Source organism: Pseudosulfitobacter pseudonitzschiae, assembly GCF_002222635.1.
Classification (GTDB): domain Bacteria; phylum Pseudomonadota; class Alphaproteobacteria; order Rhodobacterales; family Rhodobacteraceae; genus Pseudosulfitobacter; species Pseudosulfitobacter pseudonitzschiae_A.
This window is the reverse complement of the sequence record NZ_CP022415.1, coordinates 681,272-737,437: the sequence shown is the minus strand read 5'-3', so window position 1 is coordinate 737,437 and position 56,166 is coordinate 681,272. Positions and strand designations below refer to the sequence as shown.

The following is a 56,166-nucleotide window of genomic DNA, read 5'->3' as shown; positions in this document are numbered from 1 at the left end:
AAGCTGCGCAAGATCAAGGATGCCGTTCCGATCAGTGAACGCCCGCCAGAGGTCGAGGATAGGGCCGTACCGGGTCACTGATGGTGTGGATGCCCCACCCCGGAACCGGCATCAAACTGTGCCATAGTGGTGATGTTGAAAGCACCAAACTGGAGGCAACCATGAATGAAGTTACAATGATCGGCGTCGACTTGGCAAAGTCCGTTTTCCAAGCGCACGGCGCGACGGCTGTCGGCGAACCTGTGTTCCGCAAGAAGCTGTCGCGGGGGCAATTTTTGAAGTTTTTAAGTGAGCAGCAGCCTTGCGTGGTAGCGATGGAGGCTTGTGCCTCTTCGCATTATTGGGGTCGCGAGATCCTGAAGCTGGGCCACGATGTTCGTCTGATCCCGCCGATCTACGTGAAGCCATTCGTCAAGCGTCAGAAGAATGACGCCAATGATGCAGAGGCTATTGCCGAAGCGGCAGTCCGACCGACCATGCGGTTTGTGCCTGTTAAATCAGCTGAACAGCAATCCCGTTCGATGATCTTCAAGACACGGGATTTGTTTGTTCGGCAACGTAACTCCATCATCAATGCGCTACGCGGCCATTTGATGGAGTATGGCATCATCGCCCCTCCCGGTCGGAACTTTGTGAAGAAACTAGCAGAACAGATAGAAAGCCCGGATTGTGACCTGCCTTCAATCGTTATTGAACTCAGCCGTGTCCATCTGGATCAGCTTAATGTGCTCACCGACAAAGTCGTTACGATAGAGCGGCGTCTAAAAGAGGAATCGAAGTCCGACCCAGAGACGATTCGACTACAGACCGCGCCCGGTATTGGTCCTGTGAGTGCAATGGCGATCAAGGCATTCTCTCCGCCGTTGGAAGGCTTCAAACGCGGCCGGGATTTTGCGGCATGGCTTGGTCTGGTCCCGGTTCAGAAATCGACAGGTGGGCGCCAAGTGTTAGGGCGAACATCAAAGATGGGGCAGCGCGACATTCGGCGACTGCTGATAATTGGGGCCATGACACGGATCAGATGGGCGATTAAAAATGGTCCACCCAAAGGCTCATGGCTTGAGCAAATGTTAGAGCGTAAGCCTCGCATGCTGGTAGCCATCGCGCTCGCCAACAAAACGGCGCGCATCATTTGGGCGATGATGACGAAACACGAAGATTATCGAGATCCGATCGCGGTAGCCTAAAGGCTGCATCGCTCGGTATGATGTGAGAAGGACATTGAGACAGTAAGGACAAATGATCGACTAGATCGAGGTTAGGAAAACCAGGCCTTCCCAGAGAGCTTAGCGCTCGTGTCATTGATATGGACCTGACCTTCGCATCGCCATACCGGCCCGCGGCATGTGAAACGCCGCAATCTGAGGCCTGACACATGACCGTACCCGATCACATGTTCAAACCGTTGATAATATTTCTTGCATCAAAGCGGGCATCCACACATGGGAAGGTGATCTCATTGTCGGGTCCAACTACAGTTACATCGCCACTCTGGTCGAGCGCCACTCTCGATTTGTGATGCTGGCGAAGGTGCAGAACAAGGACACCCAAAGCGTCATCACGGCCCTCATCAAACAGCCGCGCAAGCTGCCCAAGGAACTGTATCGCTCGCTCACTTGGGACCGCAGGTCGGAGATGACAGACCATTTGAAGTTCACCATGACGACCAAGATCGACGTTTACTTTTGCGACCCGCAATCGCCGTGGCAAAGAGGCAGCAACGAAAACACCAACAGTCTTCTACGCCAATACTTCCCGAAGGGCATTGATATATCGGGCTTTAGCCAAGCCAAACTCAGCGCTGTCGCACGACAACTCAACGAGCGGCCGAGAAAGACCTTGCAATACCAGAGACCAGCAGAGAAATTTGAAGCCTGTGTTGCAGCGACCCGTTGAAATCGCAGGAGAAAGCGGTCGTTGAAGTTGAATGCCGCAGCACTAAACTTTCGGCGGTGATACAAGGGGCTAGTAGATGATTAGAAAGATCTCTTCCTTGGTTTCTCTCGGGCTCGCACTCGCTTTTGGGTATTTGTACTACGTCAGGTATTTCAAATGGCGCAATTGTTTCAATGAACTAGGCCGGTGCTTTGACGATGACGCGGGTGTCGTATATTTAGAGCAATCAGGGGTCGTATGGTTCTTACTCGCTGTGCTGGCTCTTGGAGTAGGCCTCTACAATGCAGGGCATCCGAGCAAACCTAAACGGTAATCCGGGCTCAAAGCAGACACCTGACGCCTACGCGACCGTGAAAGCTGCCCCCTGTTCCCAAGGATTGATCTGCCGCCAGTCGTCGGGAAAACTTCTTTGCCTGACAACCCGTTGCTGTTAAACGCAAAGCGTAAGACACCCGAACGATCAAGGATGGCGGCATGGCAGGCGAGTTACCCGACTATTATTTCAGAGTTCGGGAAAACGGGGCAGCCGTATTTCGCATCGACACCGAGAACCGGCAGCGCCGGATCGAGATGGACCAGATCGCTGTCATCAACATCCGCAACGGCGAGGTCAAACCGCATGGCGACCGCACGCTAAGCCCCGAGGATATGGCCGAAATCCAGTCGTGGATGGCCTCGCGGCAGGCGCTGCTGGCGGCGCGCGACATTGACGATATCCACCGCGCGGTGGACTATTTGAACCTGACCACACATTGGGCACAGTCCAGGGCCACCGATGACCAGTTGGAAGATGTGACCGATGCGCTGCTGCTGGCGATGCACGATCTGCGCAGCGTGCTGGTCCGCAAAAAGGCCGATCGGTTGATGAACGGCTAGGACGTCTGCATCGCGGGGAAGCTGACCCGCCAGAAGCGCCATGCCAGCGTCACCGCAGCCCCGCCCAGCCCGACCACAAGGCCGAACCACACGCCGACCCCGCCCAAATCGAAGACAAAGCCGAAGAGATAGGCCGTGGGCAGTCCCACCCCCCAATAGCTGACCGCCGCCAGCACCATCGGCATCGATGTATCCTGTAGCCCGCGCAGCAGGCCCAGTGCGATCACCTGCACCCCGTCGACAAGCTGGAACAGCGCCGCCACAGCCAACAGACCGACGCCGATGGCCATGATCTGGTCGCGGGCGGGTTCGTCGCTCTGGATAAAGGCCGAGATCAGCATTTCGGGCCAGAGCAGGAACACCGCCGTCGTCAGCAGCGCCATGCAAAGCGACAGCACAAATGCGGTGCGCGCGCCGCGTGCCAGATGCGGCGCGTCGCGGCGGCCCTGCGCGTTGCCGGCGCGGATGGTGGCGACATTGGACAGGCCGAGGTGCACCATGAAGGTCAGTCCGGCCATCTGCACCGCGATGCCATGCGCGGCCAGCGGCACGGTGCCCAGCCAGCCCATCATCACGGCAGAGGCGGCAAAGAGCCCTGCTTCGGACAGGCTGGTGATGCCGATGGGCAGGCCCAGTCGGAACACCCGCACGAGCATGTGCCAGTCGGGCCGCCAGAGGCGCACAAATATCTGGTGTTCGGGCAGCGCGCGCAGGGCATAGACGATCACGCCGACAAGGCTGACAATCTGGGTCGAGATCGACGCGATGGCCGCCCCGCGCACGCCCAGTTCGGGCGCACCCCAGTTGCCGAAAATCAGCGCATAGTTGGCCAGTGCGTTGACGACACCTGCGGCAAGGGTGATCCACAGCACGATCTGCGTGCGCTCGAGTGCGGCCAGATAGGATTTCATCACCATGACCAGCAATGCAGGCACCATGCCCCAGCCCGCGATGCCCAGATAAAGTCCTCCGTCGCGCGCCACCTGTTCGGTCTGGCCCAGCATCAGCAAGACCGGTTCGGCCCAGATCATCAGCGGCAGCACCGCGATGCCAAACCCCACCGACAGCCACAGCCCCATGCGGGTGGCGCGGCGCAGCGACACTTGATCACCTTCGGCGTCATAGGAGGCCACCATCGGCATCACGGCCCAGGCAAAGCCGCTGCCCATCAGGAACAGCAGGAAGAAATAGGTCGAGGCCAGCGTGACGGCGGCCAGCGCCTCGACGCCGTACCAGCCCAGCATCACCGTGTCGGTCACGCCAATGGCCATCTGGCCGATATGCCCGCCGATCAGCGGCAGGCCCAGCACCAGCATGGCGCGGGCGTGGCCGGGGTATGTCATACGCGGCGCAGACGGCGACCGGGTGGGTTGGGTCAAGGAGGTCATGCGCAATCCTTTAGTCGCAGACCGCTGCCTTTAAAAGAGGCGTTGTGCAAAGCTGTCGGTGACAGGAGGCTTTGGCGCGTTTCATCTGCCGCCGCGCACCGGTCCGGCGTTCACGGAATCTGTACGCCGGACTTGTCGTCTTTTCTGAACGCGGCACACATCGGATCGTGATCAATCAGGCGGCGGGCGTACCCCAGCGGATAGTAATGCGCATTTTCGGAAATCTCTGCCTGTGCGATGATTCTGGCAAAGCCGCAGGCCATGACATTGATCGCGTGGCCTGCGACCAGTGATTTTTCCTGCAACTGGATGCCAATGTCGTACCTGTTGAAACGCGTTGACGTCATAGAGGTGGCGACAGAGCGCAGACCGCCCAAGGCTTCGCCTGTGTGCGACAGGCGGTAGATCACCGGCCAGTCCTGTGTGATCTCGTCGTTAAGTGCCATCCATGACCAGTTTGTCACGGGCGAGCTGTTGAAAGCGTAGACCGCGTCGACTTGGGCAAAGCGGAACCCTGCCTGCTGCGCCAGACCACCGCCAAGGGAGTGCCCCGCAGTGTAGATCGCGATGCCCTGATACTCGGGTTTCGCCAGTTCCTTGAACACCTTGTCGAGCGCATCCAGCGCGACCCTGTATTGTCGGGGTTCCACCCCGGTTGCCGACGACAGGTTGGCGGTCCAGTCGCGCAGGCTCGGGCCTTCGGTGCCTCTGAAAACGATCACGGCCTCTTTGACCTGCCCGGCGGGTGTTCTGAAAAACAGGGTTTCGTAGAAAACCCCGCTTTTGTCATCAAGGCAAAAGCTGACATCGCCCTGATTTGCGGCGCGTTCCCAGCGTCCGGTGACACCGTTTTTGCCCACGACAGGTAGTTGCAACAGGCCGTCGCGGGCGGCGGGGTTTTCACAATGCGCGCTGTCGCGTCCGCGTGTGCTGCGATAATAGACCATCTCCGACAAAAGCGCCATGAAGCCGAAGCGCGAGGCAACGTCCTGAATAAAAGGGTCCTGTCCGGTGACGGGTTTGCCGATGCGGTCCTTGTGGACGTGATAGGCGACAGGTGTCACCAAGGCCCCGCAACCGGCCAGCGGGACAGACATTAGCGCAATTGAAAATACAATCTTGAGCGAAAAGCGGCGGGACACCCGGTGTGCCCACAAAAAACGGGAATTCTTCACAAAATTATTTCTCCTTCCAATCTTTCCGAAGCAAAGATCATCGTAAATAACGGGTCTTGTTTCTGAAAAAGCCTGCCTTGAAACCGTTTGCGAAGCAAGAATTGCAGACACGGGAATCCATTGCACCGAGCTGATCGAAATGAACCGCCCCGCCTGATTGCCGCAGAGCATTTACGGAGGTGGTCCGGCGACCAACCGGAAAATACAATTTTGAGGCTCGGGAAATTTGATGCCGTATCACGGTGGAAACGCTATCCCAGACAGTTTTCCCCGATGTGATCGCGCAGGGACGGCTGGCATGTGCCCGCCCGCCGTAAGGTTACGGGTTGATCGTTGCGGGGGCTGTGTCACAGTGCCGGAGCGTGCGCCGGGGGTGGACGCAGCAGACCCGAAGGCCGGTTGTGGCCACCTGCGGGACCGGACCAAACAGAGAGAGGGAGCCTGTCATGACCACCACACTGAAATCCGTTACACTCGGCCTTGTTGGCATTGGCGCTGCGGGAATGCTGTATGCCAATCCGATTGACCAGATCCGCCCCGATGCGCCCGAGCTCGCACCTTATGGTGATTATGTGATCGGGGTGCAAACGCTGGAATTCAGCCATGCGGGTCAGGTTGATATTCTGAACACCACCGCAGACAATGCGCCCGAATACGACCGCCCGTTAACGGTCGAGGTCTGGTATCCGGCGGCGGATGGCACCGAAGCGGGGGGCGAATACACCACCACGCTGCGCGACGGGACACGGCAGGCGACACTGACGGGCCGTGCGGCGCGCGATGCGGCCCCTGCGGCGGATGCGCAGTTTCCGCTGATCGTGATCAGCCACGGCTATCCCGGCAACAGGTTCCTGATGAGCCATCTGGGCGAAAACCTCGCCTCGAAGGGCTACGTCACCGTGTCCATCGACCACACCGACAGCACCTATTCCGATCAGGGCGCCTTTGGTTCGACCCTGTTGAACCGGCCCGTCGACCAACGCTTTGTCATCGAGCAGATGGCCGCGCTGGACGGCCCGCTGGGGGCGATCATCGACGGCGAAACCGTGGGCGTGATCGGCTATTCGATGGGCGGGTACGGCGCGATGATCTTTGGCGGGGCGGGTGTCACGCAGGCATCGACCGAATACAGCTGGGGCACGCCCAACGGGTTGTTGGCGGCGCATCTGGCAGGGTCCGAGACCCACGAGGCGCTGATCGACGAGCGGGTCAAGGCGGTCATCGCCATTGGCCCGTGGGGCAACAACGCGGGGTTCTGGGACGCCGAGGGGCTAGCGGGCTTTCGCAAGCCGCTGCTGCTGATGGCGGGCGGGGTGGACGATGTGTCGGTCTATGATGCGATCCGCGGAATCTTTGACGGCACGGTGGGCACCGACCGGCATCTGCTGACCTTCGACGATGCCAACCACAATGCTGCCGCCCCGATGCCCGCGCCCAAGGAAAGCTGGGCGATGGATGAGGGCTTGGGCTATGCGCCCTTTGCCCATTATGCCGACGCGGTCTGGGATACCAACCGGATGAACAACATCGCCCAGCATTTCGCCACCGCTTTTATGGATGTGCATCTGAAGGGCGAAGTGGACAAGGCCACCTTTTTCGATCTGACGCCGGTGTCGGGCGACGGGGTTGTGGCGCTGGATGATGCGGGCAAGCCGACGGACGACCACAGCTATTGGAACGGATTTGCGCCACGCACCGCAGCCGGTTTGCGGTTCGAGACCAAAGCCAAGGGCGAATGACAATGCAGGCAGGGATGCACGATCTGAACGGGCAGCCGTTTTATGTCCGCACATGGGGCGACCCTGCCCTGCCCCGCCTGTTGCTGCTGCACGGGTTCCCCGAATATGGCGGCGCGTGGGAAGATTTTGCGCCGTTGCTGGCGGACCGGTTCCATGTGATCGCCCCCGACCAGCGCGGATACGGGCGCAGTTGGGCGCCTGCCGATGTTGGGGAATATACCGCGTCGAAACTGGTGTCGGACATGGTGGCGCTGATCGGCGACGACGGGCCCGTGACGGTGCTGGGGCATGACTGGGGCGCGGGCGTGGCCTATGCGCTGGCGTTCATGCACCCCGAACTGGTGTCGCGGCTGATCATCGCCAATGGCGTCCACCCGGCCCCGTTCCAGCGCGAGATGGCAAAGGGCGGCGCGCAATCCGAGGCGTCGCAATACATCAACTACCTGCGGGCCGAAGGGTCCGAGGACAAGCTGGCGGCCAATGATTTCGAAAAGCTGCTGGCGCTGTTTTCGGCCAAGATGGATATGTCGTGGCTGCAAGGCGACGTGCTGGCGCGCTATAAGGAGGCATGGGGCCGTCCGGGGCGGTTGCGCGGGATGATCAACTGGTATCGCGCCTCGCCCTTGGTGGTGGCGGATCCCGGCAAGCCGGTGACCGATTTGCGCGCGCTGCCAGTAGAGCGGTTGCAGGTGCGCTGCCCGCATCTGCTGATATGGGGGGCGGGGGATATTGCGCTGTTGCCCGCCGCGACCGAGGGGCTGGAAGATTTTGCCGCCGATCTGACGCGGGTTGAAATCGCGGATGCCGACCACTGGCTGTTTCACCAGAAGCCGCAGGAAATTGCGGATGTGGTGCGCGACTGGCTGGACCGGACCTGAGGGCTTTTGGTTGCCTGCGCCCTGCCCCGCAGCCTACAAGGTGGGTGAGGCAGCAACAGGAGAAAACGATGCGCAAAGCCATCATCACAGCATGTGTCGCGGGGGCCATCGGCGCCCTGTCCATCGCCACCCCCGCGCTGGCGGGATTTTCCGGCCGCTACGTGGTGGCGCGGGTCGAGGTGGATGACATGCTGAAAATGCGCGCCGGCCCCGGCACCGGCTATAAGGTGATTTTGGGCCTGCCGAACGGGACCGGTGTTTATGTTTATAAATGCATCGAAACCGGCGGCACCCGCTGGTGCAAAGTGGCGTTGCAGCAGGCGCGCGGCATGACGGGCTTTGTTTCTTGGGCCTATCTGCGCAAGAACTGAAACCTGTCCGCTTGTGACCTGCGGTTTTCCGCCGGTGACAGATCGCACCCTCGACATTTTCTGCACACCGGACCGCAACAGGATGCTAGGTTGCGCGACCGGTGTTCGGGCTGCGGGCCTGTGCCGCGTGGCGCGTACAGGACGCGTGTTGTTTTGTGTGAAACGGATATTGGAATGTTGTCAGTGCATGTGGTGCCCGACGCCTTTAGCGTGGGCGAATGCGAGGCGATCATCGCCGCGATTGCAGGGGCGCCCACGAACGAGGCGCTGTTGGTGGGGCGCAACAAGGACCACGCCCTGCGCACCGCCGAACTGGTCTGGATCGACGATGTGGATGGCATGGGCTGGGTGATGGACCGGCTGATCGACCTTGTGCGGCGCAGCAACCTGAACCATTTCTGCTTTGACCTGACCGCCTTTGAGGAAAGCCCGCAGGTGGCGATCTATACGGCGCAGGACGCGGGCCACTTTGCGTGGCATTCCGACATCGGCGGCGGCCCCGTATCGGCCAAACGCAAACTGACGCTGGTGCTGCAACTGAGCCCCGACGACGCCTATGAGGGCGGTGATCTGGAGTTTATGCCCGGCGCACAGGTGCTGACGGCGAACCGGACGCAGGGCTGCGTCAGCGTGTTTCCCAGCTTTACCCTGCATCAGGTGACACCGGTGGCAAGCGGCGTGCGCCATTCGCTGACCGTTTGGGCGCACGGGCCTGCGTTCCGGTGAGGGGACAGCAGCAAACGGCGGTGCGCAGACCCATTCGAAGGGTGCTGCACCTTGCCGGAATTACGGGTTTGAGTGGGAAGGATTTTGCGCTGACTGTTCATCCTCATTCAAATGCGTAACCGAACAACTCTAAATCCCGTTGATGGCGCTTGGCGATAGCTGAAATGTCATTGTCTGAATAATAGCTTCTGAAATCCTTCCCTCTGCTAAATGCGTTGACTTGCGTTTTGGGCACGTTGATTTTCAATCTGTACCGGTCTTTTAAAGCGGTGAGGTCGCTAGATAGGCGTTCTTGGCGTAGTATCTCGGTTATTACCACTTCGCCGTTTTCATCGCACACCCAATCAGCGAGTTGCTTTCCCATGTCGTGTCGGGGAGTACGAGGTGCCTCGGCGTCATCCAACCATGAGACATAGTCAGAAAAGCTGAAGCTTTGAAACATCTCGTGCTCAATGTAGTATCCCGTTCGATGAGGTTTTTGATGCTGTAGATAATTAAACCAGGAAAAATGCCATTCAAACGGATTCCGAACCACACTAAAAGTCTTGAAATCGGAAATTGGCTGGCCGATTTCCAAAAGCCGATCGCGATACTCTACCCATGTCAAATGTCCTTTTAGTTTGGCGTGTCTAACAGACACGCACCGCCTGAAATGGCGACCGAATGCGTGCCCGACCATGCTTCCGCCGCACTTTGGCGTGTGGATAAAAAGCATCTTGAGGCCCGAATTGGGGATGATTCTTTCAAACAAACTACGTGGGACAAACATTCGGCTAACCATAAGCAAGTGTTGAGGCGGACAGGTCAATCTGATCGTTTCCAGAACAATCTGATCGTTTCCAGAACCATTGAATTTCCCATTATATACACGGGTTGGTGTTAGCTAAACCAATGTTGAAGGGCTTTCGGCGGCACCTTGCCGACATCCGTGCCGACAAGAGCGAACATCCACTGCACGCCGCGCGTGCCGGATGCAGCTACCAGAGCCTGCTTGGAACCTGTCGCTACCCCCGCCACGCAGGGCGGCGCCCGACCACGGGACGGTGGGTGGTTGTCGGATAGGCCTCTTCTGACTTAGGGTGCTCCCCGACACTGCCCGACCGTTCCCCAGAGCCGGTTCGCCCTGCTTTGGCAAAGTGATGCCGACATTTGACCTGCATCAACACGGTCGGGGTGAAAATCGTCTATCATTGTGACTTGAAGAGAAGGATTTTCAAAATGATGACTGTTTCCAAACCTTCGGCCAACCGTGTCGATATCGTGCTTTCGGGGCCTCTTGATGCAGAAATGATGGGAGGCGCGCTGGATCGGATGATCGCGGCGTCCGAGGGCGTCAGTCACGGGCAGATGTGTTTTCTGGTCGAGGACTTCGAGATGCCGACGGTGGGGGCGATGATGGCCGAACTGGTGCGGATGCCACGGATGATGGCGGCGATCATGCGCTTTGACCGGTGCGCAGTGTTGTCGGATGTGGCCTGGCTGCGCACCACGGCAGAGATCGAAGGCCGGGTGATCCCGTCGATCGAAATCAAAAGCTTTGCGCTGGCGCAGGGCGATGATGCGGAAGCGTGGCTTGCCGGAGAGGACGACGGGACGGACGAGGACGAGAATTTTCCGGTCTAGAGGGCGGCGGTGACGGGCGATGCTGATGGTATGCCCGCGTGCGCCTATCCCCCCTTTCGCCATCGGTGTTGCTCTGCCATAATCCGGGCCAAGTATAAAAAAGTGAGCAGCCCATATGACTGACCTTCTGTCCGGGTCCGAACCCGCTTCGGATTATGATGCCTCCTCGATCCAGGTGCTGGAGGATATGGAACACGTCCGCCTGCGCCCCGGCATGTATATCGGCGGCAAGGACGACAGGGCGTTGCACCATATGGTGGCCGAGATCATAGACAACTCGATGGACGAGGCGGTGGCGGGGCACGCCACGTGGATCGAGGTCGAACTGCACGAGAACGGCCATGTGTCGGTGCGCGACAACGGGCGCGGGATTCCCACGGGGCCGCATCCCAAAGACCCTACGAAATCGGCGCTCGAGATCATCTTTTGCACGCTGAACGCGGGCGGCAAGTTTTCCGGTGACAGCTATGAAACCTCGGGCGGTTTGCACGGGGTCGGGTCGTCTGTGGTGAACGCGCTGTCGGACCATCTGCGGGTCGAAGTGGCGCGCAACAAGGAACTCTATGCAATGGAGTTTTCGCGCGGCCTGCCCCAAGGCAAGCTGGAGAGGATCGGCGCGGCACCGAACCGGCGTGGCACGGCGGTGACCTTTCACCCCGACCCCGACATCTTTGGCGCATTGCAACTGAAGCCTGCGCGTCTGTTCAAGATGGCGCGCTCCAAGGCCTATCTGTTCTCGGGTGTTGAAATCCGCTGGAAGACCGAGATCGACGATGGCGAGACCCCGAAAGAGGCGAAGTTCCACTTTCCGGGCGGTCTGGCTGATTATCTGAAAGAGGCGATGGGCGGTGCGACCACCTATGCCGAGACGCCCTTTGCCGGATCGGTATCGTTCGAAAAATTCAAAGTGCCGGGCAAGGTGGAATGGGCGATCAACTGGACGCCCGCCCGCGACGGGTTCATCCAGTCGTATTGCAACACGGTCCCCACGCCCGAGGGTGGCACCCATGAGGCCGGTTTCTGGGCTGCGATTCTCAAGGGGATCAAGGCCTATGGCGAGTTGGTGAACAACCGCAAGGCCACCACCATCACCCGCGAGGATCTGATGACGGGGGCCGGTGCGCTGGTGTCGTGTTTTATCCGCGACCCCGAATTCGTGGGCCAGACCAAGGACCGGCTGGCCACGGTCGAAGCGCAGCGGATGGTGGAAAACTCGGTGCGCGACCATTTTGACAACTGGCTGGCGGCGGATACGAAATCGGCGGGGGCCATTCTGGATTTCCTCGTGCTGCGCGCCGAAGAGCGGCTGCGGCGGCGTCAGGAAAAAGAAACCTCGCGCAAGACGGCGACGCAAAAGCTGCGCCTGCCCGGCAAGCTGACGGATTGTTCGTCGAAGTCGCGCGAGGGGACGGAACTGTTTATCGTCGAGGGCGACAGCGCGGGCGGATCGGCCAAGATGGCACGGGACCGCAAGACGCAGGCCTTGCTGCCGTTGCGCGGCAAAATTCTGAACGTGCTGGGGGCGGCCTCGGCAAAGTTGGGGTCGAATGCCGAGATTTCCGATCTGTCGCAGGCGCTTGGCGTGTCTTTGGGGGCGAAATTCAACGTCGATGACCTGCGCTATGACAAGGTCATCATCATGACCGACGCGGATGTGGACGGGGCACACATTGCCGCACTGCTGATGACGTTCTTTTTCACCCAGATGCGGCCGATGATTGACGCAGGCCATCTGTATCTGGCCTGTCCGCCGCTGTACCGTCTGACCCAAGGTTCGCGGCGCGCCTATTGTCTGGACGAGGCCGAGCGGGATATGTGGCTGGAAAAGGGTCTGGGCGGCAGTGGCAAGATCGACGTATCGCGGTTCAAGGGTCTGGGCGAAATGGACGCGAAAGACCTGAAAGACACCACGATGAACCCCGCCACCCGCAAGCTGATCCGCGTGACCATCGACGAGGACGAACCGGGCCAGACCGGCGATCTGGTGGAGCGGCTGATGGGCAAGAAGCCGGAGCTGCGGTTCGAGTACATTCAGGAAAACGCGCGGTTTGTGGTGGAGCTGGATGTTTGAGGCGCAATCTGTCGGCGCTGCATTTCAGTAACACCAGCGCCTGACCGCAGGTCTGGAGCCGTCTTGCAAAAGGTCCGGTGTGCCTATTGAGGCGAAAGAAGGCGACAGCCTCGGGGGCGTCGCAGACGCGCCCGCCCATGGGGGCGGTCGGGCGCGGCGAAAACGCGGGGCGTTTCCGCTGGGGCACTATTTGATAGGTTGGTAAGGGCGATCTGCCTCTCGCACGATGCTGCGCGTCATGCTGTCGGCTTACGCGCGCGCGGCGCACGCTGAGGCGCGGCGAAAACACGGGGCGTTTCTGACGGGGTGATACTGACGGGTTGCAATAGCGTGCATTTCCAGCAGTCTGCTGTGTAAGCTGACCAAACCCCAAACAGGACACTGCACATGACCCCCACCGCTGCCCAAGATGTTCTCGACACCATGTTTGCCCCTTGGGTACTGGCCTTGCAGCCGCGTGTGGCCTCGATCGACGTGGATCATTGTGCGCTGGTCATTCCGATCACCGCTGATATTGCGCGGGCGGGCGGGATTGTGTCGGGGCAGGTCATGGCGACGCTGGCCGATACGGCGATGGTGCTGGCGTGCATGGGCCATGCGGGCGCGATGATCCCTGTGTCGACTGTCACGCTGGACACGCAGTTTCTGCGCCCCGGCAGCGGTGACAGCATCACCGCGCGGGCCGAGGTCACACGCGCCGGAAAAGGCACGATTTTTGCGCGCTGCACGCTGACGGCGCATCCCTCGGGCAAGGATATTGCGCTGGCTACGGCGACCTTTGCCAAGCCCTCAGGCTGACACGGGCTGTGCAGATACTTGATCCATCATCTTTTTTTCCAGCCGCGCCCCCATTCCCCTGTCCCTGCCCCGCGATCCGTGGCACAGCAGGCGCAAAGAGGAGATTTCCATGCCCTGCCCCCTGTGTGACACCGACGCCCCGCTGATCGACACGCCCGTTCCCGGCGGCCCCAAGGGCAGCGTGGCGATCTGCGCCACATGCGCGGAACAACTGGACGCGCCGCAGGCCGACCACTTTCGCGCCCTGTCTTCGACCATGTGGTCCGAAAATGCAGCGGTGCAGGTTCTGGCCTATCGCGTCCTGAAAAAGCTGGACACCGACTGGGCGCGGGATGCGCTGGATATGCTCTATCTGGACGATGACACGCTGGCGTGGGCGCACGATGTGCCCGCCGACACCGGCCACCGCGATGCCAACGGCGTGCCGCTGGCCGTGGGCGACAATGTGGTGCTGATCAAGGATCTACCGGTGAAGGGCGCGGGCTTTACCGCCAAGCGCGGCACGCCGGTACGGGGCATTTCGCTGGTGCTGGACAACCCCGACCACATCGAAGGCCGCGTCGAGGGCCAGCGCATTGTGATCCTGACGCAGTTCGTCAAGAAAAAGTAACCGGCGGGGCGGCATTATCCACTTGCCCGTGGCTGCGATTGCCGCCTTAGTCGGGGCATGTGGACACGCCCCTTGATTGCCCTGTTGCTGCTGTTGACCGCCTGCGGGCGGCCCATGACCTCTGCGGAGGTGGCGTTTTCCAACACCATCCACGGCAGCGGGCTGGACACGACCAAGGTGCGGCTGGTGGACGGTGCGCCAACGCGTGCGGTGACGTTCAAGCGCAAGGCGCGGCCCCGCACCACCTGCCGCGAGCGCATACTGCCGCCGCCCGAAACCGAGATTGTCACTGCCAAGCCTGCCGCCGTGGCGCTGTTCAACCATGTGCTGTTCGACAAGGACTGGTATCTGGACGACTATCTGCCCGAATACCCCGACCGGATCGGACTGATCGCGGCGATGCTGCTGAGCCACGAGTTGACCCATGTCTGGCAGTGGCAGAACCGCAGGACCACGGGGTATTCGCCACTGAAAGCCGCGTCGGAACACGAGCGCGGGGCCGATCCCTATTTGTTCGATCTCGACCGTGATCCGCAGTTTTCGGATTATGGCTTTGAGCAGCAGGGGTCGATTGTCGAGGAATTCGTGTGCTGCCGTGCGCTGGCCCCCACAGCGCCGCGCACCAAGCGGCTGCATACGTTGATTGCACAGGTGATGCCGGTGGCGCCCCTGCCGGAGCGGCGCCAGAGCGATGTACGGATGCCTTGGGACGGGGTCGAGTTGAAGGGCATCTGTGACTGAAGCCGCATGAAAGCGCCGCCTAGAGTATCCGTCTTGATCAAGCTTTGATTTCAGACCACTCCCGATCCTCTCTGACCAGAGTGTTTGCGAGGATCAGGAGCTTTCGCATGACGGCGATGATGGCGACCTTAGGGGGTTTTCCAGCAGCTTTCATTTTGTCGTACTGCGCTTTGAGATCGGGATTGAAACGGATCGCGACGAGCGCGGGCATGTAGAGTGCATCGCGCAAAGGTTTGCGGCCTCCTTGGATGAAGGCCTGGCCGCGCCAGCGACCTGATTGTCGCGTTATGGGCGCGACACCTGCAATCGCCGCAACGGCCTTTTTGCGCAATGAACCTATTTCGGGAAGTTCAATGAGGATCGTGGTCGCGGCCACTGCACCGATGCCCTTGATACTTTCCATGAGCGTGAGGGCTCGCTTGCGGACAGGGCAGGTTTCGATCTGGGCGCGGATGGCCTGATCCAGCTCTGCAATCTGCGCCTCCACCAGCCTCAATCGTCGGCTTGAGAGCTTGCGCGTCAGGGCATGGCCTTGCTTGTCCAATTGGTTTCGCAGTCGCACCTTGTCCTTCACCAATGCGGTACGGGCGGATTGCAACTCCCTGAGAACAGGGCGATCTTTGGCCGCAGGCGTATCCGGGGCCAGACCATGTGCCGCGCCCATCTGTGCCAAGGAACGGGCATCCGCACGGTCTGTCTTTGCACCCGCACCACGGCTTTCGGCGAAGCGGCGCGCGTGCTTCGGGTTCACTTTCACCAGCGGTAAGTGATCCGCAAGTGCCGCCTCAAACGCACCATGATAGGCCCCGGTGGGTTCGTAAACCACGCAGGCAGGCAAAATCGCGCCAACCCACTTTTGCAAAGCCTTGAAGCCGGGTTTGGTGTTTGGGAATTGTGCAAACCTCCCGTCGAGCAGTCGATGCACGTCGAGTTTGTCTTTGGAAATATCTATTCCGATGGTATCGTGGTTCATCTTCGCTGTCCTATGCTTGTCATGCAGAGCTTTGCAGCCACTGCGTATTCGTTCAGGCCCCAGTCGAAGACGGCGTGTGATCATACTTTAGAACGGTCCTGCAAGACCAAGCGTTTCACGATCCACACACCGCCTCTGCCCGCCATAAATGGCCTGGCCGGCAGAGGCTCCATCTTCGCATGGAGACAGAGAAAATCATAAGACAAGCGTTTCGGGTTTCATCCGAAACGCTCTAGGGCAGATGCGTTCCTGCGGGGACAAAGACCACGTCGCGGGCCTCGATCGGGGATGCGACCCCTTGCAGCGTGATCGTCACACCGTTGGACAGGGTGATCAACAGACCCTGATCCGTGGGGGTCTGGGCGGTGACGACCAGATGCTGGGGTGCGTCGGATTCGATTGCGATGCTATCGGTGCCTTGGGTGAAGCCGCTGAGGACGACGTTGCCGGTGATATGGTCGGCGCTGCGCATTCCCATATAGCTGTGTGCATCCCCGTCGCCCGAGGTGTAGCTGCCGTAATAGAGAACCTCGCCCGATGGTGCGGGTTCTTCGATCTGGGGCGTGCCTTCTTCCACAAAGGTTACCGAGTCTTCGCTGATCTGCTTGCGCACCCCTTCGAGCAGCACAGAAGTACCGGTGGAAAAGCGGACGATCAGGCCCGCACGGGTGATCTTTTGACCCCGGATTGCCGCATCGACGCCCGGCTCGACCGTGACCAGCAGAACGTCCTCGGCCGCGTCAAAGCCGCTGATGGTGATACGGTCTGATGCGCCTGCGCGCCTGTCCGAAGCGTGGTCTCTCATGCGGCTTATCCGGTCGTTGTGCCGATACCATAGCCCAATATGGCCCGTCGCGCACCAGTGCACGTATGAAAACAGAAAGTTTCCATATCCGGACGTCAGATAGAAAGCTGGCCCGCGTCCATCCGCAGCACGCGGTCCATGCGCGCGGCCAGTTCCATGTTATGCGTGGCGATCAGCGCCGAGAGGCCGGTGCCGCGCACCAGTTCCATCAGCGCGCCAAAGACCTGATCCGAGGTTGCGGGGTCAAGGTTGCCAGTGGGTTCATCCGCCAGCAACAGACGCGGTTTGTTGGCCAGTGCGCGGCAAAATGCGACACGTTGCTGTTCGCCGCCCGAAAGGGCTGCGGGGCGGTGACCGGCGCGGGCGGCGATGCCGACGCGGTCCAGCAGATCGCGGGCGCGGGCCTCGGCAGTGCTGCGTGCGATGCCTGCGGCCAGTTGCGGCAGCACGATATTTTCCAGCGCCGAAAACTCGGGCAGCAGGTGGTGGAACTGGTAGATGAATCCGATGTCGCTGCGCCGTGCGGCGGTGCGCTTGCGGTCGCTGAGGCCGGTCATGTCCTGTCCTGCAAGACTGACGGTGCCGGTGTCGGGCACGTCCAGCAGCCCCGCGATGTGCAGCATCGTGGATTTGCCCGCGCCCGAGGGGGCGACAAGGGCGACAACTTCGCCAGCGTTTACTGTCAGATCGACGCCGCGCAGCACTTGCACCTCGCCCGGAAGGCCCTTGTTATAGGTTTTGTGCAGCCCATACAGGCACAGGACGGGATCACTCATAACGCAGAGCCTCGACGGGGTTCATCCGCGCCGCACGGCGGGCGGGGAATATGGTGACGATGAACGATAGGCCCAGCGACAGGCCGACCGCCTTGAGCACATCGGCAAGCTGGAGCTGGGCGGGCAGTGCATAGATGCCACGAATGGACGGATCCCAGACGCCGCCGCCCATCACCACGTTCACAAAGGAAAAGATCGGGTCGATATAAAGCGCGAAGAGGCAGCCAAGGATCACGCCCAAGGCCGTGCCGATCAGGCCGGTAAAGGCGCCGCAGATGAAGAACACCCGCAGGATCGATCCTTCGGTCAGGCCGATGGTGCGCAGGATGCCGATGTCGCGGCCTTTGTTTTTGACCAGCATAATCAGCCCCGACACGATGTTCATTGCGGCAATCAGCACAAGGATCGACAGGATGATGAACATCACGTTGTCCTCGACTTCGAGCGCGCGCAGAAAGCCGCCCGAGGCGTCGCGCCACGTCCATGTCTGGGCGCGTTCACCTGCGGCGGTTTGCAGGGCTTGGGTCATTTCGTCGACCTGTTCGGGGTTTTCGACCATCACCTCGATTTCGGTGGCCACGCCCTCGCGGTTGAAGAAACTCTGGGCTTCGGTCAGGGGCAGATACACGCGCGTGCGGTCGATGTCATAGCGGCCTGCGGAAAAGACATAGACGACCTCGTAGGCGTTGACGCGCGGGCTGGTGCCAAAGGCGGTTTTGACGCCATTGGGCGAGATCAGCTTGATCCTGTCGCCCACGGTTGCGCCCAGTTCGCGTGCCACGCCCGAGCCGATGGCGATGCCCGCGTCAAAGCGGTTGATGTCGCCAAGGCCGGTGGTGGGGTCGGCGATGCGCGGCAGGCCCTTGAGATCGGCCAGTTCGATGCCGAACACCTCGACCCCTGCGTTGCCCTGTTTCAGGTTTGCCATGACCTGACCGCGCACCAAGGGTGCGGCGCGGGTGACACCCGGCACGGCGGCCAGACGCGCGGCCATTTCGGTATAGTCGGGAATGGTACGGTCGATCTGGCCGGTTTCCGACGTGACGCCAAGGTTATAGACGGTCACGTGGGCATTGGCGCCGAGGATCGTATCGACGAATTCCGCGCGAAAGCCCGAGCGCACGGCCAGCGTGGCGATCAGGGCGAAGACCGCGAGGGTGATGCCGATCAGGCTGATCCATGTCATCACGGAAACCCCGCCTTCGGCACGGCGCGCGCGCAGGTAGCGCCAGGCGATCATCCATTCGAAAGGGGCAAAGGGAGGGGTGGAATTGGCCATCTAAGGCTCCTGCTCAGGTGCGGCGCACGTTGGGTTGTTTGGGCTGCGGGGTCAAGCGGTGCGACGGCGGCGCGTGGGCAGCAGCAGCCGCAATATGCCGATGGCAAGCAGCATGGTGATGAACCCGACCCCCGCAAAAATGCCGCCCGCAAAGGTCAGCGGCAGCGCGGGTTGAAAGGCGGCCCATGCGGCGCGGGCCACTTCGGGGTCGGTCATGCGCGTGGCATGATAGGCACGCATGAAGGGGCCCGCGGTGTCCAGCGCGGCCAGATCGGCGCGCAGTTTGTCATAGCGGGCAAAGGTGCGGATCATGTCGGCGCGGCGGCGGTCGATGAACGGGGTGCCTTGCATCTGGTTCAGGGCTGCCACGCGGGTCAGCCCCTCGGCTTGGGCGGAGGCGTCGAAGTCGGCCACGACCTCGGCCAGTGCATCGACAGCGCCGCCCAGACGCTGGGCGTATTGCTGCGAAAACTCTGGGAATTGCGAGGTGGCGGCCCCTGCGGTCAGGGCCGCCACCAAGGTGAGCGTGCGCACGATCATGGTCCGGTGCCTTGGCTGTGGGTCAGGATCGTGCGCATGACTGTGCCCTCTTAAATGCCCGCGTAAATCTCCGCGATGCGGTCCACGGCGGCCTCGGCTGTCAGTTCCACGCTTTCGCCGGTGCGGCGCGAGGTCAGTTCGACCACACCGTTTTTCAGCCCGCGCGGGCCGACGGTGATGCGCCACGGCAGGCCGATCAGGTCCATAGCGGCGAATTTGCCGCCTGCCCGTTCGTCGCGGTCGTCATAGAGCGGATCAAAACCCTTGGCTTTCAACGCCTTGTAGAGCGCTTCGCAGGCACCATCGGTAGCTTCGTCGCCCTGACGCAGGTTCACGATACCGACGTGGAAGGGGGTCACGCCCTCGGGCCAGATGATGCCGTTTTCGTCGTGGTTCGCCTCGATGATGGCACCCAGCAGGCGGCTGACGCCGATGCCGTGGCTGCCCATGTGCACCGGCACCTGTTTGCCGTCGGGGCCCTGGACCACCGCGCCCAGAGGTTCGGAATATTTGGTGCCGAAGTAGAAGATCTGACCCACTTCGATGCCGCGCGCCACGCGGCGGCGGTCTTCGGGAACCTGTTCGAACAGGGCCGCGTCGTGGGTTTCGTCGGTGCGGGCGTATTTGTCGGTGAATTCTTCCATCACGGCGGCGCAGTCTTCGACGCTGTCATAGTCGATCTCGCGGTCGCCGAATTTGAGGTCGGTCACGGCGCTGTCATAGAACACCTCGGATTCACCGGTTTCGGCCAGCACGAGGAATTCATGCGTGTCGTCGCCGCCGATGGGGCCACTGTCGGCGCGCATCGGGATCGCTTGCAGGCCCATGCGTTCGTAGGTGCGCAGGTAGGTCACGAGGTGGCGGTTGTAGGCGTGCAGCGCGTCTTCTTTGGTCAGGTCGAAGTTGTAGCCGTCTTTCATCAGGAATTCGCGGCCCCGCATCACGCCGAAACGCGGGCGGATTTCGTCGCGGAATTTCCACTGGATCTGGTACATGGTCAGCGGCAGGTCTTTATAGCTGCTGACGTTGGCGCGGAAGATGTCGGTGATCAGTTCCTCGGCGGTGGGCGTGAACAGCATGTCGCGGTCGTGCCGATCCTTGAAGCGCAGCATTTCCGCGCCGTAGGCGTCGTAACGGCCGCTTTCACGCCACAGTTCGGCGGATTGGATCGTCGGCATCAGCATCGGCATGTGACCGGCGCGGGCCTGTTCCTCGTGCACGATATTCTCGATCTTGCGCAGCACCTTGAAGCCCAGCGGCAGCCACGAATAGATGCCTGCGCTGGCTTGTTTGATCATGCCCGCACGCAGCATCAGCCGGTGGCTGACGATCTGCGCCTCGCTTGGGTTTTCCTTGAGAACGGGCAGAAAATAACGGCTCAGGCGCATCATGGCCTCCTTGGAACGGGGTTTCGGCCTGATTAGGGCATTGGCGGCGGCGTCGCAATTGCGAAAGCGGTGGGAGGGCGTTGCGGGGGGCATCGTGAGCGGGTCTATCGCCCACAAACCAAATACCAGATGCCGACGCGCCCTCAACTGTCGCCCTCCCCGCCCGGGATCAAGGCACGCAGTGCCGCCGGGCAGCGCCCGACCGCTCCGTGGGCGGGCGTTGCCCTCGTTTGGCGATGTCGTTCAGGGCAAGGACTGACATCCCCCAACCCTTACGCAGGCGGGTCCAGCTCGGCCACGCTGGCGGCAAGGTTCAGAGCGACCTGTGTGGCGCGGGCCATGTCCTGTACCGACACCCATTCCAGCGGGCCGTGCACGTTTTGCATGCCGCAAAAGATATTGGGGCACGGGGTGCCGAATTCGGTTAGCCGCGAGCCGTCGGTGCCGCCGCGGATCGCGCCCGAGACCGGCTCCATCCCCGCCTTGCGGACGGCGGCGGTGGCCATGTCCACCGGCGTCATGTCCTTTTCCAGCCAATAGCGCATGTTGCGGTACTGGTGGGTGATGTCGCAGGTGATTTGCGCGCGCGGCTCGGTAGCGGCGACGGTTTCGCAAACCTGACGCAGCAGATCGCCCTTGGCCTCGAGGCCCGCCATTTCGAAGTCGCGCAGGATAAAGTGAATTTCGACCTCGGCCGCGCTGCCAGTCATCGACACCGCGTGGATAAAACCGTCACGGCCTTCGGTGGTTTCCGGCGTCATGGTGACATGGGGCAGTGTCATCAGCACCTTGGCGCCCAGATGCAAGGCGTTGACCAGTTCGTCCTTGGCCCAGCCGGGGTGGATCGACACGCCGGTGATCTTCACCACGCCCGCGTCGGCGGAGAAACTTTCGTATTCTACATCGCCCGGCATCGAGCCGTCGAAGGTATAGGCGAAGTCGGCGGCAAGGTCCGCAGGCAGGTTCGGCGTCACGCCGCGCCCGATTTCCTCGTCGGGGACAAAGGCCAGACGGATGGTGCCGTGGGCGATGTCAGGGTTTTCCAGCAGGTGCCGCGCGGCGGTCATCACCACGGCCACGCCTGCCTTGTCATCGGCACCCAGCAAGGTGGTGCCGCTGGCGGTGATGATGTCTTCGCCGTGTTTTTCCGCCAGATACGGGTAATCGGCGGGCGACAGGCGCAGGTCGGGGGCGTCGGCAAAGGTGATGTCGCCGCCGTTGTAGCCACGATGCACCACGGGTTTCACGCCCGACGCGTTGAACTGCGGGGCAGTGTCAACGTGGGCCAGCCAGCCCATCACGGGCGCATTGACCCCTGCGGTGGCGGGGAGGGTGGCCAGCACGACACTGTCGGCGCTTAGCGTGACGTCGGATGCGCCCATCGCCCTCAGTTCGTCCATCAGCAGGTGCGACATATCCAGCTGGATCGCGGTGCTGGGCACGGTCGGGCTGTGGCTGTCGCTTTGGCTGTCGATCGCGGCATAGCGGACAAGGCGGTCTTCCAGTTCGGCGTCAAAATCGGTGCGCATCGGGCTCTCCTGCGTGTGGGCGTTGGGCTGCATGTGGGATCGGGCGTGCGGGCGTGTCAAGGCATTGACGCCGTGTGGCAGGGGCGCAATGTAACAGGTCTGTAACAGGAGCCTGCGCCATGAATACGATCTTTGAGCCCGCCCGCGAAACGCCTGTGATCCATGACACCGAGGTGCTGGTGATCGGCTCGGGCCCCGGAGGGCTGGCGGCGGCGATTGCGGCGGCACGGGCGGGGGCACGGGTGGCGTTGCTGGACCGCTTTGGCTGTTTTGGCGGCAATATCACGGCTGTCGGCGTCGAAGGGTTCGCGTGGTATCGCCACGAGGCCACCATCGAGGCGGGGGGCTTGGGCACCGAGTTCGAGGACCGCGCCAAGGCGATGGGGGCTGCGACGCCGGAAAGCCAGTCGCTGAGCTATGAGTTGGACAGCGAAGGGTTCAAGCTGGTGGCGGACCGGATGGTCGAAGAGGCAGGGATTACGCCCATGCTGCACCGCCAGTTTGTCGCCCCGATCATGGACGGAGACCGGATCACCGGCGTGATCGTGGAATCAAAGGCGGGCCGCGAGGCGATCACCGCGCGGGTCGTGGTCGACGCCACGGGCGACGCAGATGTGGCGCACCGTGCAGGAGCAGTGACGGTGAAAACGCCCGTCGAGGAAATGCAGGCGGCCAGCGTGATGTTCCACATCGCGGGCGTGGATAAGGCGGCGTTTCTGGCGGGGGTCAAATCCGATCCGCAGACCTATAAGGACTGGTCGACCGGCGAATGGGTGGTGGAGACGGACGGCAAGGAGGATGATATGTATTCGCCCTTTCTTGGCAAACCGTTCGAGCGCGCGATCAAAGAGGGGCTGATCCCAGCGCATCTGAACACCATCGGGGGCACTTGGGGGGCTGTGCATGACAGCGGCGAGATGACCTATATGAACCTTGTCCATCTGGCGGGTTGCGACGGCACCGACCCCGACAGCATGACGCGCTTCGAGATCGAGGGCCGCGCGCAGGCGATGGTGGCGATTGACGTTTTGCGCGCCTATACCCCCGGCTGCGATGCGGCGCGGCTGCGCAACTTTGGCATGACCATCGGCATTCGCGACACCCGCAAGATCGACGCGGTTTACAACATGACGGAAAACGATGTGCGCCATGAGGCGCGATTTGACGACAGTATCGGCATATACCCCGAGTTTATCGACGGATACGGCGTGCTGATCCTGCCGACCACGGGGCGCTATATGCACATCCCCTATCGGTGCATGTTGCCCAAAGGCGTCCGCGGGCTATTGGTGACGGGGCGTGCGATTGGCGGCGACAGGATCGCCCATGCGGCCACCCGCAACATGGCGTGCTGTGCTGTGGCCGGCCAAGGTGCGGGCGTGGCGGCGGCACATGCGGTGGCGCGGAATGTGGCGCTGGATGCGGTGGACATCGCAGCGGTGCAGGACGTTCTGCGCGCGCAGGGCGTGCGCCTGCATTAAGCGGTCGGATACCCTGCCCCTTGAATCCGGCCGCCCCATAGGCGATGTGTAATGCCAACTTGTGCAGGAGCATCACATGGGTTTGCCCGTTCGCGATCAGCTGAAATACTGGGGCATTGTCGCCGTGATTTTTTTCGTCCTGCTTTGGACGCTTGGCGACGTTCTGGTGCCCTTCCTGTTGGGGGGGGCGATTGCCTATTTCCTTGATCCGGTGGCCGACAGGCTGGAGCGGCTGGGAGCCAGTCGGGTGCTGGCCACGGTGATCATCACACTGGTGGCGGTGCTGCTGTTCGTGCTGATGGCGCTGCTGGTGGTGCCGACGCTGGTCAACCAGTCGGTGCAACTGTTCAACACCGCCCCCGAACTGGCCAAGAATTTCGGCACCTTCCTGACCGAACGGTTCCCGTCGCTGCTGGACACCGACAGCACGCTGCGCCAGTCGCTGGACAGCATTGCAACCACGGTGCAGGAACGCGGCGGCGAACTGGTGACCACGGCGTTGAGCAGTGCCGCATCGCTGCTGAACCTTGCGATATTGTTTGTAATCGTGCCGGTTGTGTCGGTCTATTTGCTGCTGGACTGGGACAATATGGTGGCGCGGGTGGACGAATTGCTGCCGCGCGACCACGCGCCGACGATCCGCAGGCTGGCAGGCCAGATCGACAATACGCTGGCATCGTTTATTCGCGGGATGGGCACCGTTTGTCTGATCCTTGGCACCTATTACGCGATTGCGCTGATGCTGGTGGGGCTGCAATTCGGGCTGGTGGTTGGCTTTGTCGCCGGTCTGGTCACGTTTATCCCCTATCTGGGGGCGCTGATCGGCGGCGCGCTGGCCATCGGGCTGGGGCTGTTCCAGTTCTGGGGCGACTGGGTGTCGCTGGGTCTGGTGGCGGGTATTTTTGTCGTCGGTCAGGTGGTCGAAGGCAATTTTCTGACGCCCAAGCTGGTGGGCAATTCAGTGGGACTGCACCCTGTGTGGCTGATCCTTGCGTTGTCGGTCTTTGGCACGCTGTTCGGCTTTGTGGGGATGCTGGTGGCGGTGCCTGTGGCGGCGGCATTGGGGGTGGTGACACGGTTTGCGGTCACGCAGTACCAGCAAGGCATGCTGTATCGCGGGCTGTCCGACCACCACAAGACGACGGAAGGCGATGTTGTCGCTGACCAGCGCGATCCGGACTAAGCCATGCCACAACAACTGAGCTTTGATTTGCCGGTGCGCACCGCACTGGGGCGTGACGACTTTATGGTGTCGCCCGGCAATGCGGTGGCGGTCAGCCTGATCGAGACATGGACCAACTGGCCCGAGGGCAAGCTGGTTCTGACCGGCCCACCCGGATCGGGCAAGACGCACCTGACCCATGTGTGGGCCGGTCTGACCGGCGCACAGATCGTCGCAGCACGCGATCTGGCGGATGCGGATATACCCGATCTGGCGGGCGGGGCCATCGCGGTTGAGGATGTGCCGCAGATTGCGAACGACCCCGAGGCGATGACCGCATTGTTCCACCTGCACAACCTGGTGCTGGCCAACCGCCAGCCGCTGTTGATGACGGGACGCGGCGCGCCGGTGTATTGGGGGCTGAGCCTGCCCGATCTGCAAAGCCGCGTGGGCGGCACCCCTGCCGCGATCCTTGAGTTGCCCGACGATGCGCTGCTGACGGCGGTGCTGGCCAAACTGTTTGCCGACCGCCAGCTAAAGCCGCGCGTTGATGTCATCCCCTATCTGACGCTGCATATGGAACGGTCTTTTGATGCCGCACGGCAAATGGTGGCGGCACTGGACGCAGAATCGCTGAGCGCGCAAAAGCCGCTGACCCGTGCGCTGGCGGCCAAGGTTTTGGGACGCGAGACGGGGTAATAGCGCGCACAAGCGCCGATCCGCCATCTTAATGTGGTTTCAAGGGCTTAAAGCTGGACATTTCATGCGAAAACGCGCGATGTTTGTTACTCCCTCGTTACAAATTCGGTTTATCAGCACGCCATGTCACAGGCAGATTTTCTCACACACCCGTTCCCCGAGCCGCAGGCGCTGGACGGTCTCGATATGTCGGGACCGGGGCGTTTTGTTAACCGCGAGCTGAGCTGGCTTGCCTTTAACTGGCGCGTGCTGGAAGAGGCCGAGAACCCGCGTGTTCCGCTGCTGGAACGGTTGCGGTTCCTGTCGATCAGCGCGGGCAATCTGGACGAGTTTTACACCGTCCGCGTTGCGGGTCTGCGCGAGCTGGCGATTGCAGGCAACACCACGCCCGCCGCTGACGGGCTGACCCCGTCCGAGCAACTGGTGCTGATCAACGAAGACGCCCGCGCGCTGATGCTGTCGCAACAACGGGTGCTGTCGGACCTGCTGGCCGAAATGGAGGCCGAAGGCATCGATGTGCTGGCCCGCGAAGAGTTGACGCCCCAAGACAAGACATTTCTGGCTGATTATTTCCTGAACCATGTTTTCGCCGTTCTGTCGCCGCTGGCGATTGATCCTGCGCATCCGTTTCCGTTCATTCCCAACACCGGCTATGCGCTGGCGCTGCAACTGGAACGCAAATCGGACAAACGCCCGTTGCAGGCGCTGCTGCCGATCCCCGGGCAGATCGACCGTTTTGTCAGCCTGCCCGGCCAAGGCACGCGGTTCCTGCCGCTGGAAGAATTGCTGGTCGAACAGATCGGCACGCTGTTCCCCGGATACCGGTTGACGGCGCATTTCGAATTTCAGGTGCTGCGTGACAGCGATCTTGAGGTCGAGGACGAGGCCGAAGATCTGGTCCGCGAGTTCGAAGTGGCGCTGAAACGTCGCCGGCGGGGCGAAGTGGTGCGGATGCTGCATTCGGCGGGTGCGCCGGAGCGGCTGAAATCGGTGATCATGCGCGAGTTGAACGTCATGCATTCCGAAGTGATCGAGATTGACGGCATGATTGGTCTTGCCGATCTAGGCAAGCTGGTGCTGGACAGCCGTCCCGACCTGTTGTGGCCCACATTTACCCCGCGCGTGCCCGAACGGGTGACGGATTTCGAGGGCGATATGTTCGCCGCGATCCGTCAAAAGGACATGCTGCTGCACCACCCCTACGAGACCTTTGAAATGGTCATCCGGTTCCTGCAACAAGCGGCGCGCGACCCCAATGTGGTTGCGATCAAACAGACGCTTTACCGGACCTCGAAACGCTCGCCCATCGTCGAGGCGCTGTGCGAGGCCGCCGAAGACGGCAAATCGGTCACAGCACTGGTCGAATTGAAGGCGCGTTTTGACGAGGCGGCCAATATCCACCAGTCGCGGCGGCTAGAACGCGCGGGCGCGCATGTGGTTTACGGCTTTATCGACCTGAAAACACATGCCAAAATCAGCACCGTGGTCCGCCGCGAGGGCGACGAGCTGGTGACCTATACACACTATGGCACCGGCAACTATCACCCGATCACGGCCAAGATTTACACCGATCTGTCGCTGTTCACCTGCGACCCGAAGCTGGGCCGCGATGCCACCAAAGTGTTCAATTTCCTGTCGGGCTATGCCGAGCCGGAAGAACTGGACAACCTTGCCATTTCACCCACTACGCTGAAACCGCGCCTGCTGGAAATGATCGCCAACGAGGCCGAACATGCCGCTGCCGGACGGCCTGCGGAAATCTGGGCCAAGATGAACGCTTTGATCGACTCTGAGGTGATTGATGCGCTTTATGCGGCGTCGCAGGCGGGCGTGAAAATCAGCCTTGTGATCCGTGGCATCTGTGGCCTGCGCCCCGGCGTGGCGGGGCTAAGCGAGAACATCCGCGTCAAATCCATCATCGGACGGTTTCTGGAACATTCGCGGATCGTCTGTTTTGGCAATGGCAAAGGTCTGCCCCACAAGAAAGCGCGGGTGTTCATCTCGTCCGCCGACTGGATGGGCCGCAACCTGAACCGCCGCGTGGAAACCTTGGTCGAGATTGAAAACCCCACGGTCAAATCGCAGATCACCAGTCAGGTCATGGCCGCAAATCTTGCGGATGTGGCGCAAAGCTGGGTGATGGCGCCCGATGGCAAATTCGTGCGCCCCGAGGTGCCCGAAGGCGATTTTGCCTTTAACTGCCACCGGTTCTTCATGGAAAACCCGTCACTTTCGGGCCGCGGATCAGCGGGCGCGTCGGATGTGCCGCAGCTGACCCACACCGAAGATTGACGGGGGACTGATTGACCCCGCGACCCCTGTGGGTCATGTTCGGCAACGACACTGCGGCGGGCCATAGGGAATCTAATGACCGATCAGACCGAGCCTTCGACTGCGCTGGCAACCGATTCTGTGGGCAAACATGACTGGGGGCCGTTCGGGCGTCCGCTGTTCCAGGATCCCGGCGCGCGAGCGCTGTCGCGTGTGGGCGTGGTCGACATCGGATCGAACTCGGTCCGGCTGGTGGTGTTTGATGGTGCTGCCCGAAGCCCTGCCTATTTCTACAACGAAAAGATCATGTGTGCGCTGGGCGCGGGTCTGAGCGAAAGCGGCACGTTGAACCCTGCGGGGCGCAAGCGTGCGCTGGCGGCGCTGATCCGGTTCAAACATCTGGCCGACGGTATGGATCTGCCCGAACTGACGCTGGTGGCCACGGCGGCGGTGCGCGATGCCTCAGACGGTGCGGAGTTTTGCGCCGATGTGCTGCGCGAAACCGGATTGCGCATCTGGGTCATCGACGGGCGCGAAGAGGCGCGTTTGTCGGCGCAGGGGGTGCTTTTGGGCTGGCCCGGTGCCTATGGTCTGGTCTGTGACATTGGCGGGTCGTCGATGGAACTGGCCGAGATTTCCGGCGGGCGCGTGGGCCGACGCGAGACATCGCAACTGGGTCCGCTGAAGCTGGTGGACGTCAAGGGCGGCAAAAAGGGCCGCCGCGATCATATCGCCGCAGTAATGGACCAGTTGCAAGAGGCAATGGGCATCCAGCGCGACCGGCTGTTTCTGGTCGGCGGGTCGTGGCGGGCGATTGCGCGCATTGATATGTACCGGCGCAATTATCCGCTGCATGTGCTGCACGAATACCGCATGACGCCCGCAGGCGTGGCCAAGACCGTGAACTTTATCGCGGAAAGCGACCCCGAAGATCTGCGCAACAAATGCGGCATCTCGGCGCAACGGATGGGGTTGGTGCCGCTAGCCGCGGAAGTGCTGTCGCGGCTGGTGCGCACATTCAAGCCCAAGGATATTGCGGTGTCGTCCTATGGTATCCGCGAGGGGCTGCTGTATGAACAGATGCCCCAGCGCCTGCGCGACCGTGATCCGCTGATCGAGGCCTGCCGCTTTGCCGAGGCCAAGGATTCCCGCCTGCCCGGTTTTGGCCGGACGCTGTACGAATTCATAATGCCGCTGTTCAAATCCGCGCCAGTCCAGCGCAAACGGCTGATCAAGGCGGCCTGCCTGCTGCACGACGTCAGTTGGCGCGCCCACCCCGATTACCGCGCCGAAGTCTGTTTCGACAACGCCACACGGGCCAACCTTGGCGGGCTGAAGCATTCAGAACGGATTTTTCTGGGGCTGGCCCTGTTGCACCGCTATTCCAACAAACGCGAAGGCACGCCGTTCGAGAACCTGTATGACGTGCTGGACGAAAAGACCTGTCTGGACGCCGAGATTTTGGGCAAGGCGATGCGGTTCGGCGCGATGTTCTGGATGCAAAAGGACGCCGATCGCGGTGAATTTCGCTGGTATCCTAAGAAAAAGCAGCTGGAACTGCACCTGTCGCCCGCCGTTCTGCCGCTTTATGGCGAGGTCGCAGAGGCGCGGCTGGAATCGCTGGCAAGCAGTATGGGTGCCGATCTGACGGTGAAGACCCGTAGGCGCACGCCGCGCGGATAAGGCCGCCGGGTTGAAACTGCTGGGCCGGTGGCGCCCTCAAATGTCGATTTCGCCGTCCTTGGGCACGTATTCCGGCGCGTCGGGTTTGCGGCGGATGATGATATCGCCGTTGGGCAGGATTTCGGGGGCGTCGTAGACGCTCCAGTCTTCGACCTGCTGCATCAGATCGCGCAATGCCGGGCCCATCTCTTGGGCAAAGCCGCGCATGGCGGGGCCGAATTCGTCGACCAGCCCACCCAGATCGTCGATGGCGGGCTCCATTTCTTTCATGATTCCCTCCATGAACATTCTGGCACCGCGTTCCATCAAGGACAGGCCATCGCCATCGTCCTGCGCAAAAGACGGGGTGGCCAAAGCGGCCACCAACGTCACGGGGATAAGCAAATGTTTCATGTGCCCAATATGGGGGCAAAACGTAACATTTCAAAGTGGACGTTACATGTCGATGTCCAGCGTGACCGGAAAGTGATCGGATGCGGTGACCAGCGCATCACGCAATTCAGGTACCTGCCAGCAATCGGGATCGTCCAGCGGGTGCCAGATGCGCCAGTCGGGCGCGCGGGCGCGCAGGTCGGACGAGATCATGATATAGTCGAGCAGCGCCTGTAAAAAGCGTTTCTCGGGGCGAATCCAGAAGCGGGCGGTTGTGGGCATAACGCCCAGACGACGGCCAAGGGCCAGACGCGCGTGGGGGTCGTAAAGCTGCAGCTGGTCGTCGCCACCCAGCAGGATTTCGACCGACGAACGGCCAAAGAGATGTTCGAACTCGTCCAGTCCCGGACCGTCGTTCATATCGCCCATTACGATCAACGGCGTGCCCGCGGCAAGGTGATCGGTGATGCGCGCGCGCAGCCAGATCGCTTGGGCCAGTTGCTTGCGGCGGTTGGCTATAGAATGGCGCATGATCTCGTCGCGGGTGGTGGCACCGTGGGGGGCTTTGGATTTCAGATGCGCGCCGATCACCCGAAATTCGAACCCCGTGGCGTGGCTGCGCATGGCCAGTTCCAGCGGCGGTTTCGAGAAGCGGATCAAATCCTGTTTGTCATCCACATCCAGATCAATGCGAAAGGTGCTGTCGAAACGCGGCGCATCCGTGGCACCCTTTTTGCCGGTGTCGTGGCCGACGGGGTCGTGCGTGGCCGACAGCCTGTCCGGATCATAGAGCAGCGCAATCTCTTGCTGGGTGTCGTTCAGGAAACCGGTAACCGCACGGCGGGCGCGCAGATCGAACAGCTGCGCAAAGTTTTCCAACGCGCGGACGGTATCGCGGCGGCGGTTGTGGTCGGGGGCTTCGATGATCATCACCGCGTCGGCGTCAAGGGCGGTGAACACGATGCCAAGCGCTTCGAGTTGCTTCGCGCGGGTGATCTGGTAGCGGCCCGACATTTCGTCATCGGACAGCGGGGTGCCGTCGTCGTCAAACAGCGCGTTGAACCATTCGACGTTATAGGTGGCCAGCCGCATCAGGCCGCGCCGGAGGTGGTCGTTTCCTGAATTTCTGCCCATGCGCGGTTGATTTCGATCATACGTTTTTGCGCCATGCAGATCGCCTCTTCGGGCAGGCCGCGCGAGATCAGCGCGTCCGGGTGATTCTCGCGCACCAGCTTGCGCCATGCCGCGCGGACGGTGGGCAGATCGGCATTACACTCTACCCCCAGCACGGTATAGGGATCGCAGGCCTGATCGGGCACCGCGCGCGCCTTGAGTGCGGCGAAGCGCGTGGGCGACAATTTGAAAATATCGGCGACCTGTTCCAAAAATGCAGCTTCGGCATCATGATAGTGGCCGTCGGCCATCGCTATGTGAAACAGCCCCTCCATCAGGTCATAGAGCGTTTCGGGTTGGTCGCGGAACATGATCTGGATGCGTCGGGCGTAGACATCAAAGCCCGCAACGTCCTGCCGCGCCAGATTGAACACGCGCGCCGCCCCTGCTTCGTCTTCGGGGGCGATGTGGAACACCTCGCGAAAGGCCATGACTTCGGCGCGGGTCACCTGCCCGTCGGCCTTGGCCATCTTGGCCGACAGCGCGATGACGGCGATGGCAAAGCCCACGGACCGTTCGGGCGGCGTGCGCAAGCGGTCGAACACCGCCGACAGGCCTTCGCCTGCGGTCAGGGCGCTGAGCGCTTCGGTTATGCGGGTCCAGATCGACATGGGCGCACCATAGAGATGTCGGGCGGCGGTGTCAGGACGGGAATAGCAATTTGTGCATCAAGATTAGGTCATACCACTGGCCGCCCTTGCGCCCTGCTTGCGGAATCTTGCCGGACTGCGCAAATCCGAGGCGGTCGTGAAACGCCACGGCGTCGGGATTGCCGCCGCTGATGCCTGCGACCAGCAGATGCACGTCGCGGACCACGGCACCTGATTCCACTGCAGCCATCAGCGCACGGCCCATGCCGTGCCCCCGCGCGTCGCGGCCCAGCATGACGGAATGTTCAGCCGTGTGCCGATAGCCCGGACCGCCGCGAAAGCTGCCGAAGGTGGCAAAGCCTGCAACGGTACCGGCCCGCTCGGCCACCCAAAAGGCGCCTGCGCGCTCGACAATCAGTTGTGCCACCGCAGCGTCGCTTTTGGTGTCGGTGGTGAAGGTGATATGCGGCAATGCGATCACCGCGTTCCAGATGGCTGCAATGGCGGGGGCATCGGCAGGGATGGCGGCGCGGATCATAGGGTGCGTGGCCCATGGGGTGTGTCGAATTCGGCGTGCAGAGCGGCGGGGCCTGCGTCAAAGACGACGCGGGCGTCGTCCAGCATCGGGGCCAAAGCCGCGCGCAGGTCATCCGCCCGCGGATGCGTCACGATCAAGCGCGTCAGGCGCACACCGCTGGCGGCAAGACGCTGTGCGGGGTGCTGGCTGGTCTGCCACTGGATCAACGCGGGCCAGCAATTGTCGAAGGGCAGTACCCCGCTGTCAGGCACCGCCATGCGCCAGCGTAGATCGCCGCGTTGCAGATCGACAGGCCGCCCTGCCCCGTCGGGCGCAAGCGCGGGTATCTGCGCCAGCAGCGCATCCATATCATCGCAGCGACAGATCCAGTTGGTCAGCCGCGCGGGGCCGCTGAACCGGTCAAGGTCGAACCAGCGCGCACGATCCGGCACCGGCGCATCGGGGTTGATTGCAATCGCTTCCAGATAGAGGCCGTCCGCCAAACCCAGCAGCGTGTTGTGCGTGTGAAACACCGCATGTTCGCCACCCGCCTGCATGGATACGCCAAGCGCGTCTTCGACGTAGGCTGTGGCTTCGGCCAATGTCGCCCCTGCGATGGCGATGTGATCGAACTGCATCATCTGTGTGGTCCTGATTTTGGGGCCGCCCTGTAACAGCGCGGCCCGTGTTGGCATCAATCGCGGGCTTCGCGGATCAGACGCAATATATCCTGCGCTGCGGCGGGGATGTTGGTGCCGGGACCAAAGATCGCCTTGACGCCCGCGTCGTAGAGAAACTGGTAGTCCTGCTGCGGGATCACGCCACCGCAGATCACCAGAATGTCGCCTGCGCCCGCGTCTTTCAACGCCTGAACCAGTTGCGGGGCCAGTGTCTTGTGGCCTGCCGCCTGGCTGCTGATGCCGATGACATGCACGTCGTTGTCCACTGCGTCCTGTGCGGCCTCGGCGGGGGTCTGGAACAGCGGGCCCACGTCGACGTCGAATCCGATGTCGGCAAAGGCGGTGGCGATCACCTTGGCGCCTCGGTCGTGGCCGTCCTGACCCATCTTGACCACCAGCATGCGTGGGCGGCGGCCTTCTTCCTCGGCGAAATCCTCGACCGATTTCTGGATGGCGGCAAAGCCTTCGTCGCCCTCGTAAGCGGCACCATAAACGCCGGCCAGTGTCTTCACTTCGGCGCGGTGGCGGCCGAACACTTTTTCCATCGCCATGCTGATTTCTCCCACAGAGGCGCGGGCGCGGGCGGCTTCGACCGCTGCGTCCAACAGGTTGCCGCCCTCGCTGGCGCGGCGGCTGAGTTCATCCAGTGCGGCGGTGCAGGCAGCATCGTCGCGGGTGGCGCGGATTTTCTCAAGGCGCGCAATCTGGCTGAGGCGCACGGCGACGTTGTCGACGTCCAAAATGTCGATCGGGTCTTCTTTGTCGCGGCGGTATTTGTTGACACCTACGATCACCTCGTCGCCACGGTCGATGTTGGCCTGACGGGTGGCGGCGGCCTCTTCGATGCGCAGTTTCGGCATGCCGGAGGCGACCGCCTTGGTCATACCGCCCAGCTCTTCAACCTCTTCGATCAGCTTCCATGCGGCCTCGGCCAGATCATGCGTCAGCTTTTCGACGTAGTAAGAGCCCGCCAGCGGATCGACGACATTGGTCACGCCGGTTTCTTCCTGAAGGATCAGCTGCGTGTTGCGCGCGATGCGGGCGGAATGTTCGGTGGGCAGGCCGATGGCCTCGTCCAGCGAGTTGGTGTGCAGCGACTGGGTGCCGCCGAGAACCGCGCTCATCGCCTCGTAGGCGGTGCGCACGACGTTATTGTAGGGGTCTTGTTCGGCCAGGCTGACACCGGAAGTCTGGCAGTGGGTGCGCAGCATCGACGATTTCTCGTCCTTGGGGTCGAACTCGGACATGATCCGCGACCACAGCAGACGGGCAGCGCGCAGTTTGGCGGCCTCCATGAAAAAGTTCATGCCGATGGCAAAAAAGAACGACAGGCGCGGGGCGAAACGGTCGACGTCCATGCCTGCAGCGATGGCGGTGCGGACGTATTCGCGCCCGTCGGCCAGGGTGAAGGCCAGTTCCTGCACCAGGTTCGCGCCCGCCTCTTGCATGTGATAGCCCGAGATCGAGATCGAGTTGAACCGGGGCATGAAATCCGAGGTGTATTCGATGATGTCGCCGATGATGCGCATCGACGGTTCGGGCGGGTAGATATAGGTGTTGCGCACCATGAATTCTTTGAGAATGTCGTTCTGGATGGTGCCGGAGAGCACCTTGCGGTCGTGGCCCTGTTCTTCGCCTGCGACGATAAAGCTGGCAAGGATCGGAATGACCGCGCCGTTCATCGTCATCGACACGCTGACCTTGTCCAGCGGGATGCCGTCGAACAGGATTTTCATGTCCTCGACTGAATCGATGGCCACGCCGGCCTTGCCCACGTCGCCCACCACGCGTTCGTGGTCGCTGTCATAGCCCCGGTGCGTCGCCAGATCAAAGGCGACCGAGACGCCCTGTTGTCCTGCGGCAAGGTTGCGGCGGTAGAATGCGTTGGATTCCTCGGCGGTGGAAAAGCCCGCGTATTGGCGGATGGTCCACGGGCGGCCTGCGTACATCGTGGCCTTGACGCCGCGCGTATAGGGGGCCGCACCGGGGATGGTGCCCAAATGGGTCACATCCTTCAGGTCGTCGGCGGTATAAAGCGGCTGGACGTCAATGCCTTCCAGCGTTTTCCACGTCAGGTCGTCAACGGGGCGGCCCCGCAATTCAGCCTCGGCCAGAGTGCGCCAGTCCGCTTTTTTGTCGGTCGCCTTTTTGTCGGTCATAGTCATGTCCTTCTGTCTGTGGGACGCACGGCAGGGTTTGTCCCGCTCTTGTGCGCTCCGGATCCTGTGTCAGTGATGCAAGCCCGTCCGCGCCCGCCGCGAGCCATGCCAGATCGTCGGCATAGGCGGCGCGCAAAGCGGCGGAGTGTTCGGGGGTAAAAGGGGTCCAGCGGCCCGAGCCAGTGACGGCCTGCGCGGCGATACCACCGCGCGCGGCCAGAAGGTCGCGCAGGGCGGCAACGTCGGGGGAGCGGTTCAGCCAGTCGCCTTGCGCGGGCAAAGCGACGGTGCAGCCCGCCCCCGCGTCAAGGATGGCTCCGGTGCGGCCAGCGAAAACTTCGAAAGGCAGAATGCGCAGATCGACATGGGGCATGGCGCAGGCCAGATCGGTGATCACGTCACGCCAACTGCGGCGCGCTTGTGCGATGCGGTTCAGCGCCTGATAGTCCGGCACCGGCGCGCCGCGCGACACGCCGTAAGCAATGGCCGAGGACCACCACAAATCCAGCGCGCGAATGTTCAGCACGATGCGTGTGATGCGCCCGTCAAAGACCTGCGCATAGCGGGCCATGCGATCGCCGATGTCGGCATAGAGGGTACGGTTGCGTATGTTCGAACGCACCGAGCCGATCATGTTCTCGTCGCTGATCAACAGGGCCGACAGGCCGCTGGCCGCTGTCTGGTCCAGTTGCATCCGCACCCGCCCCTTGGCACGGCGGGTGGCACGCACCGGATCAAATCCGGGTTGCGGCAGCGCACCCGAAAGCAAGCCGCCGCGCGTGCGCCGTGGCCCCCAGAACCCGACACTGGCATCGGCGAGCCTGCCCGCATTGCGCCGCAACGCATCCTGAAAGCTGGTCGAACCGGTGCGATGCGCGCCAAGATGCAGGATTACGTCCATCGGGCTGTTGTCCTTTCGCAAGACATGCGCCCCGATCCGGAAAACGGAAGAAAATACAGGCAGGGGCCAGCGGATCATGCGCCCGCACCCGTTACAGAGGATTTAATCACGCTGTTGACCACTTTGTGCATCGAATTTGCCGCGCAAATGCTTATCTTAGGGATAACAGGAGAGACCATGAAAAGACTTATTCCGCTCGTTTTTATCGCACTTGGCGCATTTCCGGCCATGGCCGAAGACACCACCCCGACGGCTGCCGAACAGCTTTTCGCCACGGCGGCCGAAACGGATTTGCGGCAATTTGTCTGGACTAACCGGCCCATCGTCGTCTTTGCCGACAGCCCCGCCGACCCCAAATACATCGAACAGGTGGCGCTGCTGCGTGCCCGCGCCGAAGATTTGCTGGAACGCGATGTGGTCGTGTTGCTGGATACCGACCCCGATGCACGGTCCGAACTGCGGCAGAAATTGCGCCCGCGCGGATACATGATGGCGCTGATCGACAAAGACGGCGACGTGATGCAGCGCAAGCCATTTCCGTGGGATGTGCGCGAGATCACCCGCAGCATCGACAAGACACCGACACGCCAGCAGGAATTGCGCGGTGCGGCCCAGCCCGAAGGTTGACCCGTCGAAGCCCGTGTGCGGGCGTTATGCAACGCAACACGGGCCATCGCGGCTTATTCGAATTCCATGATGACATCGTCCACCGCAAGGCTGTCGCCCGCGCTGGCGTTGACCTTGGACACGATGCCCGCCTTTTCGGCGCGCAGGATGTTTTCCATCTTCATCGCCTCGATGGTGCAAATGGCCTGACCCTCTTGCACCTGATCGCCCTCGGCCACGTCCAGTTTGACCACCAGCCCCGGCATCGGGCACAGCAGCAGTTTGGACGTGTCGGGCGGCAGTTTTTCGGGCATCAGTCGCGCCAGTTCGGCCTGACGCGGGGTGCGCACATGCACCTTGAGGTCAGCGCCACGGGTGCGGATGCGAAAACCGCCGCTGATCTTGCCGACCTTCAGCACAAGGGGCGCATCGCCCACCGTCATCTTGGCCAGCTGATCGCCGGGGGTCCAATCCCCCTGCACCCGCAGGCTGGTGCCGCTGTCAAAGGTAACAGTGGCCCCTGCGCTGTCGGCGGCGCTGATGGTCACGTCGAACGAATGGCCCTGAAGGGTCACGTTCCAGTCGGTGCCGACCTTGCGTTCGTGGTTGTCCATCCGGCCCGACACACGCGCACGGCGGATTTCGCTAATACGGTTCATCGCTGCGGTGGCAGCGGCGATGCGTTTTAGGTCGGTTTCGGGCAGTTCGACCCCTTCGAACCCGTCGGGATATTCCTCGGCGATAAAGGCGGTGGTCATCTCGCCCTTGATGAAGATCGGGTGGTCCATCACGGCGGACAGGAACGGCAGGTTGTGCCCGATACCCTCGACCTCGAAGCTGTCGAGGGCGACGCGCATCGCCTCGATGGCCTCGGCGCGGGTGGGGGCCCATGTGCACAGTTTGGCGATCATCGGGTCGTAATACATGCTGATCTCGCCACCCTCGAACACGCCGGTGTCATTGCGCACGGCAACGGGGCCGGATGCTGCATTGCCCTGCCATTTGTCGTTGGTCAGCAGTGGACCTGCGGCGACCTCGGCGGGGGGACGATAGCGGGTCAGACGGCCGATCGACGGCAGGAAGCCGCGATAGGGGTCTTCGGCATAGAGCCGGTTTTCGATGGCCCAGCCGTTCAGCTTTACGTCGTCCTGGGTGATGCTCAGCGCCTCGCCGTTGGCGACGCGGATCATCTGTTCAACCAGATCGACGCCGGTGATCAGTTCGGTCACAGGGTGTTCCACCTGCAAACGGGTGTTCATTTCGAGGAAGTAGAAGTTCTTGTCGCCGTCGACGATGAATTCGACGGTGCCTGCACTGGCGTAATCCACCGCCTGCGCAAGGGCGACGGCCTGTTCGCCCATCGCGCGGCGGGTCGCCTCGTCAAGAAAGGGGCTGGGCGCCTCTTCGACAACCTTCTGGTTGCGGCGCTGGATCGAACATTCGCGTTCGCCAAGATAGATGCCGTTGCCGTGGCTGTCGCACAGCACCTGAATTTCGATGTGGCGCGGTTGGGTCACGAATTTTTCGATGAAAATCCGGTCGTCGCCAAAGCTGTTGGCGGCCTCGTTCTTGGACGACTGGAACCCTTCGCGGGCCTCGTCGTCGTTCCACGCGATGCGCATGCCCTTGCCACCGCCGCCTGCGCTGGCCTTGATCATCACAGGATAGCCGACCTCGGTCGCGATCTTGACCGCGTGTTCGGCGTCGTCGATCAGACCCATATAGCCCGGAACTGTGCTGACGCCTGCCTCTTGGGCGATTTTCTTCGAAGTGATCTTGTCGCCCATCTTTTCGATTGCGCCCACGGGCGGGCCGACAAAGGCGACACCGGCGGCGTCCAGCGCCTCGGCGAATTTCGAATTTTCGGACAGGAACCCGTAGCCGGGGTGGACCGCCTGTGCGCCCGAGGATTTGACTGCCTCCATCACCTTGTCGATGACGATATAGGACTGGTTGGCAGGCGACGGGCCGATGTGCACAGCCTCGTCGGCCATTTCCACGTGCAGCGCGTTGCGGTCGGCGTCGGAGTAGATGGCAACCGTCTGGATGCCCATCTTGCGCGCTGTCTTGATGACGCGGCAGGCGATTTCACCGCGGTTGGCGATCAGGATCTTTTTGAACATTTGTGGTCCCTTGAGTTGGTTGGTGCCGAACGCAAAAAGCCGCCCTGCGTGAGCAAGGCGGTTGCGGCATTGGTACGAATTTCAAATCGGTTCAGCGACATCTGTGCAGAGGTGCGCAGCACCCCTGCCCGTGGCCGGTGATCAGTTACATTTGTGCGGATATGCCTGACAATAGGCGACGTTGCCTGCAACGCCGACCGCCGCACCGGTGAGAAGGCTGCCCGATGTGACTGCGGCCGCACCTGCGCCGACGGCGCCGCCGACCAGAGCCTGTTCGCCGATGGTGTCGCCACAAGCGGCCAGACCCGCGCAAGCGAAGCCTGCGATAATGATTGCTTTGAGGGGCATGTTTTTTGTCCTTGTACTGCCTGATGTACCTTTACAACGCATGACAGATTGTCCGGTTCCGACAATGTAAAAAGACGTGATGCCCGCCGATGCGCCGATTTCCGCCAAACAGCGGTGCGCGCGGCCAAAAAGGCGGGCGGCCCCTGACTATCGTCAGGATACCGCCCGTAAGGGGAAGGGGTATGGAGATGGTGATCAGGTGCTGCAAAGGTATGGAGCGCAGCACCCTGAGGTTGAAACTGGCACAACTGGCACGCCTGCGCCAAGCGCGGCGTTTGCGCGTCGGCCAATGATTGCCAGAAGCCGGATTCTGCAAGCAAAATCACGCCGAACGCTCGCCAAAGACTTCGGGGAAAGATGCGCGGGCGACGGCGACGTCAATCACCAATAGCGCGTCATAAGACTCGGGGTCGAAGTCACCGACGGCAGGCACCACCTCGCGGCCAAAAAGCCATGACAGGCGGCCTGCGTCCAGATTGCCCCGCTCGAACGGCTGGTCGCCGAATTGCTCCCACAAGGCTTTCATAAAGCCCTGATCGGCACGGCGGTCCGCAGGTTTGCGGTCACGCTTGCGTTCGCGGCGGGTCAGCGGCGTGGCCCCTTTGGGATTGGCACGCCGAAGGGTGAACTGGAAATCGGTGCTGGCAAGACGGCCGGGGAAACCACGGTGTTTCAGCATGGGACACCCCCATGCGCCATCTGCGGGGCCAGAGCAGGCCCAAAGGCCTGCCCTGAAACGGGTTTACTTGTATTTGCCGGTATATGTTGGCTCGACCGAGATGGGCTCGGGATCGACCACGACAAATTCTTCGGCCTGCTGCTCGCGCGCACAGGCAGCAACGACAGCGACAAAGCCGAACATTGCCAAAAGTTTGATGCTCTTCGACATCTGTATCTCCTGTTTTGTTGCACAAGGCGTTGCCCGCACAGAAATGCAGGCCCTGCCTCAATAGAGGTAAGGGACCCAAAGGGTTTCCTTGGCGCGATCATAGCGGATTCCAAACGTGAAAGATATGCAGGCTGCTTCATCGCGCCGCGCTGTGACTCCAAAGACGCAATTTTCCGCCTAAGTGAGGGGCGCGCCGCAAGATATTGTGCAGGCATCAAAAAGCCTCCCAGATGCAGGTGTCGCCTTCGATGCGGAAGGCGTCAAAGAATTGTGTGGCGTCGGGATCGGGCTGGCCGAATTCCACCGCGCGATCGGCCAGTGAGATCACCACGATTTGCGGCGTCAGGGCGTATTCGGCAATATAGGGAATGACGGTTCGGACGCAGAGTTCTTCGATATCGCGAGCGCTGTCCACATAGGACATCGTGCCGCCATCGCGCGCAATGGCGGGCGCCAAAAAACGAAAGCGCAGGATACTGGTGCCGCTGGTGTCGTCAATCAACACCTCTTGCAGCTCGACGGCCTGCCCCGAGGGCACGTCGAAGGCCCACAGCGGGCCCGCTCCGGCGATCAGCGCGGCAATGACGGCAGCACGTATCATCATGCCGCCTGTCCGCTTGTTACTGGCGCAGCGCCTTGATCAGCGCGCTTTTCGACATATCCGAGCGTCCGTCGATCTCCAGCTCCTGCGCGCGTTCGTATAGCGCATCCTTGGTCCAGTCCTCGTAGGGCGGCTGTTTGCCCCCCTTTTGCGAGGGATGCTGGTCGCTGTTGGCCTGCGCATTTGCGATGCGCGCAGCCTTTTGCTTCGATGCGCCGTCCTCGCGCAGCGCTTCGTAGATCTCGTCGTCCTTGACGGACTTTCCGTGGTCCTTGGTCATGGCTTGCTCCTTGCGGAGTCAACGCGAACCGGTGCATCTGCGTTCCCCCGACGGTCAAAGCGGAATATTGTCGTGTTTTTTCCAAGGATTCGTCAGCTTTTTGGTGCGCAGCGAAGCAAAGGCGCGGCTGATCCGGCGGCGAGTCGAATGGGGCATGATCACCTCGTCGATGAACCCGCGTTCGGCGGCGACAAACGGATTTGCGAACCGGTCTTCATAGTCGGCGGCATGTTTGGCGATCTTGTTCGCGTCGCCCAGATCGGCACGGTGGATGATCTCGGTCGCGCCCTTGGCGCCCATCACCGCGATCTCGGCTGTGGGCCATGCATAATTGAAATCGCCGCGCAGGTGTTTGGACGCCATCACATCATAGGCACCGCCGTAGGCCTTGCGGGTGATCACGGTGACCTTGGGCACCGTCGCCTCGCCATAGGCGAACAGCAGTTTCGCACCGTGTTTGATGACGCCGCCGTATTCCTGACCGGTGCCGGGCAAAAATCCGGGCACGTCGACCAGCGTCAGGATCGGAATTTCAAAGGCATCGCAGAACCGCACGAACCGCGCAGCCTTGCGGCTGCTGTCGATGTCCAGACAGCCCGCCAGCACCATCGGCTGGTTGGCGACGACGCCCACGCTTTGCCCTTCAAGCCGGATAAAGCCGGTGATGATATTCTTGGCGAAATCTTCCTGAATCTCGAAAAAATCACCCTCGTCCGCGACTTTGTGGATCAGTTCCTTCATGTCGTAGGGGGTGTTGGCGTTTTCGGGGATCAGCGTATCAAGGCTGGCCTCGATGCGGCCCGGTTCATCAAAGAACGGGCGCACGGGCGGTTTTTCACGGTTGTTCAGCGGCAGGAAATCGACAAGGCGGCGCACTTCGGCCAGCGCCTCGACGTCGTTCTGGAACGCGCCATCGGCAACGCTGGATTTTTTGGTGTGGGTCGAGGCCCCGCCAAGTTCTTCGGCGGTGACCTGTTCGTTGGTCACGGTTTTGACCACATCGGGGCCGGTCACGAACATATAGGACGTGTCGCGCACCATAAAGATAAAGTCGGTCATCGCGGGGGAATAGACAGCACCGCCTGCACATGGCCCCATGATCAGGCTAATCTGCGGCACCACGCCCGAGGCCATGATATTGCGCTGGAACACTTCGGCATAACCGGCAAGCGATGCGACACCTTCCTGAATGCGCGCACCGCCCGAGTCGTTGATGCCAATGACGGGCGCGCCGTTCTGGAGGGCCATGTCCTGAATTTTACAGATTTTCTGGGCGTGGGTTTCGGACAGCGAGCCGCCAAATACGGTAAAGTCCTGACTGAACACATAGACCATACGCCCGTTGATGGTGCCCCAGCCGGTGATCACACCGTCGCCAGCGGGCTTTTGCTTTTCCATGCCGAAGTCGGTGCATCGGTGGGCCACGAACATGTCGAATTCTTCAAAGCTGTCCTCGTCCAGCAGCAGTTCGATCCGCTCGCGGGCGGTCAGCTTGCCACGGGCGTGCTGTGCGTCGATACGTTTTTGTCCGCCGCCCAGCCGCGCATCCGCGCGCCGGTCTTCCAGTTCGGTCAGAATGTCTTTCATGTCAGGCCCCTGTTTCGATTTGGCACAGGCTATCAGGCCAATGGCCCGCACAAAAGCATCTTGTGGAATATTTGCAAATCCTTTGCCGCGCGGGCTTTGCTAATTGCAAATTTGCAAAACATACGTGAACGCATGGCTGCTATGCGCCAAACGCAATGGACACTGGCAAGGCCTCACTCTACCTTCCTCCAATGCAACGTATACCATCCGTGCGTTTTTTCAAACGCTCTACCCCGCCTCACCTGATTACACTGATTATGCTTGCGGGCATGTCGGCCATGGTGATGAACATGTTTCTGCCGTCGCTGCCGAACATGACCGAGTATTTCCACACTGAATACAGGCTGATGCAGCTTTCGGTAGCCCTGTTTCTGGGGGTCAGCGCGGTGCTTCAGATGTTGATCGGCCCGATTTCGGACAGCATCGGGCGCAGGCCGGTTCTGCTGGGTGGATTGTCATTGTTTTTGCTGGCCACACTGGGCTGTATCTATGCGCCCACGGCAGAAGTGTTCCTGTTCTTTCGCATGTGTCAGGCGGTTGTCGCCGTGGCAATGGTGTTAAGCCGCGCGGTAATCCGCGACCTGTATGACCAGAACGAAAGCGCGTCGATGATCGGCATCGTGACAATGTTCATGTCGGTCGTGCCGATGGTCAGCCCCGCCGTCGGCGGCGTTCTGGACGAGCTTTTTGGCTGGCGCGCGAATTTCTGGGCGTTCTTTATCATCGGCGCGATCACCCTGTGGGTGGTCTGGGCCGATCTGGGCGAAACCGCGACCAGCACCGGCAAATCGCTGGGCGCGCAGTTCCGCGAATACCCTGAATTGCTGCGCAGTCCGCGATTTTGGGGCTATTCGCTGGCGTCGGGTCTTTGCTCGGGGTCGTTCTTTGCCTATCTGGGCGGCGCGCCTTTTGTCGGGTCGGTGTTGTTCAACCTGTCACCATCAATGCTGGGGCTGGTGTTTGGCGCACCCGCGGTCGGTTATATGGCCGGCAATGCGATCACCGGTGCATTTGCCACACGCTATGGCGTGAACCGGCTGGTTCTGGCGGGTTGCATCTCGAACTTTTTCGGGGTTGTAGGCTCTTTGCTGTTGTTCCTTTTGGGCTTTGTCAGCCCGTGGTCGTTCTTTGGCATGATGATGTTCGTGGGGTTGGGCAACGGTCTGGCCATCCCGAACGCCACGGCAGGCATGTTGTCGGTGCGGCCCCATCTGGCGGGCACCGCATCCGGTCTGGGCGGTGCGATCATGATCGGCGGGGGCGCTTTGCTGTCGGGGCTGGTGGGCACGTTGCTGACACCGGAATCGGGCGCTTTCCCGTTGCTGTATATGATGAGCATCACGTCGGTTCTTGCGATGATGTCGATTGGCAGCGTCTATTGGCGTGAACGTCAAATTGAACCGACCGCCTTGTCGGAGTGACTTTGCAAAGCTAACACTGGGCGCGTGCAAAGTTGCAAAGGCGTCCTGATGGCTCAACAAAAACTCTATGCCGGTGCCAAGCTGCGCGAAGTGCGCACCCGCATCGGCATGACGCAAAAGCATTTCGCGGCCAAGCTGGGCGTGTCCCTGCCCTATCTCAACCAGATGGAAAACAACAACCGGCCCGTCAGCACCACCGTGGTGCTGGCGCTGGCGCAAGAATTCGGGCTGGACGTGACCGAGCTGAGCACCGGAGACAGCGAACGGCTGGTGTCCGACATGCGCGAAGCGCTGGCCGATCCGGTGTTTTCAGGCGACATGCCACCGCTGGCCGATCTTCGGCTGGCGGCGTCGAACGCGCCGGCGCTGGCACATGCATTCATCGAATTGCACCGCAGCTATCGCCAAACCCACGAGCGGCTGGCGTCCCTTGACGAAGCGTTGGGTCGCGAAGATGCCCGCGCCCGCCCGAGCCCGTGGGAAGAGGTGCGGGATTTCTTTCACTATTGCGACAACTACATCGACGCCGTCGACCGCGCCGCCGAACATTTCGCCACCGCCGAGGGCCGCCCCGGCAACATCCGTGTTGCGGTGATTGCAGGGCTGGGCAATGCGGGCGTGACTGTGCAGTTCACCGATATGGACCTGATCCGGTCCTATGATGCGGACACAAAAAACCTGCAGATTTCTTCGCGGCTGTCGCCTGAAACGCAGACCTTCCAGATGCTGTTGCAACTGGCGCTGGTGCGTCAGAATGCACTGCTCGAGGCGACGTTGGATCTGGCGCGGTTCCAATCCTCGGAGGCACGAGCCATAGCCAAGATCGGGCTGGCCAACTATTACGCGGGGGCCACGTTGATGCCTTATGGCCCGTTCCTGCAAGCGGCGCAGGACTGCCGCCACGACATCGAAATTCTGGCCAGCCGCTTTGGTGCGTCGATCGAACAGGTGGTGCACCGTCTGTCCACAATGCAGCGACCGGGGGCCAAGGGGATTCCGTTTTTCTTTGTCCGTGTCGATCAGGCAGGCACCATCACCAAACGCCATTCAGCGACGCGGCTGCAATTCGCACGTTTTGGTGGGGCCTGTCCGCTGTGGAATGTCCACCGCGCGTTCGAGCAGCCGGGCCAGTTCCTGCGGCAGCTGGCCGAGACGCCGGACGGGGTGCGCTATATCAACCTTGCACGCGATGTGTCGAAACCTGCAGGCCGGTTCGGCGCGCCGGTGCGGCGGTTCGCCATCGCACTGGGGTGCGAAGTCAGTCATGCCAGCGCGCTGGTCTATGCGGACGGGCTGGACCTGACGCGCGATGATACGTTCGAGCCCATCGGGATTTCCTGCCGGATTTGCGAGCGCAAGCAGTGCCACCAGCGGTCGGTGCCACCGCTGGAGCGGCAGTTGCGCGTTGATCCCGATACGCGCGATGTGTTGCCCTATCAGGTGGGTTAACGCCGCGCCGGCCGCCAACCTGCTGCGCGCGCTTGGGCCGCCGAACAGAACCAGCGTTCGCCGCGCGTGGTGTCGATGCCGGTGCGATCGTAAAACTCTTGCCCCGGAACGTGGAAGATGCGGCCGTTCTTTGAAATGTTGCCCTTGATCACGCAGGCAGGATCGGGCGGCGTGCGCCCATTGGCACGCAGCGTGCGGAATTGGCCGGGGGATTGCACGCGCATGGCGTGCAGGCCGCGATTGTTTACGGCGGCGCCTTTTTCGTCCAGCACATAGGCGGTGGAATAGCGGGTATAGGCAAAGGCAAGGCAAAGGCTGACGATCTCTTGCCCCATGTCCACATCGCCCACAAAACAGCGTGCAACGGTGCGATCATAGCGATCCAGTTCGACCGGCGCGCATCTGGCCAGCCGGTTCTGGAACAGATCACGGACCTGTTCGGTGGCCCAAAGACCGCATTGATAGGCGACGCCCTGCCCCGTCAGACATTCCTGATCCACCTCGGGCGCGTCGATACCGTGCAGGCGCACGCGGGTGGTGCCCACGTCGATGGTATCGGCGTCAATGACCCGCACGGGGCCGGAAAATTCCCCGGCTGCCGCAAGCGGCGAGGTCAACGCTGCCGCAAGCGGCAAGGCCAGAAGAACGAACGGGGTACAAAGTCTTAACATTTGGTTAATTAGTCGGGGCAGCGCCCCGACTTCAACCAAAATCGCGCCGAAAAATTAACGCTGCTGCGTTTCCCAATCGGGGTGAATCCACGGCGCGTCGTTCACCGCAGGCAGGCTGCGCCCGAGGATGTGATCGGCCATCTTCTCGCCGGTCATGATCGACGGGCCATTCAGGTTGCCATTGGTGATCCGCGGGAAAATGCTACTGTCCACCACGCGCAAACCCTCAACCCCGATCACGCGGCCTTGGGCGTCGACCACGGCCATCGGATCGTCGCGACTGCCCATTTTGCAGGTACCGCACGGGTGATAGGCGCTTTCGACTTCGTCGCGGATAAAATCGTCCAGTTCGTCGTCGGTCTGCACGTCGGCACCCGGCTGGATTTCATGTTTGAAGTAGGGCTTGAACGCCTCTTGCGCAAAAATCTCGCGGGTCAGACGGATGCAGGTGCGGAAATCCTCCCAGTCCTTGGGGTCGGACATATAATTGAACAGGATATTTGGCGCATCTGCCGGATCGCTTGATGCCAAAGTGACCGCCCCGCGCGAGGCGGACCGCATGGGACCGACATGCGCCTGAAACCCGTGACCTTCGGCGGCGGCGGTGCCGTCATAGCGCACCGCCATCGGTAGAAAATGATATTGGATGTCGGGATACTGCACCCCCGCCTTGCTGCGGATGAAGGCGGCGCTTTCGAACTGGTTCGACGTGCCCAGACCGGTTTTTGAGAACAGCCATTGCGCCCCGATCCGTGCCTTGGAAAACAGGTTCCAATAGCGGTAGAGCGTGATTTTCTTCAACGATGCCACTTGCAGATAGAGTTCAAGATGGTCTTGCAGGTTCTGGCCCACGCCCGCGCGGTCGGCCACCACGTCGATGCCATGTTCGGCCAGATGGGCAGCGGGGCCGATGCCCGACAGCATCAGGATCTTGGGCGAGTTGATCGTCGAGGCGGCGATAATTACCTCGCGACCTGCGCGCACGATTTTGCCACCGGCCAGTTGAACACCTGTGGCGCGGCCCTCTTCCATCACGACCTTTTCGACCAGCCCGCGCATCAGCGTGCATTTTTCATGCTTCAGCGCAGGGCGCAGATAGGCGTTGGCGGCAGACCAGCGGCGGCCCCGCCAGACGGTTTGCTCCATCGGGCCAAAGCCCTCTTGTTTCTCGCCGTTGTAATCACCGGTGACCTGATAGCCGGCCTGCTGGCCAGCATCGACAAAGGCCTGGAACAGCGGGTTCTTGCGCGGACCGCGCGACACATGCAGCGGCCCGTCGGTGCCGCGCCATGCCGGATCGCCGCCGTGGCCGTTCGCGTGCCAGCTTTCCATACGTTTAAAATAGGGCAGCACATCGGAATAGCCCCAGCCTTCGGCGCCGCTGTCGCGCCAGTGGTCATAGTCCATTGCGTGGCCGCGCACATAGACCATGCCGTTGATGCTGGACGATCCGCCGACAACCTTGCCGCGCGGGGTGGCCAGACGGCGGCCCTTCAGGTGCGGTTCGGGCTGCGATTGAAAACCCCAGTCGTACATCGACATATTCATCGGATAGCTGAGCGCTGCGGGCATCTGGATGAAAGGGCCCGCGTCGGTGCCACCGTGTTCGATGACCAGCACGGATTTGCCCGCCTCGGCCAAACGGTAGGCCACAGCGCAACCCGCGCTGCCCGCGCCTACGATGATGTAATCGGCGTCCATCAGAAGGGAGCCTCCATATCGTCCATGCGCACAAAGACCGATTTCACCTGAGAGTAATGTTCGATCGCGGCCTTGGAGTTTTCGCGGCCCACGCCCGATGCCTTGACCCCGCCAAAGGGTGCTTCGACCGGTGCATCGTTGTAGGTGTTGATATAGCAGGTGCCTGCCTCGAACCCTGCGGCGACGCGGTGGGCGCGGGTCAGGTCGTTGGTGAACACACCGGCGGCAAGGCCGAATTCGGTGTCATTGGCCCGCGCCATCACCTCGGCTTCGTCTTCGAAGTCCAGCACCGCCATGACGGGGCCAAAGATTTCCTCGCGGGCGATGGCCATGTCGTCAGTGACGTCGGCAAAAACGGTGGGCTGAATCCAGAAACCGGGCTGGTCGATGCGGTTGCCACCATAGGCCAGACGTGCGCCTTCGGCTTTGCCCTTGGCGATGTAGCTGTCGACGATGTCGATCTGGCGCTGGCTGACCATCGGGCCAAAGCTGGTGTCGGGGTCCATCGGATCACCGATCACCGCGTTGTCCAAACGCTCGGACAGACGTTTCAGGAAGGCGTCCTTGATGCCCTTCTGGACGAACACGCGGGTGCCGTTCGAACAGACCTGACCGGTAGAATAGAAATTGGCCATGATTGCGCCGCTGACGGCGTTTTCCAGATTGGCGTCGTCAAAGATGACGAGGGGGGATTTGCCGCCCAGTTCCATCGTGACGTGTTTCATGCCAGCCGCAGCGGCGGCATAGACCTTGCGGCCCGTGGGCACCGATCCTGTCAGCGACACTTTGTTCACGCGCGGATCGACGACCAGTGCGGCACCGACATCGCCCAAGCCCTGAACGACGTTGTAAAGCCCTGCGGGCAGGCCTGCCTCGTGCAGGATCTCGGCCATTTTCAGCGCTGACAGCGGTGTGGTTTCGGACGGTTTGAACACCATCGCATTGCCGCAGGCCAGCGCCGGGGCGCCCTTCCAGCAGGCAATTTGCGTGGGATAGTTCCATGCGCCGATGCCGACGCAGACGCCCAGCGCCTCGCGGATGGTATAGACCCAGTTGCCGTCGCCCAGTGCAATATGCTCTCCGGTCAGGCTGGCGGCCAGACCGCCGAAATATTCCAGCGCGTCGGCGCCGCTGGTGGCGTCGGCCACCGAGGTTTCCTGATAGGGTTTGCCGGTGTCGTAGGTTTCCAGAATGCTCAGGTCGTGGTTGCGTTCGCGGATCATGTCCGCGGCACGACGCAGGATGCGGCCCCGTTCGGTGCCGGACATGGCGGCCCATGCCGGCTGGGCTGCACGCGCCGCGTCAAGTGCCTGATTGATGATGTCGGGGGTTGCCGAATGCATTTTCGCGATCACCTCGCCGGTGGCGGGATAGATCACGTCAAAGGCTTCTCCGCCGGTATCTTCGACGTATTGACCGTTGATGAAGTGACTGGCAGCGGGTTGGGTTTGCATTCGGGAGCCTCTTGAAATTGAAAGGGCAGTCCGGCCCGCATCACGCAGGCCGGACCACCGTTGGGTTCGGGTTATTCGGCCGGAAGGGGCCGTGTTTTGGTCATGTCGGAAATCGTGTCACGTTTACCGATCACATAGATCAGGCAGGCGACATACAGCCCGATGACAACGGTGCCGACCCACTGGATCTGCAACCACTGCCCTTGGAACAGCAGGGTCAGGACAAACAGCAAGGCTGCGTTGCCCAGCACATATTGCACCTTGCCATAGCGGTCCGACGTCAGGTTCAGGTTGTCGGTGTAAAGCCGGATCAGCGAGTCAAACGAGTTGATGACAAACAGGATGCCCACAACGGTCATCGACCAGTTGACCAGTCCGGTCATGTCGATGGCGTTCTGGTGGTAGAAGTAGGCCACCGAGAACCAGATCACCAGCGGGATCGACGGGAACACCAGCAGCGATGCCAGCAGTTGCCATGTCTTCAGCCCGCCGACAAAGCGCGAGGTGAACTGCCCGATCATGATCGACCAAGCGAACCACCAGAACAGATAGAACTCGTGGTATTCGGTCAGCGGGATCACAAACTTGTGGATATTACTGAAGTAGCCGCCCACAAGGCTGACGTTATCGACAAATTGGCCACCCGACATGCCTGCGTTGATGAACATGCCGATGATCAGCGCAAAGAAGATCAGCGTTGATCCGACCGACAGGATTTTCACATATCTGATGTCGGTCGAGGAATAGGACGCGGCAAGGATCACAAGGAAACAGATCACGTAGAACGCAGGAATGACCGTTTCGCCATCGCCCATCTGCGGGATGTAATAGGGCATGTAGATCAGGAACAGCGCACCGGTGAACGCACAGGTTGTGATGATGACGAGGTTGTTGATCAGCTTGACGATGCCGTGGTCAAAGAACTTGACCCGTGGCTCGATCGCGCAAAAGTAAAAGGCGGTCAGGAAGTAGAACGACCAGATCAGAAAGCCCCAGAAACCGAATTCAAGCGCCAGCGGGTTGGTGAACCCATAGGCCGGTTCGGTCGCGACATCCGCATACAGCGGAAAGTCGAAAGCGATGGGAAACATGATCAGCCCCACGTCCAGACCGGACGTGAACAGAATCGCAATAAAGGTGAACAGGTTGACGGGGTCAGGCCCCACCAACCGCAAGTTCCACCACTTGATCGTGCAGAAGATCACCAGCGCGAACGCCAGCAGAACTCCGAATGAGATGATATAGGTTAACATTGGTCCCTCCGAATTGGCCTGTTTGGCCCTAGTTTACGTGCCGCCAGCTTATTCTTTTTTGGCGTTTCACGCTACTGCGCCGCGATTTCACTCGCCGCGCGGGTATCTTGCGTTTTCTTCCACCACATTCAGGTCCATGTGATTGCGCATATAGCGCTCGGACGCTTTTTGCAGCGGTTGATAATCCCAAGGATAATATCCGCCCTGACGCAGTGCCTCGTAGACCACCCAGCGGCGGGCCTGACTTTTGCGCACATCGGCGTCGAAGCGGTCCAGATCCCAGCGAGTATCGGCCAGCTTGCGGAACTCCTCCAGCGTTGTCGCATGGGCGGGGTCTGCGGCCAGATTGGTCAGCTCGTGCGGGTCGGCGTCCAGATCAAAAAGCTGGTCGGGGTCGAGCGCGCAGCGGTTGTATTTCCATTTGTCCGACCGCAACGACACCATCGGCGCATAGGAGGCTTCGGCGGCGTATTCCATCGCGACGGGTTCGGTGCGCGTGGCCCCCTGCCCTTGTGGCACGAGGCTGATGCCGGTGGTCCAGGGTGCGACTTCGGACATCGAGACACCGGCCAGATCGCACAGCGTCGGGCAGACGTCGATATTGCTGACGGGTTCGGTCACAAGGCCCGGTTCCATCTGCGGGGCGCTGATCATCATCGGCACGCGGGACGATCCTTCGTAGAAGGACATCTTGAACCACAGGCCACGGTTGCCCAGCATGTCACCGTGGTCCGAGACGAACATAATGATCGCCTCTTGACGGGTACCTTCCAGCGCTTCCATCACTTCGCCGATCTTGTCGTCCAGATAGCTGATGTTGGCAAAATAGGCGCGGCGCGAGCGGCGCACGTTTTCGTCCGAGATGTCAAAGCTGCGCCAGTCGTTGGCGTCAAAGATGCGTTTCGAATGGGCGTCCTGTTCGTCATAGGGGATCGGGGCGACTTCGGGCATCAGGTGCTCGCAGTCCTCGTAGAGATCCCAATATTTCTTGCGCGCGACATAGGGATCGTGCGGGTGGGTAAAGCTGACGGTCAGGCACCACGGGCGTGCATCGTGACGGCGGCCAAGGTCATAGACCTTGCGGGTGGCGTGATAGGCCACCTCGTCGTCATACTCCATCTGGTTGGTGATCTCGGCCACGCCCGATCCCGTGACCGACCCCATGTTGTGATACCACCATTCGATCCGTTCGCCCGGTTTGCGGTAATCGGGTGTCCAGCCGAAATCAGGCGGGTAAACGTCGGTGGTCAGACGCTCCTCGAAGCCGTGCAGCTGATCGGGGCCGACAAAGTGCATCTTGCCCGACAGGCAGGTGTGATAGCCCGCGCGGCGCAGGTGATGCGCATAGGTGGGGATGGACGATTGAAACTCGGCCGCATTGTCATAGACGCCTGTGTCGCTGGGCAATTGCCCCGACATGAACGCCGCCCGTCCGGGTGCACACAGCGGAGACGCGGTATAAGCGCTGCGAAACCGCGTGCTGCGGGCCGCAAGTTTTTTGATATTGGGCGCATGCAGCCAATCGGCGGGACCGTCGGGAAATAACGTGCCGTTCAACTGGTCGACCATAAAGATCAGAATGTTGGGCTGTTTAGCTGGGGTCTCGGTCATGGCTGCCTCTCGATCAGGGTGTTCAGGGTACGCAAGGCGGCAGCGCAGGCGTCTTGGTCATCGCTGCCCGACAGGGCCGCGCGCAAATAAAGCCCGTCGATCAGGGCCGCCATGGTTTCGGCATCATGCACCGGATCGGCGCTGACACCGCGCAGCGCGTGCGTCAGGTTCGAGCGTAACCGGCGCTGGTAGAGATGCAGCAATTGCAGCGTATCGGGGTGCGACGCGGCGCGTCCGTAGAATGTCATCCACGCACTGATGGTGGCGGGGGCAAAACACGACTGCGCAAAGCTGCCGCGCACGATGGCGGCGGCGCGGTCCGCGTGACAGGTGGTTTCGGCCAGGGCTGCGCGCACTTCTGTGGCATATTCGGTCAGGATATGGCGCATGGCCGCCAGAAATATCTGATCCTTGCCGCCGAAATAGTGATGCGCCAGCGCACTGGACATGCCGGCCCGACGGGCAATCTGCCCCACAGTCACATCCAGCGACCCTGCGGCCCCGATCTCGGCTATGGTGGCCTGCACCAAGGCGGCGCGTCTGATTGGTTCCATTCCCAATTTGGGCACGGGCTATCCCCCACTTGCTATGGGGGCAAATGATCGGGGATTTTTACTGACTAGTCAATCAATAAAGGAAATTACACCTTGGTCGCGTTGATCGTGGGTGTGATCGGGCGGCGTTTCAGCTGCGCCTCGCGCCATGTGATAAATGTGACCGAGGCAAGGATCAGCACCCCGCCCAGCACCACCCAGATGTCCACCGGCTCGTTGAACACCAGCAGGCCCAAGAGCGTGGCCCAGACCAGTTGCAGGAAGGTAATCGGCTGTGTCACCGTCACCGGCGCGGCGGCAAAGGCCAGTGTCATGGTGAAATGTCCGGCTTGGGCGAACAGTGCCACGCAGGTCAGCACCCCAAGCTGGCCCCAAGTGGGCGTCACCCAGTCCAGCGCGGCCAGCGGGGCCAGTCCGATGGTCACAAACACCGTCAGCATGAACAGGATCACCGTCGGCCTGACCTCGTCGGACATGATCTTGGCCAGCAGATACGACCCCGAAAACACCATCGCTGCCAGCAACATGGCGATATGACCGTTGGCGACCTCGCGAAAGCCCGGACGCAGGATCACCGCCGCGCCCACCAGCGCCACGATCACCGCGAAGATGCGCCGCGCCGCCAGACGCTCGCCCAAAAACAGCGCGGCCCCGATCGAGACAAAGACCGGCGCAAGATAGTTGATCGCTGTCAGCTCTGCGATGGGAATACGCGTCATGGCATAGAACCACAGCGCCACACCGATCGAATGGAACAGCCCGCGAAAGGTGAACAGCTTCCACTGGCGCGGCGTCAGATTGGCGCGGCGCACATCGCCCAGCATCGGGATCAGAAACGCGATGCCCAGCAAATACCGCAAGAACGCGGCCTGCGCGGGTGGCATTCCCGGCCCCATCGACTTGACCAATGCTGTCACGGCGACAAAACACAGCCCCGTCAACAGCATCCACAGAATGCCCGTCATGGGGCGCGGTTCTTGTCCATCCATCATGCGTGTATCAATGCGGAAGCGCACAGGGACGTGCAAGGGGCTATGCGCGGTGTTTGGCGAATTGGGCAGGTCAGAGCGTTGAGCACGCTTGATTTTTGCGCGCGCGGCGCAGACCGTCAGGCAGACGCAAGCGCGCTTGTCACCGATTGCACCAGTGCGTTCGCATTCTGTGTGCCGTCCAGCCGCAGCACCGGAGCGGTTTGGGTCTGGAGCCAGCTTTCATGTTGCGCCAGATTGCGCCCGCTAAATGTCGGATCGTCATAGCGCGCCGCCCAGTTCCGAAAGGCCAGATGTGCTGCGTGCATATCACCGCCCGGCAGGATGCGTGCGCCGTGGCGCTGTGACTCTCTGGCGTTCAGACGCTGCATGCGCACCGCTGTGGGGGTTTTCACAAACACAATCAGATCAACCTGATCGACAAGGGATTCTCCCCAGCCGATAAACGACCCCGACAGAACCCAGCCATTGGTTCTGGCCTGATCGGACCTGATTAGCCGGACGCGCTCTTCCGGCGGGCGTTTGGTGGTGTAGGGCGGGTCGGTCGGCAGCCAGTAGTAATCGTCGACGTCCAGTTGCGGCACATCCATCTGTCTCGACAGCAGATCGCCCAGCGTGGACACACCAGCGCAAGACGCCCCGAGAATATACAGTTTCAATTGTCCAGCCATATCGTCACCGCGCAATACGACGCCGAAATATCACGCCAAAGCCGCCCTCGCAACGGCGGGCTGCGGCCTTACATCAAGATCAGTTTCACCGCGATGGCCCACATGGTCAGCGCGATCAGCACGTCCAGCACCTGCCAGCTGCGTGGATTGGCAAACAGGGGGCGCAACCGCCGTGCGCCATAGCCCAGCGAAAAGAAAAATACGAAACTGGCGGTGACCGCCCCTGCCCCGAAGGCCAGCTTGTCCGGATACTGCGCCGAGATCGCGCCCAGCAGCATCAGCGTGTCCAGATAGACATGCGGGTTCAGCCATGTCAGCGCCAGTACCACCAGAAGCGTGGCGCGCAGCGACCCGCCGCGCGTGTCGGCGGCGTCCAGTGACTGACCGCCGCGCCACGCACTGAGCGCATTCCGCCAGCCGTACCACAACAAGAACGCCGCCCCGAACCAGCGCATCACCGTTTCCAGCCATGGCACCGCCTCGGCCATTGCACCAAAGCCTGCCACGCCCGCGCTGATCAGCAGCGCGTCGGACAGCGCACAGGTCAGGCAGACCCAGAACACATGCGCCTGCATCAAGCCCTGACGCAGCACAAAGGCATTCTGCGCGCCAATTGCCAAAATCAGGGAAAACCCCAGATAAAACCCCGGTAGAAACGATGTCATGAGATGTCTTTCCGAACTCTGCGTTGCAGGTGTTTAGTGCGACGGCACCTCCTGCGCAAACCGCAGATTTCAATCACCGCTGCGTGATACCCGTCATTTTTGTGTTACAAATCGGCGTTCCGGTCTTGGCGTGGCCAGAGTCTTGCACCATATGCACAAGACTTGACCAATAAAGGAACACCAAGATGTCCGCCCCGATCCATAGCCTCGATCTGACCACATCCGACTTCGACATGATCGAAAGCGCTTTGGAAACGCAGGAAAAGATACTTGCCGTTCAGGCCCGCGCCGGTGGCGATGCGGCCAACGACCGTCTGACAGCCCTGCGTTCGGTGATGCGCCGCTTGCGCCGCCAACGCCGCCAGCCCGCCGTTTCCCTAAGCTGGGGCAGCATTGCACGCGGCCTGTTTTGCAACAAAAACGCCGCCCCGTCGACGGAGCGGCGCACAGATGTGGCAGGCGGTTGCTTGGGTTACTCTTCGCCCAGCTGATCCATCACCTCGTCAGAGGCTTCAAAGTTGGCGGTGACGCGCTGCACGTCGTCATCGTCTTCCAAAGCGTCAATCAGCTTCATCAGTTTTTGCATGCTTTCCAGATCCATCTCGGTGGTGACTGTGGGCTTCCACACCAGCCGTGTGGCGTCGCTTTCGCCCAGTTCGGCCTCGAGCGCTGTAGACACCTCGTTCAGGTCGGTGTCGGCGCACCAGATGACGTGCCCGTCTTCGGTGCTTTCCACGTCTTCGGCGCCCGCCTCGATGGCGGCCATCATCACCGTGTCGGCGTCACCGATCGACGCAGGATAGACCACCTCGCCCTTGCGATCGAACATAAAGCCGACGCTGCCGGTTTCGCCCAGATTGCCGCCGTTCTTGGTGAACGTCGAGCGCACGACAGATGCCGTGCGGTTGCGGTTGTCGGTCATCGCCTCGACGATCACCGCGACACCGTTGGGGCCGTAACCCTCATACCGGATTTCTTCGTAGTCTTCGCTGTCGCCGCCTTGGGATTTCTTGATCGCACGGTCGATCACGTCCTTGGGCACGGACACCGATTTCGCCTCTTTGATCGCCAGACGCAAACGCGGGTTCTTGTCGGGATCGGGGTCGCCCATCTTGGCGGCCACGGTGATTTCCTTGGACATCTTTGAAAACACCTTGGCGCGCAGTTTGTCCTGACGCCCCTTGCGGTGCTGGATATTCGCCCATTTTGAGTGGCCTGCCATAACGCCTCCGATTTGCAACTGACATGCGCCGCCGCGCGGCTTTTCCGGCTGCTATAGTGCACCACGCGGGTGGGCCGCAAGCCTTGGCAAACGAGGGGGCCGGTCCCGTTCGCATGGTTACAGGCAAGGCGCGTCCGCAGCGGCGGGCAACGCGCCAACCCGCTGGCCCCACTCATAAGGCCGCCGAATACCACTGGCCGT

General features: G+C 61.3%; 54 protein-coding genes and 2 pseudogenes (1 of these 56 running past the window's edge). 22 read left to right on the top strand and 34 right to left on the bottom strand.

The window, feature by feature from the left end:
- The 4 genes and pseudogenes from SULPSESMR1_RS03450 to SULPSESMR1_RS03435 all read left to right on the top strand — a co-directional run.
- Positions 1-78 (top strand): annotated as a pseudogene (locus tag SULPSESMR1_RS03450) (IS30 family transposase); its annotated part reaches 630 nt to the left of the window's first position; the annotation flags it as partial.
- 83 nt (positions 79-161) lie between these two features.
- A complete protein-coding gene (locus SULPSESMR1_RS03445) occupies positions 162-1,187 on the top strand; it encodes an IS110 family transposase (protein WP_089422115.1) in 1,026 nt (341 codons plus the stop codon).
- Between the two features lie 256 nt (positions 1,188-1,443).
- Positions 1,444-1,896, top strand: a pseudogene (locus SULPSESMR1_RS03440) (IS30 family transposase); the annotation flags it as partial.
- A 474-nt stretch (positions 1,897-2,370) separates the two neighbouring features.
- Positions 2,371-2,772, top strand: coding sequence for a hypothetical protein (locus SULPSESMR1_RS03435; RefSeq protein WP_089419573.1), 402 nt, complete (start codon positions 2,371-2,373; stop codon positions 2,770-2,772).
- On the opposite strand, the gene SULPSESMR1_RS03430 is transcribed toward SULPSESMR1_RS03435, so the two are convergent.
- Both SULPSESMR1_RS03430 and SULPSESMR1_RS03425 read right to left on the bottom strand, forming a co-directional pair.
- Positions 2,769-4,160: an MATE family efflux transporter gene (locus tag SULPSESMR1_RS03430; protein ID WP_240311278.1), complete on the bottom strand. Its 1,392-nt coding sequence runs from the start codon at positions 4,158-4,160 to the stop codon at positions 2,769-2,771. The genes SULPSESMR1_RS03435 and SULPSESMR1_RS03430 overlap by 4 nt on opposite strands.
- A 110-nt stretch (positions 4,161-4,270) precedes the next feature.
- Complete coding sequence (locus SULPSESMR1_RS03425) at positions 4,271-5,335, bottom strand: DUF6792 domain-containing protein (protein WP_089419572.1); 1,065 nt, start codon at positions 5,333-5,335, stop codon at positions 4,271-4,273.
- Between the two features lie 446 nt (positions 5,336-5,781).
- On the opposite strand from SULPSESMR1_RS03425, the gene SULPSESMR1_RS03420 reads away from it, so the two are divergent.
- The 4 genes from SULPSESMR1_RS03420 to SULPSESMR1_RS03405 all read left to right on the top strand — a co-directional run bounded on the left by SULPSESMR1_RS03420 (position 5,782) and on the right by SULPSESMR1_RS03405 (position 9,049).
- Positions 5,782-7,074 carry an alpha/beta hydrolase family protein gene (locus tag SULPSESMR1_RS03420; RefSeq protein ID WP_089419571.1) on the top strand — a complete coding sequence of 431 codons (1,293 nt, stop codon included), beginning with the start codon at positions 5,782-5,784 and terminating at the stop codon, positions 7,072-7,074.
- Complete coding sequence (locus tag SULPSESMR1_RS03415) at positions 7,071-7,952, top strand: alpha/beta fold hydrolase (protein WP_089419570.1); 882 nt, start codon at positions 7,071-7,073, stop codon at positions 7,950-7,952. The genes SULPSESMR1_RS03420 and SULPSESMR1_RS03415 overlap by 4 nt, the downstream gene beginning before the upstream one ends.
- Before the next feature lie 68 nt (positions 7,953-8,020).
- Complete coding sequence (locus tag SULPSESMR1_RS03410) at positions 8,021-8,323, top strand: SH3 domain-containing protein (RefSeq protein WP_089419569.1); 303 nt, start codon at positions 8,021-8,023, stop codon at positions 8,321-8,323.
- A 174-nt stretch (positions 8,324-8,497) separates the two neighbouring features.
- Positions 8,498-9,049 (top strand): 2OG-Fe(II) oxygenase, encoded by a 552-nt coding sequence (locus SULPSESMR1_RS03405; protein WP_089419568.1) that lies wholly within the window; start codon positions 8,498-8,500, stop codon positions 9,047-9,049.
- A gap of 103 nt (positions 9,050-9,152) precedes the next feature.
- On the opposite strand, the gene SULPSESMR1_RS03400 is transcribed toward SULPSESMR1_RS03405, so the two are convergent.
- On the bottom strand, positions 9,153-9,818 hold the full coding sequence (locus SULPSESMR1_RS03400) for a sulfotransferase family 2 domain-containing protein (RefSeq protein WP_162791880.1): 666 nt from the start codon (positions 9,816-9,818) through the stop codon (positions 9,153-9,155).
- A 449-nt stretch (positions 9,819-10,267) separates the two neighbouring features.
- On the opposite strand from SULPSESMR1_RS03400, the gene SULPSESMR1_RS03395 reads away from it, so the two are divergent.
- The 5 genes from SULPSESMR1_RS03395 to SULPSESMR1_RS03375 all read left to right on the top strand — a co-directional run bounded on the left by SULPSESMR1_RS03395 (position 10,268) and on the right by SULPSESMR1_RS03375 (position 14,892).
- On the top strand, positions 10,268-10,672 hold the full coding sequence (locus SULPSESMR1_RS03395; protein ID WP_089422113.1) for an STAS/SEC14 domain-containing protein: 405 nt from the start codon (positions 10,268-10,270) through the stop codon (positions 10,670-10,672).
- Positions 10,673-10,787: 115 nt separating this feature from the next.
- Positions 10,788-12,743 carry a DNA gyrase/topoisomerase IV subunit B gene (locus SULPSESMR1_RS03390; protein WP_089419566.1) on the top strand — a complete coding sequence of 652 codons (1,956 nt, stop codon included), beginning with the start codon at positions 10,788-10,790 and terminating at the stop codon, positions 12,741-12,743.
- A gap of 387 nt (positions 12,744-13,130) precedes the next feature.
- Positions 13,131-13,541 carry a PaaI family thioesterase gene (locus SULPSESMR1_RS03385; RefSeq protein WP_089419565.1) on the top strand — a complete coding sequence of 137 codons (411 nt, stop codon included), beginning with the start codon at positions 13,131-13,133 and terminating at the stop codon, positions 13,539-13,541.
- A 109-nt stretch (positions 13,542-13,650) separates the two neighbouring features.
- Entirely contained in the window at positions 13,651-14,151 is a 501-nt protein-coding gene (locus tag SULPSESMR1_RS03380; RefSeq protein WP_089419564.1) for an alkylphosphonate utilization protein, read from the top strand.
- A gap of 57 nt (positions 14,152-14,208) precedes the next feature.
- Positions 14,209-14,892: a hypothetical protein gene (locus SULPSESMR1_RS03375; RefSeq protein WP_089419563.1), complete on the top strand. Its 684-nt coding sequence runs from the start codon at positions 14,209-14,211 to the stop codon at positions 14,890-14,892.
- A gap of 37 nt (positions 14,893-14,929) precedes the next feature.
- Here the strand turns inward: SULPSESMR1_RS03375 and SULPSESMR1_RS03370 are convergent, their stop codons facing one another.
- From SULPSESMR1_RS03370 to pepT, 7 genes are all read right to left on the bottom strand, one after another.
- Positions 14,930-15,865 carry an IS110 family transposase gene (locus SULPSESMR1_RS03370; RefSeq protein WP_089419562.1) on the bottom strand — a complete coding sequence of 312 codons (936 nt, stop codon included), beginning with the start codon at positions 15,863-15,865 and terminating at the stop codon, positions 14,930-14,932.
- Between the two features lie 232 nt (positions 15,866-16,097).
- Positions 16,098-16,670 (bottom strand): hypothetical protein, encoded by a 573-nt coding sequence (locus tag SULPSESMR1_RS03365; protein WP_089419561.1) that lies wholly within the window; start codon positions 16,668-16,670, stop codon positions 16,098-16,100.
- A gap of 95 nt (positions 16,671-16,765) precedes the next feature.
- A complete protein-coding gene (locus SULPSESMR1_RS03360; protein WP_089419560.1) occupies positions 16,766-17,446 on the bottom strand; it encodes an ABC transporter ATP-binding protein in 681 nt (226 codons plus the stop codon).
- The gene (locus SULPSESMR1_RS03355) at positions 17,439-18,725 is read right to left on the bottom strand and encodes a lipoprotein-releasing ABC transporter permease subunit (protein WP_089419559.1); all 1,287 of its coding nucleotides are present in this window, start codon (positions 18,723-18,725) and stop codon (positions 17,439-17,441) included. Before SULPSESMR1_RS03355 ends, SULPSESMR1_RS03360 begins: the two co-directional genes overlap by 8 nt.
- 51 nt (positions 18,726-18,776) lie before the next feature.
- Positions 18,777-19,265, bottom strand: a complete 489-nt coding sequence (locus SULPSESMR1_RS03350) for a DUF2937 family protein (RefSeq protein WP_089419558.1) — start codon at positions 19,263-19,265, stop codon at positions 18,777-18,779.
- A gap of 50 nt (positions 19,266-19,315) precedes the next feature.
- On the bottom strand, positions 19,316-20,653 hold the full coding sequence (proS, locus tag SULPSESMR1_RS03345; RefSeq protein ID WP_089422112.1) for a proline--tRNA ligase: 1,338 nt from the start codon (positions 20,651-20,653) through the stop codon (positions 19,316-19,318).
- 272 nt (positions 20,654-20,925) lie between these two features.
- On the bottom strand, positions 20,926-22,182 hold the full coding sequence (pepT, locus tag SULPSESMR1_RS03340; RefSeq protein WP_089419557.1) for a peptidase T: 1,257 nt from the start codon (positions 22,180-22,182) through the stop codon (positions 20,926-20,928).
- Positions 22,183-22,301: 119 nt separating this feature from the next.
- Between pepT and SULPSESMR1_RS03335 the strand changes: the two genes are divergently transcribed.
- From SULPSESMR1_RS03335 to SULPSESMR1_RS03315, 5 genes are all read left to right on the top strand, one after another.
- Positions 22,302-23,663 (top strand): FAD-dependent oxidoreductase, encoded by a 1,362-nt coding sequence (locus tag SULPSESMR1_RS03335; RefSeq protein WP_089419556.1) that lies wholly within the window; start codon positions 22,302-22,304, stop codon positions 23,661-23,663.
- A 76-nt stretch (positions 23,664-23,739) separates the two neighbouring features.
- A complete protein-coding gene (locus SULPSESMR1_RS03330) occupies positions 23,740-24,846 on the top strand; it encodes an AI-2E family transporter (protein WP_089419555.1) in 1,107 nt (368 codons plus the stop codon).
- A gap of 3 nt (positions 24,847-24,849) precedes the next feature.
- Positions 24,850-25,524, top strand: coding sequence for a chromosomal replication initiator DnaA (locus SULPSESMR1_RS03325; protein ID WP_089419554.1), 675 nt, complete (start codon positions 24,850-24,852; stop codon positions 25,522-25,524).
- A 123-nt stretch (positions 25,525-25,647) separates the two neighbouring features.
- On the top strand, positions 25,648-27,816 hold the full coding sequence (locus tag SULPSESMR1_RS03320) for an RNA degradosome polyphosphate kinase (RefSeq protein ID WP_089419553.1): 2,169 nt from the start codon (positions 25,648-25,650) through the stop codon (positions 27,814-27,816).
- A gap of 75 nt (positions 27,817-27,891) precedes the next feature.
- Positions 27,892-29,478, top strand: a complete 1,587-nt coding sequence (locus SULPSESMR1_RS03315; RefSeq protein WP_089419552.1) for a Ppx/GppA family phosphatase — start codon at positions 27,892-27,894, stop codon at positions 29,476-29,478.
- 36 nt (positions 29,479-29,514) lie between these two features.
- On the opposite strand, the gene SULPSESMR1_RS03310 is transcribed toward SULPSESMR1_RS03315, so the two are convergent.
- From SULPSESMR1_RS03310 to SULPSESMR1_RS03280, 7 genes are read right to left on the bottom strand one after another with little or no spacing between them, the layout of a single operon-like run.
- Complete coding sequence (locus SULPSESMR1_RS03310; protein ID WP_089419551.1) at positions 29,515-29,871, bottom strand: hypothetical protein; 357 nt, start codon at positions 29,869-29,871, stop codon at positions 29,515-29,517.
- A gap of 42 nt (positions 29,872-29,913) precedes the next feature.
- On the bottom strand, positions 29,914-30,942 hold the full coding sequence (locus tag SULPSESMR1_RS03305; protein ID WP_089419550.1) for an endonuclease/exonuclease/phosphatase family protein: 1,029 nt from the start codon (positions 30,940-30,942) through the stop codon (positions 29,914-29,916).
- Entirely contained in the window at positions 30,942-31,634 is a 693-nt protein-coding gene (locus SULPSESMR1_RS03300) for a molecular chaperone DjiA (RefSeq protein ID WP_089419549.1), read from the bottom strand. The genes SULPSESMR1_RS03305 and SULPSESMR1_RS03300 overlap by 1 nt, the downstream gene beginning before the upstream one ends.
- Before the next feature lie 31 nt (positions 31,635-31,665).
- Complete coding sequence (locus tag SULPSESMR1_RS03295) at positions 31,666-32,151, bottom strand: GNAT family N-acetyltransferase (RefSeq protein WP_089419548.1); 486 nt, start codon at positions 32,149-32,151, stop codon at positions 31,666-31,668.
- Entirely contained in the window at positions 32,148-32,771 is a 624-nt protein-coding gene (locus SULPSESMR1_RS03290) for a VOC family protein (protein WP_089422111.1), read from the bottom strand. The genes SULPSESMR1_RS03295 and SULPSESMR1_RS03290 overlap by 4 nt, the downstream gene beginning before the upstream one ends.
- A 53-nt stretch (positions 32,772-32,824) precedes the next feature.
- Complete coding sequence (scpA, locus tag SULPSESMR1_RS03285; RefSeq protein WP_089419547.1) at positions 32,825-34,969, bottom strand: methylmalonyl-CoA mutase; 2,145 nt, start codon at positions 34,967-34,969, stop codon at positions 32,825-32,827.
- A complete protein-coding gene (locus SULPSESMR1_RS03280; RefSeq protein WP_157728962.1) occupies positions 34,911-35,948 on the bottom strand; it encodes a hypothetical protein in 1,038 nt (345 codons plus the stop codon). The genes scpA and SULPSESMR1_RS03280 overlap by 59 nt, the downstream gene beginning before the upstream one ends.
- Positions 35,949-36,047: 99 nt before the next feature.
- Between SULPSESMR1_RS03280 and SULPSESMR1_RS03275 the strand changes: the two genes are divergently transcribed.
- Complete coding sequence (locus tag SULPSESMR1_RS03275; RefSeq protein WP_089419545.1) at positions 36,048-36,497, top strand: DUF4174 domain-containing protein; 450 nt, start codon at positions 36,048-36,050, stop codon at positions 36,495-36,497.
- Between the two features lie 53 nt (positions 36,498-36,550).
- On the opposite strand, the gene SULPSESMR1_RS03270 is transcribed toward SULPSESMR1_RS03275, so the two are convergent.
- The 7 genes from SULPSESMR1_RS03270 to SULPSESMR1_RS03245 all read right to left on the bottom strand — a co-directional run bounded on the left by SULPSESMR1_RS03270 (position 36,551) and on the right by SULPSESMR1_RS03245 (position 42,304).
- On the bottom strand, positions 36,551-38,599 hold the full coding sequence (locus tag SULPSESMR1_RS03270; protein ID WP_089419544.1) for an acetyl-CoA carboxylase biotin carboxylase subunit: 2,049 nt from the start codon (positions 38,597-38,599) through the stop codon (positions 36,551-36,553).
- A gap of 141 nt (positions 38,600-38,740) precedes the next feature.
- Complete coding sequence (locus tag SULPSESMR1_RS03265) at positions 38,741-38,947, bottom strand: hypothetical protein (protein WP_089419543.1); 207 nt, start codon at positions 38,945-38,947, stop codon at positions 38,741-38,743.
- A gap of 322 nt (positions 38,948-39,269) precedes the next feature.
- Positions 39,270-39,626, bottom strand: coding sequence for a hypothetical protein (locus SULPSESMR1_RS03260; RefSeq protein WP_089419542.1), 357 nt, complete (start codon positions 39,624-39,626; stop codon positions 39,270-39,272).
- A 63-nt stretch (positions 39,627-39,689) separates the two neighbouring features.
- Entirely contained in the window at positions 39,690-39,836 is a 147-nt protein-coding gene (locus tag SULPSESMR1_RS25185; RefSeq protein ID WP_198362846.1) for a hypothetical protein, read from the bottom strand.
- A 214-nt stretch (positions 39,837-40,050) separates the two neighbouring features.
- Entirely contained in the window at positions 40,051-40,440 is a 390-nt protein-coding gene (locus SULPSESMR1_RS03255; RefSeq protein WP_240311279.1) for a DUF6497 family protein, read from the bottom strand.
- Positions 40,441-40,456: 16 nt separating this feature from the next.
- Positions 40,457-40,717, bottom strand: coding sequence for a DUF7218 family protein (locus SULPSESMR1_RS03250; RefSeq protein WP_089419541.1), 261 nt, complete (start codon positions 40,715-40,717; stop codon positions 40,457-40,459).
- Between the two features lie 54 nt (positions 40,718-40,771).
- Positions 40,772-42,304 carry an acyl-CoA carboxylase subunit beta gene (locus tag SULPSESMR1_RS03245; protein WP_089422109.1) on the bottom strand — a complete coding sequence of 511 codons (1,533 nt, stop codon included), beginning with the start codon at positions 42,302-42,304 and terminating at the stop codon, positions 40,772-40,774.
- A gap of 191 nt (positions 42,305-42,495) precedes the next feature.
- Between SULPSESMR1_RS03245 and SULPSESMR1_RS03240 the strand changes: the two genes are divergently transcribed.
- Both SULPSESMR1_RS03240 and SULPSESMR1_RS03235 read left to right on the top strand, forming a co-directional pair.
- Complete coding sequence (locus SULPSESMR1_RS03240; RefSeq protein WP_089419540.1) at positions 42,496-43,725, top strand: multidrug effflux MFS transporter; 1,230 nt, start codon at positions 42,496-42,498, stop codon at positions 43,723-43,725.
- Positions 43,726-43,773: 48 nt separating this feature from the next.
- Complete coding sequence (locus SULPSESMR1_RS03235; protein ID WP_089419539.1) at positions 43,774-45,174, top strand: helix-turn-helix domain-containing protein; 1,401 nt, start codon at positions 43,774-43,776, stop codon at positions 45,172-45,174.
- On the opposite strand, the gene SULPSESMR1_RS03230 is transcribed toward SULPSESMR1_RS03235, so the two are convergent.
- The 9 genes from SULPSESMR1_RS03230 to SULPSESMR1_RS03190 form a co-directional block, all read right to left on the bottom strand.
- A complete protein-coding gene (locus SULPSESMR1_RS03230) occupies positions 45,171-45,845 on the bottom strand; it encodes a thermonuclease family protein (protein ID WP_089419538.1) in 675 nt (224 codons plus the stop codon). The genes SULPSESMR1_RS03235 and SULPSESMR1_RS03230 overlap by 4 nt on opposite strands.
- A 54-nt stretch (positions 45,846-45,899) precedes the next feature.
- On the bottom strand, positions 45,900-47,546 hold the full coding sequence (gene betA, locus SULPSESMR1_RS03225) for a choline dehydrogenase (protein ID WP_089419537.1): 1,647 nt from the start codon (positions 47,544-47,546) through the stop codon (positions 45,900-45,902).
- A complete protein-coding gene (gene betB, locus SULPSESMR1_RS03220; RefSeq protein WP_089419536.1) occupies positions 47,546-49,000 on the bottom strand; it encodes a betaine-aldehyde dehydrogenase in 1,455 nt (484 codons plus the stop codon). Before betB ends, betA begins: the two co-directional genes overlap by 1 nt.
- Positions 49,001-49,071: 71 nt before the next feature.
- Positions 49,072-50,253, bottom strand: coding sequence for a choline transporter (locus SULPSESMR1_RS03215; RefSeq protein ID WP_089419535.1), 1,182 nt, complete (start codon positions 50,251-50,253; stop codon positions 49,072-49,074).
- 87 nt (positions 50,254-50,340) lie between these two features.
- Positions 50,341-51,864 carry a choline-sulfatase gene (gene betC / locus SULPSESMR1_RS03210; protein ID WP_089419534.1) on the bottom strand — a complete coding sequence of 508 codons (1,524 nt, stop codon included), beginning with the start codon at positions 51,862-51,864 and terminating at the stop codon, positions 50,341-50,343.
- On the bottom strand, positions 51,861-52,433 hold the full coding sequence (betI, locus tag SULPSESMR1_RS03205; protein ID WP_089419533.1) for a choline-binding transcriptional repressor BetI: 573 nt from the start codon (positions 52,431-52,433) through the stop codon (positions 51,861-51,863). Before betI ends, betC begins: the two co-directional genes overlap by 4 nt.
- Before the next feature lie 71 nt (positions 52,434-52,504).
- Positions 52,505-53,410 (bottom strand): DMT family transporter, encoded by a 906-nt coding sequence (locus tag SULPSESMR1_RS03200; RefSeq protein WP_240311280.1) that lies wholly within the window; start codon positions 53,408-53,410, stop codon positions 52,505-52,507.
- A gap of 116 nt (positions 53,411-53,526) precedes the next feature.
- Positions 53,527-54,078, bottom strand: a complete 552-nt coding sequence (locus SULPSESMR1_RS03195; RefSeq protein ID WP_089422107.1) for an ATP-binding protein — start codon at positions 54,076-54,078, stop codon at positions 53,527-53,529.
- A gap of 68 nt (positions 54,079-54,146) precedes the next feature.
- Positions 54,147-54,743, bottom strand: a complete 597-nt coding sequence (locus SULPSESMR1_RS03190) for a LysE/ArgO family amino acid transporter (RefSeq protein ID WP_089419532.1) — start codon at positions 54,741-54,743, stop codon at positions 54,147-54,149.
- A 185-nt stretch (positions 54,744-54,928) separates the two neighbouring features.
- On the opposite strand from SULPSESMR1_RS03190, the gene SULPSESMR1_RS03185 reads away from it, so the two are divergent.
- Positions 54,929-55,234, top strand: a complete 306-nt coding sequence (locus SULPSESMR1_RS03185; protein WP_089419531.1) for a hypothetical protein — start codon at positions 54,929-54,931, stop codon at positions 55,232-55,234.
- Here the strand turns inward: SULPSESMR1_RS03185 and SULPSESMR1_RS03180 are convergent.
- Positions 55,216-55,965, bottom strand: a complete 750-nt coding sequence (locus SULPSESMR1_RS03180) for a YebC/PmpR family DNA-binding transcriptional regulator (protein WP_089419530.1) — start codon at positions 55,963-55,965, stop codon at positions 55,216-55,218. The genes SULPSESMR1_RS03185 and SULPSESMR1_RS03180 overlap by 19 nt on opposite strands.
- Positions 55,966-56,166 lie beyond the last annotated feature (201 nt).

Coding starts and splice junctions, on each gene's coding strand:
- SULPSESMR1_RS03445 (WP_089422115.1), top strand. CDS start 162: ATGAATGAAGTTACAATGATCGGCGTCGACTTGGCAAAGTCCGTTTTC.
- SULPSESMR1_RS03435 (WP_089419573.1), top strand. CDS start 2,371: ATGGCAGGCGAGTTACCCGACTATTATTTCAGAGTTCGGGAAAACGGG.
- SULPSESMR1_RS03430 (WP_240311278.1), bottom strand. CDS start 4,160: ATGACCTCCTTGACCCAACCCACCCGGTCGCCGTCTGCGCCGCGTATG.
- SULPSESMR1_RS03420 (WP_089419571.1), top strand. CDS start 5,782: ATGACCACCACACTGAAATCCGTTACACTCGGCCTTGTTGGCATTGGC.
- SULPSESMR1_RS03415 (WP_089419570.1), top strand. CDS start 7,071: ATGACAATGCAGGCAGGGATGCACGATCTGAACGGGCAGCCGTTTTAT.
- SULPSESMR1_RS03410 (WP_089419569.1), top strand. CDS start 8,021: ATGCGCAAAGCCATCATCACAGCATGTGTCGCGGGGGCCATCGGCGCC.
- SULPSESMR1_RS03405 (WP_089419568.1), top strand. CDS start 8,498: ATGTTGTCAGTGCATGTGGTGCCCGACGCCTTTAGCGTGGGCGAATGC.
- SULPSESMR1_RS03400 (WP_162791880.1), bottom strand. CDS start 9,818: ATGTTTGTCCCACGTAGTTTGTTTGAAAGAATCATCCCCAATTCGGGC.
- SULPSESMR1_RS03395 (WP_089422113.1), top strand. CDS start 10,268: ATGATGACTGTTTCCAAACCTTCGGCCAACCGTGTCGATATCGTGCTT.
- SULPSESMR1_RS03390 (WP_089419566.1), top strand. CDS start 10,788: ATGACTGACCTTCTGTCCGGGTCCGAACCCGCTTCGGATTATGATGCC.
- SULPSESMR1_RS03385 (WP_089419565.1), top strand. CDS start 13,131: ATGACCCCCACCGCTGCCCAAGATGTTCTCGACACCATGTTTGCCCCT.
- SULPSESMR1_RS03380 (WP_089419564.1), top strand. CDS start 13,651: ATGCCCTGCCCCCTGTGTGACACCGACGCCCCGCTGATCGACACGCCC.
- SULPSESMR1_RS03375 (WP_089419563.1), top strand. CDS start 14,209: ATGTGGACACGCCCCTTGATTGCCCTGTTGCTGCTGTTGACCGCCTGC.
- SULPSESMR1_RS03370 (WP_089419562.1), bottom strand. CDS start 15,865: ATGAACCACGATACCATCGGAATAGATATTTCCAAAGACAAACTCGAC.
- SULPSESMR1_RS03365 (WP_089419561.1), bottom strand. CDS start 16,670: ATGAGAGACCACGCTTCGGACAGGCGCGCAGGCGCATCAGACCGTATC.
- SULPSESMR1_RS03360 (WP_089419560.1), bottom strand. CDS start 17,446: ATGAGTGATCCCGTCCTGTGCCTGTATGGGCTGCACAAAACCTATAAC.
- SULPSESMR1_RS03355 (WP_089419559.1), bottom strand. CDS start 18,725: ATGGCCAATTCCACCCCTCCCTTTGCCCCTTTCGAATGGATGATCGCC.
- SULPSESMR1_RS03350 (WP_089419558.1), bottom strand. CDS start 19,265: ATGATCGTGCGCACGCTCACCTTGGTGGCGGCCCTGACCGCAGGGGCC.
- proS (WP_089422112.1), bottom strand. CDS start 20,653: ATGCGCCTGAGCCGTTATTTTCTGCCCGTTCTCAAGGAAAACCCAAGC.
- pepT (WP_089419557.1), bottom strand. CDS start 22,182: ATGCGCACCGATTTTGACGCCGAACTGGAAGACCGCCTTGTCCGCTAT.
- SULPSESMR1_RS03335 (WP_089419556.1), top strand. CDS start 22,302: ATGAATACGATCTTTGAGCCCGCCCGCGAAACGCCTGTGATCCATGAC.
- SULPSESMR1_RS03330 (WP_089419555.1), top strand. CDS start 23,740: ATGGGTTTGCCCGTTCGCGATCAGCTGAAATACTGGGGCATTGTCGCC.
- SULPSESMR1_RS03325 (WP_089419554.1), top strand. CDS start 24,850: ATGCCACAACAACTGAGCTTTGATTTGCCGGTGCGCACCGCACTGGGG.
- SULPSESMR1_RS03320 (WP_089419553.1), top strand. CDS start 25,648: ATGTCACAGGCAGATTTTCTCACACACCCGTTCCCCGAGCCGCAGGCG.
- SULPSESMR1_RS03315 (WP_089419552.1), top strand. CDS start 27,892: ATGACCGATCAGACCGAGCCTTCGACTGCGCTGGCAACCGATTCTGTG.
- SULPSESMR1_RS03310 (WP_089419551.1), bottom strand. CDS start 29,871: ATGAAACATTTGCTTATCCCCGTGACGTTGGTGGCCGCTTTGGCCACC.
- SULPSESMR1_RS03305 (WP_089419550.1), bottom strand. CDS start 30,942: ATGCGGCTGGCCACCTATAACGTCGAATGGTTCAACGCGCTGTTTGAC.
- SULPSESMR1_RS03300 (WP_089419549.1), bottom strand. CDS start 31,634: ATGTCGATCTGGACCCGCATAACCGAAGCGCTCAGCGCCCTGACCGCA.
- SULPSESMR1_RS03295 (WP_089419548.1), bottom strand. CDS start 32,151: ATGATCCGCGCCGCCATCCCTGCCGATGCCCCCGCCATTGCAGCCATC.
- SULPSESMR1_RS03290 (WP_089422111.1), bottom strand. CDS start 32,771: ATGATGCAGTTCGATCACATCGCCATCGCAGGGGCGACATTGGCCGAA.
- scpA (WP_089419547.1), bottom strand. CDS start 34,969: ATGACCGACAAAAAGGCGACCGACAAAAAAGCGGACTGGCGCACTCTG.
- SULPSESMR1_RS03280 (WP_157728962.1), bottom strand. CDS start 35,948: ATGATCCGCTGGCCCCTGCCTGTATTTTCTTCCGTTTTCCGGATCGGG.
- SULPSESMR1_RS03275 (WP_089419545.1), top strand. CDS start 36,048: ATGAAAAGACTTATTCCGCTCGTTTTTATCGCACTTGGCGCATTTCCG.
- SULPSESMR1_RS03270 (WP_089419544.1), bottom strand. CDS start 38,599: ATGTTCAAAAAGATCCTGATCGCCAACCGCGGTGAAATCGCCTGCCGC.
- SULPSESMR1_RS03265 (WP_089419543.1), bottom strand. CDS start 38,947: ATGCCCCTCAAAGCAATCATTATCGCAGGCTTCGCTTGCGCGGGTCTG.
- SULPSESMR1_RS03260 (WP_089419542.1), bottom strand. CDS start 39,626: ATGCTGAAACACCGTGGTTTCCCCGGCCGTCTTGCCAGCACCGATTTC.
- SULPSESMR1_RS25185 (WP_198362846.1), bottom strand. CDS start 39,836: ATGTCGAAGAGCATCAAACTTTTGGCAATGTTCGGCTTTGTCGCTGTC.
- SULPSESMR1_RS03255 (WP_240311279.1), bottom strand. CDS start 40,440: ATGATGATACGTGCTGCCGTCATTGCCGCGCTGATCGCCGGAGCGGGC.
- SULPSESMR1_RS03250 (WP_089419541.1), bottom strand. CDS start 40,717: ATGACCAAGGACCACGGAAAGTCCGTCAAGGACGACGAGATCTACGAA.
- SULPSESMR1_RS03245 (WP_089422109.1), bottom strand. CDS start 42,304: ATGAAAGACATTCTGACCGAACTGGAAGACCGGCGCGCGGATGCGCGG.
- SULPSESMR1_RS03240 (WP_089419540.1), top strand. CDS start 42,496: ATGCAACGTATACCATCCGTGCGTTTTTTCAAACGCTCTACCCCGCCT.
- SULPSESMR1_RS03235 (WP_089419539.1), top strand. CDS start 43,774: ATGGCTCAACAAAAACTCTATGCCGGTGCCAAGCTGCGCGAAGTGCGC.
- SULPSESMR1_RS03230 (WP_089419538.1), bottom strand. CDS start 45,845: ATGTTAAGACTTTGTACCCCGTTCGTTCTTCTGGCCTTGCCGCTTGCG.
- betA (WP_089419537.1), bottom strand. CDS start 47,546: ATGGACGCCGATTACATCATCGTAGGCGCGGGCAGCGCGGGTTGCGCT.
- betB (WP_089419536.1), bottom strand. CDS start 49,000: ATGCAAACCCAACCCGCTGCCAGTCACTTCATCAACGGTCAATACGTC.
- SULPSESMR1_RS03215 (WP_089419535.1), bottom strand. CDS start 50,253: ATGTTAACCTATATCATCTCATTCGGAGTTCTGCTGGCGTTCGCGCTG.
- betC (WP_089419534.1), bottom strand. CDS start 51,864: ATGACCGAGACCCCAGCTAAACAGCCCAACATTCTGATCTTTATGGTC.
- SULPSESMR1_RS03200 (WP_240311280.1), bottom strand. CDS start 53,410: ATGATGGATGGACAAGAACCGCGCCCCATGACGGGCATTCTGTGGATG.
- SULPSESMR1_RS03195 (WP_089422107.1), bottom strand. CDS start 54,078: ATGGCTGGACAATTGAAACTGTATATTCTCGGGGCGTCTTGCGCTGGT.
- SULPSESMR1_RS03190 (WP_089419532.1), bottom strand. CDS start 54,743: ATGACATCGTTTCTACCGGGGTTTTATCTGGGGTTTTCCCTGATTTTG.
- SULPSESMR1_RS03185 (WP_089419531.1), top strand. CDS start 54,929: ATGTCCGCCCCGATCCATAGCCTCGATCTGACCACATCCGACTTCGAC.
- SULPSESMR1_RS03180 (WP_089419530.1), bottom strand. CDS start 55,965: ATGGCAGGCCACTCAAAATGGGCGAATATCCAGCACCGCAAGGGGCGT.